Below are 57,671 nucleotides of genomic sequence, written 5' to 3' on the forward strand. Positions count from 1 at the left end.
CTGGGACCCTTGATCCGAGTGAAACAGCAGACCCTGAGGTCTTCCTCGTTGCTCGTAGGCCATATCCAGCGCCTTGATAACCAGATCGGCGTCCGGCTTTTCCGACAACGCCCAGCCCACTACCCGGCGCGTACAAAGATCCAGCACGACAGCCAGATAATGCCATTTTCCCTGGGCTCAGATGTAGGTGATGTCGCCGCACCACACTTGGTTGGGTGCTCGAACATCGAACTCCCGATTCAATATGTTCGGGATATCCAACCGTTCAACCGTCGCTCGTTTATAGGCATGTGATCCGGGTTGTTTACTGACTAAATCAAGCTCGCGCATCAGGCTGCGCACTTTGAACCGACCGAGCTGTTCACCGTCTTCAAGCATCAGCGACAAGATGCTACGGCTGCCCGCAGCACTGCGACTTTGCGAAAACAGCTCGCTCACCCGGCTGCGTAACCGAAGCCGTTCGACATCAGGCGTTCGACGCCTAAGACGCTGGGCGTAGTAGCACGATCGGGTGACTTCAAACACCTTGCACAGCCAATCAATCGGCTCATGGACGCTCAGCTGATTGATCAGCGCGTACGCTCGTGATCTTCCGACATCAAGAGCGCGGTAGCCTTTTTTAATATCGATTTTTCCCGTTCAAGGCGGGCAATCCGGGCTTCCAGTTCCTGGATTTTCTGCTGTTCCGGGGTCAGCGCTTTGCTCTGCGGAGTGACGCCTTGGCGCTCCTGCTGAACCTGATCAACCCAACGGCGCAGGGCCGACTCGCCGACGCCAAGTGAACGGCTCGCTTCGATGTAGCTGTAGTTTTGCTTAAGTACGAGGTCGGCAGCCTCGCGTTTGAATTCAACTGAAAAGGAGCGGCGTTGTTTGGTCATCTTACACCTCGATCTGGCGAGCATTCTCGCCTAAATGGGTGTCCGGTTTCATTAGACCACTACAATTTTGCCCTGCGGGGAGCTTCTGCAGGAGCTGGCGGAGTACCTCGAACTCTTCCGAAGAAGTCTTGTAGGCGAAAAGGGGGCGTCCATCTGGCTCTTGCAGCCCACGCTTGGATAGAAAGTCTGAAATCCATTGGTCAAGTGGCACGTAGAATTCCCTTTTTCGTGAGCAATGCACCTCGGGTGCTTGCGCTGACAGGATTTTGATCAAGATTGATGATTGTGACTGTCCCATGAATCAGCGCCCACGCGCGTTCCTTAGATAGCACTTCACTATCCTCTTCCATGTCTGCAACTGACCCTTAGGTCATGAACCATTCTGATGGCTAAGGGCTGCCATCAAGCATAATCTGGGACCCAATCTGAAGGGAAGGTCGAGAACCAGAAACGGTCGTGGACGCTGCACGAACTGGCTGTTCGCTGGCACGCTACGCAGGGTGAACGGGCAACAGCAAACATGAGTCTGATCTAGCGTGCGTAGAAAAGGGCCATGATCCATATGACTGCCTGAAGGATATGCTGCAGTGGCTGCCGACGTAGCCGGTGAGTGAGATCGGCCAACTGCTGCTGCGGCATCAGGGGACTTGGCACCAGCAGCGCCCCAGGTGCTCCAGGCTACTATGGGGCTGATCGCCGACCGAGTGTGCGGTGACCATGCAGAAGGGACACTGGACTTATTGAATATTAGAGACCTGCTTTATGGTGCTTCGCGCGATGAGCTGATCCGCTATTATGATGTTATCGGTGACGGATACCTGCAGCTGAACCTCTATCCATCTAGATTATTTGTGCCTACTCTCGTGCAGACTGCTCAAATCGAGGTGCGCCAAGAAGGCGGTATGCTTGAGGTCATAGAGGGTGAGCAAGTGGTGGCGGATTATTCCCATTGGAACTCTGGCTGGGGGCCGGTGCGGCCGACGCAGCTGAGTGGGGCCTGTGGTGCAGCCTTAGTGACGCGCGGAACTGTCTACCGAGAAGTGCCTACCTCTGAAGGCCAAGTGGTTCGGTCATTCTATCTCTGGCAAGTTCGGATACTTCAGCGAAACAGCACGCAGGAAGCGTTCGATGAAGTCTTGAAGGGCGGGGGTCTTCTTTGTCTAATCAGCTGTCGCTTCCACGCTGACGGGGTAGGGGGGCGCTGGTACCGGAACGTGACGCCCTTGAGCTGGGTGACCACTCAGCGCAAGGTTGACTCAATCAGTCCAAGCGAACGAGCGGCATCGATACTGTTGTAGCTTTGTTCTAGGCACTGTACGAAGAGAGATGTCGTAAACATCGCCGGCAGCAGGCCAATATGACCATGGCGAGATTACTTGTTGCGAGATTGCAGTAACGCGTGGCCAGCCGACGGTGCTCTTTCAGCCAGCCAAATAGACGCTCGATGACATCCCGCTCCCGGTACTTGGGTTTGTCGAATAGCTGCGGGAGGCTGGGCTTCGGCTTGCGTTTCATGGTTCGGTAACCTCTGGCCGTTGGTCAGCGCCGATAATCCTCCGCGCCACGTCTGTTGGAGCAGCTTGGTTTTCGAAGGTGGTGAGCCTAAGCGGCGGTCTTACTCTCGGGAGCACTCTGGAAAGCGAAAAAATCACCGCGAAGACAGTTTTGGCACCCAAGAGGAATAGCGTGGTCGGCAGATTACCTAAAGCGCTCAGCATCTTCGGTTGGGGGCATCCTTTTCAAATCATCCAAAGTATGCCCTCAAATATGCCCCAAATGTAGCAATTAGCTGGAAGTTAATGGCTCTTTGAGGCTAGAAAACGGCAGAAATGATCAGCTAAAAAGCATGCGCAAAGCCCCTAAAGACTCTCAGGGTCGCCAAAAAACATTTTGACTGGGCTCTAGCGCAGTATTTTCAGGTCGGAAAAACTAAAATATGCCCCCAGTTTTGCCCCCAGTAGCGCGGGATATGCGGGCGATCGAGATTGGCGATCTCTGAGGCGGAGTGGGGTGGTCATCGATGGCTTTCAGTGTAACTCCTCATCGGATCTGGCGGGGGGCAGGGCTCATCAAGGACCAGCTAATCCGCTCTCGGTCGAGAACAGCTACTCCGATCGACTGTGTTCAACCTAATATTTGCATCCGCCTAATTGGTTTGCTGGGCTTGGAGGTATCTACGAAACCAAGAGCGATTCATTTTGAGCGCAGTGGTCTTCGTCTTTTGTCCAAGGCTGACGCGAACTTTGAGGGAGCGGATTTACCCGCGAACGCCAACAAAGCAGGTGCCATTAACCTCGGCTGCTTTGGGCTCGCGTTCTAGCAATAATCGACAGCTAATTCCGTCGTCAGCCGACTGTGGTTCTCCATACAAGCGCATCTGCGCACTCACTCCAGCGTGTTTCGCGTCAGGACGTGTGTCGCGCAATGACCCATTGCTTGAGCATTCCGAAGGAGTGCTACGAACCTACGCATTGATAACGGTAAGGTTTGTATCGTCATTTCGTAACGAGACCGTCGGCAAAATAGGTTGCCAGTCAATCTCAGTTCAAAAATCTGAGTTTGATTGACAGGCTAGGGCTGAAAGCTCTCTCGATCTTTTTGATATCAAGGATGGATATGGTGAGGCGGTGGTTATCCCTGCTGGCAGTTTTTATGCTGCCACTGCTGTCGATGGTGTGCAGCGGTCAGGTCCGAGAAGTGCAGAGAGACCTCGATGCATTGAATGCTGAGCGTCCGATGCATGTGGCTATTTGGTATCCGGAAGGCGTCTGCACTGCAGGTGCGCAAGAGCTGTGCCTTGATAAGTCAGCGATTACTCATAAAGTCATCGTTGTTTCACATGGCAGCATGGGGGCGTCAGACGATTACGCCTGGGTTGGTAATGGCTTGGCATCCAAGGGGTACATTGTCGTTGGTCTGAATCATTTCGGTGAATCCCGGGTATACGGGAAGCACACACAGAACTTGCGTGCCACGGGTATGGTGTGGGAGCGGGCGCTGGATGTGTCGCGGGTGCTGGATGCCCTGGCCAAACTGAATCTCTTTCAAAAAAGCGTCGCCTGGGACGACGCCATCGTCATTGGTCACTCCGCCGGCGGCCAGACTGCCGCGCTTCTGGCGGGAGCACGCTTTGATCTTCATGCGTTCGCCAAGTACTGCGAGTCCCTGCCAGACGGTGTTGATCGTTCGTGTTTTTACGCGCTGGATATCAAGCGAGCACCAAGCGCCTATATCGCGTTGTTCAACGGCAGCTACCGCGACCCGCGGGTCAGAAAAATAGTATTGCTTGACCCCGCCCTGGGCCCTGCATTGGTTGAGCAGTCCATGGCGGGTTCGCATATTCCAGCACTGGTGGTGGGGGCGCTGCACGATGACTTCCTGCCGTGGAGCCATCACGGTGCTCGCTATGCGGCGGCCATACCGGATGCAAAAACCCTGTTGCTGGAAGGCAACGAGGGGCACTTTGTGTTTCTTTCCGTTTGCCATTATGACGACAAGGTCAACGGTATCCCGCTCTGTACCGACAAGGCGGGAGTGGACCGCAAAGTCGTGCATGAGCGTTTGTTGTCTGGGCTGCTTGCTTTTGTTGCACCCGATGACGAGATCCCTCTGTCTGGAAAACGCGTAGTGCCCGCAGTTGCCGATGTCCCGGCTGCACAACTGACCGTGCTGGAAATCCTCCACTACACCCCGCGTTGGGTATTCGGTTTATTTTTCGCGCTTTGCGTATTGGGATTGATGCAGACACGTACGCGACAGGTGCGGTTCAGCCTCGCTTTGCTGCTCCCCATCGGGATGCTGATGTTGTCGGTGGCGGGCGTGTTTCAATACACCGATTATTGGGGCGCCGGCTTTGGGTTCTGGCTTGCTGGCCTTGTTGCTATCGGTACGATCGCCTCGCGTTTTATGGATGCCAACGTCGTGACAAGGAATAAGGCTTCGGGTCGACTGATAATGCGCGGTAGTTGGGTTCCATTACTGGTCATCCTTGGGATTTTCATCACACGCTATCTGCTAGGGGTGGCCCAGGCTCTGCAGTTTCCAGCACTCGATCATTGGCCAGTGCAGATGGCGGTCGCAACTGGGTTGGGGGCGTGGAGCAGCTATTTCGCTTGTCGGGGGTGGAGCTGCTGGAGAGCAGCTCGCCCGTAGCCTTGCAGTTGAATGGCGTGTTGATCGTCACGGGTGTGCAAGTTTTTATGTTTCGCTAAATCTACACAAATGTATCCACGAACGGTCACATCTAATTGCCATTATCTTCGCATCAGACTTCTGGTGTGCAAGAGCGGGATGACATTCGTTCGTGGCGCCTGGATCTGCGTTCAATACTGGATGAGCGTAATCAACAAGGAGGTTGTGGGGATGCAAGATTTACGAGGCATGGCGGCGATTATTCTGGCAGCTGGGATTGGCCGGCGTCTCCATGGATGGGAAGGGCCCAAAGGGCTTATTCAATTTGGCGGCAAGACCTTGCTGGCGCGCCATCTGCAAACGCTGCGTGAATTGGGTATTACCGACATATTTGTTACCGCCGGCCACCAGGCCGAAGCCATTCGTGCCGAACTTCAAACACTCGATGATCAGGCCACCGTAGTGGTCAACGAGCGCTTTTCATTGGGCAGTGCTATCTCTGTCCTTGTGCATGAGTCCTTGTTGCGCTCGGGCAGGCCTATCGTCCTGATGGATGCCGACGTGTTGTACGCCGAAGACATCCTGACTCGGCTCATTCAGTCTGCGCACGAAAGTGCACTGCTTGTCGACATGCATGAAGTCGATGATGAGGCCGTTAAGGTGTGCTTCAAAGCCGGGCAAATTGTGGACTTCGAAAAACGACCAGAGCACCCCTACGAAACCTGTGGTGAGTCGGTGGGGTTCTTCAAGTTTTCCCCTGCCGCCGCCGCCGCTCTAGCTGATCTGTGCGAGCGTCATATCGCTGAGCATGGGCCGAAAATCGAGTATGAGGCGCCCCTGCGAGAGTTGATTTTGGAAAACCCCGCACAGTTCGGCGTCGAGGTTGTAACGGGCCTGCCATGGGTAGAAATAGATTTTGATCATGACGTAATACGTGCTCGCGAGCAGGTACTTCCGCATCTTTAGTCGCTCTCGGTTCGTCTGTTTTACCGGTTGCGTCGTCAAGTGAATGAAACGCCGTTTTTCAAGGATTGAAGGAACTCGCAATGTTGCTTGATCAGGCAGGAATCGATCATTTTCAACGGTACGGTTGGTTGTATGTCCCGGGTTTCTTTTCTGGGAAGTCGATGGATGAACTTCGTCAATGGGTCGACCAACTGGCTTCATGGCCAGAGCAACCCGGCCGACACATGGTGTATTCCGAGCCGGACCTGCGTGTGCCTTCTTCGCGAATGGTGCAGCGCATCGAGTATTTTTGCGAAGAGCATTCAGGCTTCGATGCCCTGTTGAACCGCGACAAGCTGGCAATCTCGGTGGCCCAGTTAATGGGCGAACCCGTGGCGTTGTTCAAAGAGAAGATCAATTTCAAACACCCTGGCGGCGCAGGGTTCGAGGCGCACCAGGACCAGCAGGCCGGGTGGTCGAAATACGCCCCATTATTTGTCTCTGTCATGGTCAGCATTGACCATGCGACACCTCTCAACGGGTGCCTGGAAATTGAGCAGGGCAACGAAGGGCGTTTACGCACACTTATCGGCGAAGAGTGGCAGCCGTTGGATGACACGCATCCGACCTGCCGATATGTTGCGGTGCCCACTGCGCCGGGCTGTGCAATATTTTTCGACAGCTATGTCGCCCACCGCTCTGTGGCGAACTTGAGTGCTGAAAGCCGACGCATGTTGTACGCAACGTATAACCGCAGAAGTGACGGCGATCATCGAGCGTTGTACTTCCAAGAGAAGCGCCAGAACTTTCCCCCCGATTGCGAACGTGAGCCGGGAAAGACTTATAAATTCAGGGTTTGACTGAATCTTCGTTACCTCGCAACCCGTTTGTATTTGCCCTTCAGGCATTCGCTGAATAACAGCGCAGTTGTCCTGGGTTAAGCAACAGAACTGTGCGCGTCTAGCAAATGGAGATTGTGGATGAAAATGTTGTTGCAAGAAGGTATCGAGAGGGCAAGCGTCGAGTTGCCACCCAGACGGGATCGCGACCGTGGCTGTCAGCTTCGCGAAGAGATCGCCACAGGCGGATTGGGATTCTTGATGGAGGCTCATAATGGGCTGTCCGCCAAGCTCGCCGAAGAAGCAGGGTTTCGCGCATTGTGGGCGTCGGGGCTGACGATCTCGGCCAGCATGGGATTGCGCGATACCAATGAAGCTTCATGGACTCAGGTACTGGAGGTCATCGAGCACATGGCTGATGCTGTATCGGTGCCTGTCTTGGTTGATGCCGATACCGGCTACGGCAACTTCAATAACGTCCGCCGACTTGTACGCAAGCTATGTGAGCGCGGTGTTGCAGGTGCGTGTATTGAGGACAAGCTTTTTCCGAAGACCAACTCATTTATCGGCGAATACCAGCCCCTGGCGTCTATCGATGAATTCTGTGGTCGTATCATGGCGGCCAAGGACAGCCAAACCAACGATTCCTTCGTGGTGGTCGCACGTGTGGAAGCGCTCATTTCCGGGCGTTCCATGGAGGAAGCCTTTGAGCGCGCCGAGGCTTATTACAAGGCGGGCGCGGATGCGATCCTGATCCATTCCAAGAAGGCTGATGGTGCGCAAATCATCGAATTCGCCCGCCGATGGGCCTCTCGCAGTCCTCTGATTGCGGTTCCGACCACTTACTATCGAGTCCCCGTACAGTCACTCCAGGATGTTGGAGTATCAGGTGTGATATGGGCAAATCACAGCCTGCGCGCTTCCATTACGGCAATGCGCAGCACGGTCCAGAAGATCTATCAGGAACGCTCCTTGGTTGGCGTCGAAGGGGGCATCGCCACCGTCAAGGATATTTTCCGTCTGGTGGGTTGTGATGAATTGGAGGACGCCGAGTCCCGCTATTTGCCAAAAAACGCTGCGCCGAAGGCCATCGTGCTGGCGGCCTCGCAGGGCGACTTGGGTGAGCTGACCGAGAGTCGGCCCAAGTGCATGATCAAGTTGTACGGCGTACCTTTGCTTGAGCGTCAGGTGGGTATCTTGCGGCGTGCCGGGATCGCAGCTATCACCGTCGTCCGTGGCTATCTCAAAGAAAAAGTGACGGCCACCGGAATCCAGGTCGTGGACAACGATCGATATGCGAACACCGGCGAAGCCTACTCGCTCTATTGTGCACGTGACCGATTGGTTGCCGAGACAATTATCGCCTATGGCGACGTCCTGTTTCGCGAGTTCATCTTGGATGGGCTGCTGGATGACGACGCACAGATCCTGATTGCCGTTGATGCGTCGAAGACACGTCGCGAGGATGGGCGGATTCAGGATCTGGTCAGCGCCGATCATAGCCCGGTTGCCGACTTTCTCGACGAGACGGGGTTGTTGAAAGCGATGTCCGCTGACCTCCCGGCTGACGTGGTATCCGGTGAGTGGATTGGCCTTCTGAAACTGGGTGTACAAGGGGCTGCCTGGGTTCGGGAGGAGCTGGAGTTGCTCGTTGCTGAAAACTTGCTGGAAACAGCTGATATGCCACTTCTCATTAGCCGGCTAGCGAAGCGGCACCCGGTCAAAATCCGTTATTTCGTCGGCCACTGGATGGACGTGGACGCCCTTGCGGATCTGGATGCAGCCCAGAGGTTCATGCGAGATGCTTGATCCTCGAGAATTCCTGAAGGTTGCGCAGCAACAGGGCTTCGACTTCATGGTCGGGGTTCCGTGTAGCTTCATGACATCACTGATCAACGCAGCGATGGCCTCCACTACGATGCCTTATGTTGCTGCAACCAGTGAAGGTGAGGCCATGGCTATTGCAGCAGGGGCGTGGTTGGCTGGGCGCAAGACGATTGTGGTGATGCAGAACTCTGGACTCGGCAATGCGGTGAACCCGCTGACGTCATTGAATGCGCCGTTCCAGATTCCTGCACTGTTAATGATGAGTTGGCGGGGCTGTCCCGGCATCGGCGACGAACCTCAGCATCGGCAGATGGGCGATATTTTGCATCGACTGCTCGACCTGATGGAGATTGCCCATGCGCCGCTGGGTACTTCCAGCGAGCACATGGCCGTTGCGCTCAGTACGGCTGCCGCGTCCATGGACACGCAATCTCGAGCCTATGCGCTGATTGTCAAGCAAGACGATTTTATCGAGTCCCCCATGACGGCCAAGCTGCCTGCGGAACGCAGCAGGGGGCATGTTCGCTCGTTGACCAGCAATGGTGCTTTACCCAGCCGCTATCGCGTGTTGGACACACTGTTGAAGTTGCAAAACGACGCGGCAGTCATTGTCTCTACGGGCAAGGGTGGGCGTGAACTCTTTACCCTCGATGACCGCCCCCAGCACTTTTACCAGGTGGGCTCCATGGGGTGCGCTTCTGCGATGGCGCTAGGGCTGTCGCTCAATACCAAACGTCGGGTATTGGTGATAGATGGCGATGGCGCGGCCCTGATGAAGCTCGGTAACTGGGCGACTATTGGCGCCTACGGGGGCGGCAACTTTATCCATCTGTTACTGGATAACGGCATGCATGACTCGACCGGCGGGCAGCCTACCGTTTCGCCCGGAGTCCGGTTCGCAGATGCAGCCATCGCCTGTGGCTACACCTTGGCGTTGCTGTGCGACGACCTTGAGGGCGTGGCCCAAGCCTACCAAATGGCGACTGACGCGTCGGGTCCGGTGCTTATTCACGTACGCATTGCACCGGGTTCCCACAGCCCGCTGGGCCGGCCGACTATCAGCCCTGCTGCGGTGGCTAGACGGATGAGAGCGTTTGTAAACCAGGAAGGCGCGCAATGAATAACCCAACACCTTTGCTGTTGACCCCCGGACCGCTGAGCACCGCGCCCGCGACGCGCGCGGCCATGCTCCGTGACTGGGGCTCGCGTGAACCAGACTTCATCGCATTGACCCGTGAGTTGTGCAAGAAGGTCCATGACATTGCACAAAAGCCAGCGTCTCACGTTGTTGTGCCAATCCAGGGCAGCGGGACTTATGGGATTGAGGCTGTACTGTCCACCCTCATCAAGCCTTCGCAGCGTTTGCTGGTGTTGAGCAACGGCGCTTATGGGCAACGAATCGCAGCGATCGCCCGGCGCTTGGGGCAAGACGTTCAGCTGCTTGAGCATGACGAGCGCAGTGCGCTTGATCTGGTGCAGCTTGAGCGGGTGCTGCGGGACGACCCGAGCATCAGCCATGTTGCGATGGTGCATGGTGAGACGTCGGCTGGCCGGATTAACCCGGTGGAGCACGTTGAACGGGTGGTCGCCGCTTTCGGTCGACGGTTACTGGTCGATGCAATGAGTACCTTTGGTGCTTACCCGATTGCGCTGGAGGGCACCTGTATCGCGGCGTTGATCGCTTCCTGCAACAAATGCCTCGAAGGCGTCCCTGGTATTGCATTCGCCTTGGTCGACAGTACGGCGTTGGCTGAGTGCGACGGCGTCAGCCGTACCACTAGCCTGGACCTGTATGCACAGTGGCAAGGTTTCGTGGCCAACGGCCAATGGCGGTTCACGCCTCCCGTGCAGGTGGTTGCCGCCGCCGTGCAAGCGCTTGAACTGCACACCGAGGAGGGCGGCGTGGCGGCTCGCTATCATCGTTACGCCACGCGCTCTGCCAGCCTGTTGGGCTGCTTGCGTACGCTGGGTATCGAGCCATTTCTTCCTGCAGACGTTAGCAGTGTGTGTATCACGGCGTTCGTCCTTCCCCAGTCGCTCAAGGACCGGTTCGATGCTTTTGTACTCGAACTACGCCAGCGTGGCATCGCGATCTATCCGGGTAAGTTGACCACCGTTACGACGTTTCGAATCGGTTGCATGGGGGCGTTTGATGCGGACGAATGGAGCTGGTTCCTTACTGTGTTCACGCAATTAATGGCTCAGGTAAATTCAAATGGGGAGGTAGCATGAGGGTGGCCATGGCCGTGTCTTATCGCCCTGCGCTGCAACCGGTCATGGCTGCCCGTGCGCAGCGCATATCCCATGATTACTGGTACCTGCTGGGCGCCGGCGTACGTGACTTGATTCCGCTGCCTGGGGCGCACTGCGATGAACTGGAGAAACTCCTGCCACCGCCCGGCAGCGAAGTACCCATGGATCAGATCACCGCCACGGTCGGTGATCTTGCAGCCAAGGCTGTGGAGGCGCTCAAGCAACGGCTTGAACCGGCTGATCTTGCGAAGATTGACGCTGTATTTTTTTGTACCAGCGGTATCGACTCGCCCTTAGGCGTTTCCGTGGCAGGGCGCCTGCAACACATTCTTGGGGCTACGACGGCGTTCCCCTGTGTCATCGGGCAGAACGATGGCTGCGCCGCGTTCGAAGCGATGCGCATTGCGCGTGCTTTTATTCAGGGGCCTGCGCGTGCGCGTAGTGTCGTGCTCGTGGCTTGCGAGTGTTGGCTGCAGCCCTATTTGCGCAGTTTTGGGCACTACGTGCAATACGGTGATGGTGCGGCGGCAATCCTTCTTGTTGACGATGATCAGAGCGGTCAGTTGAAGGGCGCGTTACAACCTCCGTCGCTCACGATTCTCCACGAAGCTACCAGCCGTTATGAGCACCAGCAGGGACCTTTCGAGCGGGGCCCGACGCCCTGGTACACCTCGGATCGCTGGGCGGCTGCTGTCGGGCGTTTTCTCCAAGCGTTTTTGGCTGAACATCATATTTCACCGGAACAACTTGGCGGCATTCATTCGCCAGCAATGGCCCCCGCGTTTCTGCGTGCGGTGGGCAATCACGCGCAGCTTGAGTTGGAGCAGGGCGTTGGCGGTGTGGTGTCTTGTGTTGAGCCACTGTTCGCACTTCAAGCCCTGATGGATGAACCCCGAAGCATCAGCGGGCCATTGCTGAGCTGGAGTGTCGGGCTCAATGGCGAAATGGGAGCCTGTTTGTATGAGCGCGATGTACCCCTCGTAAATGGGGACTCTTGAAATGAATTGGATCGGTATAGAAGCGGCCGCGTACTACTTGCCGGGTGAAAGCGCCTGCGTCAGTCACTGGATGACAACCATGGCGATTCCCGTGCTGACTCAGGAACGGATTCTTCGCGGGGGGCATCAGCGTTATTACCCAGGTGAGGGGCAGTCAGTCGCAGAACTGTGCCGCAATGCCTGCCAGCAACTCTTCCAGGCGAGCACATTGCAAGCGTGTGAGGTGGATCTGATTATCCATGCCCATACGATGGTGACCAGTGTTGCTGCGCCCCCACAGAGCATGGTGGCCGGTCTGGCTCGCGACCTCGGGGCGCATCGGGCGGCAGCGTTCTCGGTGTCCAACCTGCACTGCGGCTCGATGATTGGTGCGTTGCGAATTATCGAAAACCTCATGGCGACTGATAGCCGCATCCGTAACGCGGTGGTGGTGACGGCGGACACCGTCCGTGGCCCGGACTTTGTTCATCCGAATCAGAGCTACGTGCACAGCGATGGCGCAGCTGCCATCTGGGTGCGACGCAACAGCGGGCGCAATCGCGTGTGCGCTATCAGCGTCAACAATCTTTCGGATTTTCATATGGGGTACTTGATCACGGAGGAACAGCGGCGCCGTTACGACATGACCTCACAGTTGATCACGCTGCGGACAATCAAGCAGGCCATCAGGCGCTCGGGAGTCGAAAGCGCGCAAGTCCGTCATTTGGTGCCGCAGAACGTAAGCCGCCAGAGCTGGATCGAAGTTGCCAGACATATCAACCCTGCTGCGGATTTTTTATTCGACCGCAACATCGCCGAGAAAGGCCACGCCTGTTGTTCTGACATTGTCATCAACCTTCTGGATGGCGGCTTCCTCGATCCTCAAGGGAGCGATGCAATCGTTGCGGTTGTACGAGGTACTACCGGAACCTGCGCAGCGTTTGTCCTCCATGGAGTCCCTCTGACGGCTGACATGCAGACGACTGGCAACTAACGATTTTCAGTGGGAGAAAGCATCAATGGATTTGAATCAAGACGTACACATGACCTTGATCGACTTACTGCACCAATCCCAGCAGACGGTGGTGACGCCAGCCTATATCTATTCGGTTGAGCAGGTCGTAGAGAACTACAACGACTTGAAGGCCGCGCTGGGTACTCCTCTGATCGTTTCGATCAAGGCAAACCATTGCGCCGAACTTTTGGCGCGAACGGCGTTCAGCTTCGACGACGGCTGCGAGTTTGCATCGCTTGGAGAGCTGCGCCTACGGGCGGGAACCCGCAACAAGGTGTATGTGAACACCCCTGTGTATTCAAAAAAATTGATCGAGGTCGCCTCCAGATATGACGCGGTGTTCATCATTGACCACATCGCACAGTTGGACGTACTGGGAGAGTTTGCAGCCAAGGGCGCGTTCAAGTGTCCGGTTCTGCTGCGCATAAACCTGGACGCAGCCAAGGGGGGAGTGGCGTCATCGAGGGATCACTTCGGCATGGATACTCTGGGCGTCTTCGCGGCGGCGCACAAGGCGCTGGAGTTGGGTATTGAGGTGGCCGGGCTGCACGTGTTCTGCGGCTCCAATGGGTTTGTCGAGCGCTCGTCAAACTGCATAGAGGTTGTGGAAGCCCTGTTCGACGAAGTAAGCCAAGTCCTCGGTTACCCGCTGACATTGATCAATCTGGGTGGCGGTATTACGACCGATTGGCGTGAGCGCAATATTGACTTCGCGGCGTATCGACAGCGCATCGCGTCATTGTGCGCCAGAGCAACGGTTGTTCATGAATCTGGCCGGGCGATCTTTGGAAGTGCCGGGTATTTCCTGGCCGAAGTGGTCAGCGTCAAGCACGTCGGCGACAAGCACTACCTGGTCTGCGATGGCGGTATCGCGCAGAACTTTCTGCTGGCGCACACCGAGCACGTTATCCGCCGGCACGCCGCCCCAACGGTACTGACCAAACGGTTCACAAACCAGCCGAAGGATTACTTGCTGGTAGGGAGTTCGTGCAATCGCGATGACGTTATAGGCGAGTTGAAAAACTGCCTGCATGACATACAGGCCGGCGACCGAGTCATGTTCCGCAACTGCGGTGCGTACAACGCGCTGTACACGATGAACAAGTTTCTCGCCTTGCCGCAATCCTGTGAATACATCGTTTAATTCGTCCCGCGTCGACCGGTATCCAAGGAAGTGGAGTAACACATGAGGTTGGAGCAAAGCATTATTGAAGGGCTTGCCTCTCTTGGCACCCTGCCAGAGAGCCTGTGCTGCAGTATCGCAACGGGTGTCGTCTCGACTGTCGATACGCAAATGATCATCGATGATGCGCATTTTCATGCCCTTGAACAGGGCAAGGTGTTGCCCACGCATGCACAACAGCCTCTCTGCGAGGCCGAAGTCGAGATTGAGCGACTGTTACAGCGCATTCATGCCGAAGGATTCATGGGGGGGAACTTCCATCGGTTGGTCAGGCAGTTTGGCAGCATTCTGTTTGCGATGATTGCCAGCGATGCCCAGCAGCAAACGGCGGCTTCTTGGCATGCGCAGGGCATTGCTCATTTCGGCGGTTTCCTGATGGCCGACGCAGGGGGGAGTTCGATTCAACAATGGAACACGATGCTCACGTGCGAGGACGAGAGCCTGAAACTGGTCGTCGACAAGGTGTGGATTATCGAGGGTCATAAGCTCGATTACGCCTCCATTGTCGCCGCCACGAGCCAGAAACTTTATCCCAGCATCGTGTTGGTACCGCCCGATGCGTTTTCAACGCTGTCACGGTCTCCCGTCGGGCGGCCTTTCCTGGACGGTACACTGCAGCTGGGCAATGTGCAGGGCACAGTTTTCCTTGAAAAAGATGCGGTGCTTGGAAAGGGTAGCCTGGCGTCCACGGCGCTTTTTCTGTCAAAGATCCGACCCCGGTTTGTGCGTGCGTTGATGGGCCATGTGCAATGGCTTGCGAGCGTCGGCAAGGTGACACCCTCTGCGATGGAGTGGGATGCTATCCAGGCTCTGGATGTAATCGCCACGAACTATTGCCATTCTTTGGTAGAGCGGGCGCCGAGCTTACCGATTGCACTCGCGCTGAAGTTTAGTGCCAACCAGGTACTGTTGGGACTGGTGGCTTCAGGGCGTGTCCAGGACGCGGATACGCGGCGCGATTTGATGGCTTTCTCGCGCATGGAAGGCAGCTCTTATCGGTGCCTGTTCGAACTGGCTGCAAAGCTGAGAGCACGCTGATATGAATTCGGTTGCGATCCAATCGATTCATATCCACGACAGCGAATTCCTGCGCGGCATGCACGCCGACCATTTTGTCGACGCTGTCGCGGGCCGACTGGCGAACTTCGTCACGCGTGTGGCAGACGTCAGCGGTTCAGACGTCGCGCATTACATTTGCAGTTCATCGCTGGACTTTACGTGTTCAGGCGGTTGGTTCGATCCGGCACGGTTGTGTGCCACCACGCTCAAGTACTGCGGTGTTCCATGTTCCTTTTCCAACGCGCTGCAATGCGCCACATGGGGGTTCATGCTTCGCCAACACATGCGCTGCAAACCGGAGATTCGCCATGTCGTGCTTTCCATCGTCGATGCGAACCCGTTAGACCTGCAGTTTTGGGATGAGAACTCATCTTGGGGGCGCACCGGGCATCGTTTGACGCAATTGCACCTCGAACTTTGTGAGGCAACCGATACGGTGTGGGTAAGTGGGTGCAATCCCCAAGTGATGCTTTATGACTATGCACGGCAGATCAACCGATTGATGGGCCTTCATGCAGGGCACACGCTTGCGTTGCCGTTCTTCGAGGCCAAGATGCGCAAAGGTCTGCGCCGCTCAGTCTCTGACTTTCCCTGCCTGGCAGACCATTACGAAGAGTTTGGTCATTTGTGCGGTTCTGATCCCTGGATGGCAATTGCACGACAGCAGCTTGTTGAACCTGATGGGGAGCGTCGCTGCATCGTGTCATCGATTGCTTCGCAGGGGTATGCCTGTTTCTTATCTGCCCAGTCAGGTCCATGGACCTCCACGTTCATTGAGGGGCACGCATGAGCAGTGTGATCGAAGGTTTCCGCGGGCGCTTGGATATCACCCTCCGGCGTCGTGAACTGATCCCGACCTCGCTGGGTGGAGCCCCGTTCAGTGATGACGAGTTGGCCGTTCCGCTTCAGTTGAATTTCGATGAGAAGCTGCCCATCGTCATGTCCTTTCATGAGTACTACCGCTTCCTGGAACGGCTGGTCACGGTAGTGCTGGGAGACGCTAGCGTCCCTCTGGTGCTGGCGCGAGTCAGGATGCCTTCGACCATCGCGTTGCCGACAATTCTTCTGGACTCTCGGGTGGCGTTGTTCCACGACCTCGATGTCGAAAGCCTCGAATTACAGCGACGTGGGCTACCTCACCTGTGTATCGACGCCAACTTCAGACTCTACTCATGGTCATCGGCAGATAACACTTTCAGCGTCCACTGGGTCGGCGCTGATACTCGTCAACTCGAGCCCGAAAGCCTCAAGCGGATCGAGGCGGTCATCCAGACTCTTCCCGCTGAGTTTCATCAATTCATCGACACCAGACCAGGGCAGTGAAGCCAGATGTTTTCCCTAAGAAAAGTTTGTAAACAGTATGGTCGCGCGCCCGTCACGGGCTTTGCGGTGCGTGATATTGACTTAAACATTGCACGAGGAGAGCTGGTCTGCCTGGCGGGCAAGAGTGGCAGCGGTAAGAGCACGTTGCTCGGAATCCTCGGCCTGATCAACGTGCCTTCGTCGGGCGAGGTGCTGTTCGAGGGTAAGAGCATCGCTGGGACGACAGATGCGCAATTGGCCCGTATTCGTCGACAGCACATCGGCATCATTTTTCAGCAGTTCAATTTGCACCCGGCGCTCACCGCGTTGGAGAACGTGATGTATCCGCTGTTTATGCTCAAAGATCACCAGGCACATGACAAGGCTATAGCGGCGTTGGCCGAAGTGGGAATGGACAGTTTTGCACAGCGCCGCCCCCGAGAACTTTCCGGCGGACAGATGCAACGCGTGTCTATCGCACGTGCGTTTGCCAAACGCCCTGACCTGATCATTGCGGATGAGCCGACCGCCAATCTGGATGCCGAGAACAGTGACATTGTCTATGGGCTTCTGCGTCGCCTCAACCAGGAAAAAGGGGTCACCGTCGTGGTGGCTACCCACGACCGGGATTTCTCCGATCACTGTCCGCGGAAAATTGATATGCAGGATGGACAAATCATTAGTTCAAGGGAATGAAATCATGAACAAGATCTTTTTTACCTGCCTCTTTCTGACGCTTGCGGCCTGTGGGGATGCTCATCAAGTACCCTCGAGCAAAAATGCAGAGACCGCGGCCGTTTCTGCGTCAACGGTGCCGAACGATCCGGTAGCCGTATTAGCCAACGCACGTCAGGCCACGTCATCTGCGGGCGCGAACGAAGATCAACTGGATGTGGCGATCAAACAAATCCAGGCACTGATCGCCGACGGTGGAGCAGAGCGGGTAGAGGCAGTCGGTCATCATGAGGCCGAGCTTATCTCGACGCTCGGCGCGCTGTACGTGCGAAAGGCTGTGTTTCACGTCGATAACGCGCGCCAGGCAGGGGCATTGGTGGCTACTGGGTTTCGTTACTTGGATCGCGCCGTGGCGCAGTTTCCGGACAATCTTACCGCTCGTATCAATCGAGGCCTGACCTGCGCAAACGTCCCCGAGTTTATGGGCAAGGCCGAACTGGCACGTGAAGACCTCAGAATCGCTGCCGCCAGCCCTGGTTTTGTTCGACTGCCGGCAGGGCTGCAAGACAAGGTTCGTAGCACCCAGGCCATGCTTGATCAGCAATCGGCAGCGGCTCACACCCAGAACTGACGCTAATCCGACATCAGCAAGGACTGCTTTTTATGCGAATTTTATTCGTCACTCGACTCATTCTGTTGAATGTCTTGCGTGACTGGCGAAAAAACATGATCGCGTGCGTGGCGATCATCGTAGGCACGATCAGCCTTGTGCTGTTCGGTGGTTACGTGGCCCAGATCTACGAAGGTATTCGACTGGGCAGTATCTACTCGCAGCTTGGCCACTATCAGGTTTTCTCCTCTCGACAAGGGGAGGAGGCCTATGCCAGCAGTTTGATCGACAGCGATCAGGCGGTGAGCGCGATCCGGGCACTGGAAGCGCAGGATGAGGTGCGCCTGGTCAGCCGCCGTATCGAAGCTCAAGGTTTATTGTCTTTTGGCAATAAGTCTGTGGGCATTCTGGCCTACGGCGTTGAGCCCGATGCGGATGCGGAGATCAGCAGGGCGGTGCGTGTGGTACGTGGAACGGGTCTGTTCGCCAGCAAACCAGAAGGAGCGCTGGTAGGGCGCGAATTATTGGCCGAGTTGGGGGCTGATATTGGCGACATTGTCACCTTCCTGACGACTACCTCCGAAGGGGCCATCAATGCGGTGGATGTCCAGGTGGTGGGTGCTATGGACACGGGGGCCAAGGAGCTGAACAAGCGTTTCATGAAAATCAATCTGCCTCTGATGCAAGAGGCGTTGTATTCAAAGTCCATCACCAATCTCGTCGTACTGTTGGACGAGACGCGCCTGACTGCTGCTACGGATCAGCGTATACGCGATGCAGTTGCCAACGCGGGCGACAAGTTGACGGTGAAATCCTGGTCCGAAATGTCGGAGCACTACCATCAGATCAAGGCCATGTTCGACAACATCTTTGGGTTCGTGACGGTGTTGGTGATCATCATCATTTTTGCGGCCATTTTAAACACCATGACCATGGCGGTGATGGAGCGAGTGTCCGAGCTATCCACCATTCGAGCGTTGGGCATTTCTCGCTCGCAACTGCTGATCATGGTGCTGTCCGAAGGCGGCATGGTAGGGCTGATCGCAGTGGTGATGGGGGTGCTGGGTGGTGTCCTGCTGAGTGAACTGATCAACCATGCCCGTATCTCGATGCCGACCCCACCGGGTTCAACCTTTTCCTACCCGTTACGCATCCTGCTGGATCAGAAGACCCTGTTGTTGCCCGCCGTTTTGTCGCTGGTTGCCACGTTCGTTGGCGGCCTGATACCCGCGTATCGAGCCGGCAAGTTGCCTATCAACGAAGCGATGCAACGCTAAAGGAGTAGACCGTGAATAGCATTTTACATTGGGCCCGCCTGGCGGTTCTGGTGATGGTGATCTTCGGCCCGAAAATCGCATCGGCAGACTCGTCGTCATCAGAAGTGATGCGGGTTTTGGGCAATATGGAGTACCTGCGTGGCTTTAGAGGAACAGGGTTCAATTTTTCCGCCGAAGTCATAACGGTGGAAAATGGCAAAGCCTCCGAGCAGCACCAGTTGGATGTGAAGATCAGTGAAAAGGGTTACGCCCTCGTTGAAGTGTTGGCTCCCCGAAACCAGTTGGGGCGCAAGACTCTGCTTCGCGATCGCGACCTGTGGCTTTACCTTCCCAACAGTTCGAATGTGATTCGTATAGCGCCACTGCAGCGCGTATTCGGAGCGGCGTCCATCGCAGATGTGCTGAATATTTCCTACCTGAAGGGGTACACCGTTTTATCCAGCAGCCGGGCGGGTGCAGGTAATCGACTGCAGTTGAACCTGAAGGCCAATGACAGTGCACAGACCTACGCACGCATTGAGCTGGACTACGACCTGGACACTGACCGGCCCGTGGAAACCCGTCATTTCACGGCGTCTGGACGCCTGTTGAAAACCATCCAGTACAAGGAGTTCCAGCAGTACGACGGCAGCGAAAAAGTCGAAAAGATCGTGATTCTGGACAGCCTGCGGACTTCCAGTTCGGTATGGATGCGTATGGGTAAGTACTCCCGCGCGACCTATTCGGATGCGCTCTTCACCAAAGCCGCACTGGTGGGTAAATGATGGATGACTGCGAGATGCACATGGATGAGTTGGAGTCAGCAGCGCGTATCAGCGCCTTGGCGCAGGGGATACCTTTTCGGTTCATCGACAGGGTCCGCTTCCTTGATCGTGAGCGTGTAATCACGGAGTTGCATCGGCAACCGATGCTAGGACGGTTCGTGGACAACGATCCGATTGAGATGATCGCCTTGTTGGAGTTCGCGGCGCAGTCCTCCGGGCTGATTCTGCGCGAGCGCAGGGAGCGGCCTGGAGGACCGGGCATGATCACCTCGTTCAGCCAGGTACAGCGCAAGTTGCTTTCACCGCTGCAGTTTCCTTTGTATCTGGAGTCACGCCTGACGGATGAGCGTCACGTACTTTTTGATTTCGCCTTTGAGATTCGCTCAGCTCATCAGCCTGCCGTGTCCGGCAACGTCTGTATCTACCTGAGGGGATGAAATGGAACACATCGACGTAGAAACCTTTCTGGTTCAGACCGCGCCTTTCCGCTTTGTGGACGACGTCATCTTCTATCCGCTTGAGGGCGTTATTCGCTCCACGGCACGCTATGTCGGCGACGAGGTTTTCTTCGCCGGGCACTTTCCCGGGAACCCGATTGTGCCGGGCGTGATTTTGGTGGAGAGCATGGCTCAGTCTTGTCGGGCCTGGTTCAACCAGCGGCTGGGACGCAAGTCGGAAGGCTTCATCGTGTCTATTGATCGTGCATCGTTTTCGGCACCCGTGAAGCCCGACGCCACTGTTGAGATGGAGGCACGCCCGTTGAATCCGGTCTCGGATCAGCACACAGCATCTTCACGTTTCTGCCGTTTTGCTTGTATCGCACGTTGCGACGGCAAAACGGTCGCCAAGCTCGACGTCACCCTGTACCAGAAAGTCTGATGCCGGCCAGGCAGGTTGGTCATTTCTCCACAACAAAGAGAGTTCACCATGAGTAATCAACGCCAGAAAATCTTCCACTACATCGTCCACACCATCCTCCTTGAGCGTCTTGAGCTCGCCGATGATGGTTACACCGCGACGGACTTCTCCGAGCAGACCCTGTTGCTGAGCGAGGGGGGGCTGGGGTTGGACTCCGTGGACGCGCTAGACCTGTTGGTCGGCCTTGAACGTGCGTATGGGCTGGAGCCGATAGAGATCGAAGGGGACTTTATCGAACAGCACTTCGCATCCATTGCGGCCGTGATCGATATGGTCCAGGCCCGACTGCCAGTTGCTGTTTGAGTGAGACCTCCTATGCGGCATCTACTGATTAATGGCCATGGCGCTGTCGCCATGGAGCTGGGTAGCAGGCTACGAGCCGATGGCGGGCAAGTTGATGAGCTTGAACTCGTATCAGTGCTCGACGGGGACGGACTTAAAACGCTATTACGCCAGGCTGCCGTTGGCGGGAGTTATCGCAATGTGTTCCTGGATCTGACCGATGGATTTGATGAGCTGGCGGAATTTGCAGCGGACCCGCGCCTAGCCATTGAGGCCATGCATAGGCGCACAAAGACCTTGCTGCACACCCTCAAGCACTGTGCCCAACATATGGCCAGGGGGGGCGGAGGGCGGATCTGGGTGTTGTGCTGCGACCATAGCCTCAACTCGAGTCTTGATGTGCCGTGCAACCCGGTGATGAACCTGGCGGCGACCGCTGCCGTGTGCTGTCTGGCCAAGGAGGTTGCTCACCTGGACGTTTATCTCAATTTATTCATGATGCATCCCCCTGAGGGCACCGTCGCCAGGGAGTCTGTGCGCCTGGCACGGGACAATTTGCATGTGTACGGGCTTCGTTACCGACCCCAGCCCGCCGCCAGCCTGGCGGAAACGTTGCACATGTATGCATCCCTGAATGCCCTTGCTACCACCGGTGGAGTGATCCCTCTGGGCGGCGGTATTTCGACCTGCAACATCTGAGAGACCGATATGAAAGCAGTGATCATTACCGGGGGAACCCGTGGTATCGGCAGAGCCATTGTGGATGAAGTCGCCCGTCAGATGCTTGCCGGAGATCCCTATATTGCTGGGGCACGCCTGGTCGTTACCTATCGCAGTGATACTCGCAGTGCAGAGGCATTGTTACAGACGCTGCGCTGCGCAGGGTTAGACGCCGACGTCATCGAGATGGACCTGGAGGTCCCCGAATCGATCAACACCTTCTCGTCTTGGGTGGCTGATACGTTCGAGTCGGTCGGCGTACTTGTAAACAATGCTGGAACCACCCACGACGGCTCTTTTCTGTCCCTGAACGACGCGTCAGTGGACCGGGTACTGAACGCAAATCTGGTCGGCACAATTGACTTGACCGAACAACTGCTCCCGCTCTTGCGTGCAGCGTTGCCGGCGTCGGTGGTGTTTATCGCCTCCGCGGCCGGTGTCTACGGCAAGGCTGGACAGGTGCCATATGCCACCACCAAAGGTGGCCTTATCGGGTACACCCAACTGTTGGCCCGACGGTTCGGACGCACCGGTCTGCAAGTCAATGCCGTGGCGCCGGGCTTCATCGCCACTGAAATGGTGGCGGGTCTCTCACCGGTGATGTTCGAACCCATCTTGAACAGTGCATCGCTGGGCGCGATGGGCACATCAGGGGATGTTGCACGCGTGGTGTGCGGGTTGCTGCAACCGGGCTACATACAGGCTACGACCATCAAGGTTGATGGCGGTCATTTACGCTGAGGGAATCTGTTGATGAGCACTTTATCTGTCAGCGCGCCGCCTGTCGTTATTACCGGAATGGGCATTTTCACACCGCTCGGTCGATCCGTGGCCAGTGTGTGTGAGGCGATCCTTGAGGGGCGTCACTCCATTGTCCCGTCCACGAACATCGACGCTCAACAATTGGCGTGCTTGGCGTCGGAGTTTATTTCAGGCGATACGTTTGGCCTCGACCCGGTATTGACCGCGAGCACCGATCGGGGTCTGTGGTTCGCCCTTAAGGCCATGGAAGAAGCACTCGCCAATGCCGGGCTGGACGCTACCCGACTGGACAGCGAGCGCACTGCGGTAGTGGTCGGTACTTCGCACAGTGGTATCCAGCATAGCGAGAAGGTAATCAAACGTACCCTGGCGGGAGCCGTTGAAACCCTGACGCCGAACGATATCTATGCCGGGTTGGTCGATCATGTCGCGACCATTGTCTGCCGGCGCTTGGGGCTCAAGGGCCTTAAAGCGACGGTTTCGTCCGCCTGCTCGTCCAGCAACACTGCCGTTGGGTACGGGCGCGACTTGTTGGCGACCGGGCAGGCTGATCGGGTCATAGTGATCGGCACCGATACGTTGTCCGATACTATTGCAGCTGGGTTCAACAGCCTTAAAGTGCTCGGCAAGGCACCCGCAGCACCGTTCTCCTCGCCGTCCGGGATTAGCCTGGGAGAGGGGGCAGGGGTGCTCATTCTTGAGCGCCTTGAAGATTTAGGCGAAGGCGAATTCAAGGGTCGCTATCACGCCGAGGTACTCGGTTACGCGCTTTCGTCGGATGCCTACCATCCAACCGCAGTCGATGAAAATGGGCTGGGCATTGCCACCGCTATCACCCATGCCCTCGCGAACGCGGGCTTAGCCGCTGAACACATTGATTACATCAGCGCCCACGGGACCGGCACCGACAGTAACGACGTGCCCGAGTCGCTGGCAGTCGCCCGGCTGTTCGGCAGCGACACTGCTATTGCCAGTGTCAAATCGAGCATCGGCCATACCCTGGGCGCGAGCGGTGTCATTGAGCTCATCATCAGCGTCGCCTGTGCCGAGCGAGGTTACCGCGCGCCCAACAACCATTTCACCACCGTGCGTGACGGCTGTGCATCTCTGAATTATGTGCACGGCGATCAGGCACCGGGAACCGTGAATACCATCCTGTGCAACAACTATGGCTTTGGTGGCAACAACTCTTCACTTGTCATCGCACGTGAAGCCGGGCGCTTCGCTCGTGTGCAGCGCCAGGCTAGCGCGGTGTTCGTGACTGCCTACGGTGCGCACACCGCCTATGCACAAACTGCTTCTGACTGGATGGACCTGTTGAGTACGGGACTTGCGCCGCGGCAGAACAACGATGCGTACAGCACCTATTTGGGTAGGGCCCCTACACCAAACGGGGAAAAAAGCAGCAGTCGCCGTAGTTCCCCAAGCATACAGTTCGCGCTTCAGGCCATGGACGAAGCGATTGTCGGCTACCAACTCGAAGCGCTCGTTGGCGAGCAACGCTACGGCACCGGGTTGGTGGTCGGCTTACTACACGGTGCGCAACGCGCAGTCGAGAAGTACATGTTTTCCGTTTATGAGGAAGGCCTGCGCTACGCGCGCAGCATTCAGTTTCCACTGACAACCCTCAACGCAACGGCGGGGGAGGTGGCAATCAAGTTTGGCATTAAAGGTTTCAACACCACTCTGTGTGGGCCACTTGGCAGTATGAAGCTGGCCTGGGACATGGTGAGGCTTGGTCGCCAGGAACGGATCTTTGCTCTTTCCAGCGACGAACATACCCCCATGGCCCTCCAACTATGTGATCAGTTTGGAGCCTTGGGACGCTTCAACGGTGAGGAGATGGGCCAGGGTTTTTACCTGACAGAAGGAGCCAGCGTGACCTTGCTGGAGTCAGCTGATGCGGTTGAAGCCCGTAACGGGACAAAACTTGCCCAAGTGTTGGCTTTTGAAGTGGGGCAGGAAGGTGTTGGCCATGCCTTGTCCGGAAACGGGCAGCGCCTCGCTGAACTGGGTCGAAAGGCGTTGGCGCAATCTGGTGTAGCGCCCGAAGAAATCGACCTGATAATTGGTGTCGGCCAGGGCACTGAAGCTTTCCTGGCCAATGAGCGCAATGCACTGGAGGCGCTGTTCGGGAACGCAGAGCCTCCTGTGACATCTGTCGCGATGCACCTGGGCTATTCGCCCACTGCCATCGTTGCGCAGATGGTGAACCTTGGTGCCGCTGTATTGAACGGAAAATCCTGCTCCATCGCTGATCGGACCAAGACGGTATGGCGACCAGGGGAGCAACGGTGCCCCAATAACGTGACCCGGGTCTTGATTCTCTTTACCTCAATGACGTTCGAAAGTGCGGCCATTGTATTGAGCAAGGTGGAGTGAGCATGGTCCCGTATGTCGTAGCCTTTGCAGATACCGACGCCGGTGGCGTCATGCATCACGCACGCTATATCGAGCTTGCCGAGTACGGCTATCACGCCTGGTTTCGTGAGCGGAGCATGGCGTTGAGCCGTATCGGCTCTGAGCACGGGTTCTCTATGGTGGTCAGGCGTTTGACCGCCAAGTACTTGGCCCCGATCTTCCTCGAGGATGAAGTCTGCATTCACACGCGCTTGAGCAGCATTGATCGTACCGGGCTGAACTGGGAGACGGACATCACCAAGGCCGGGAAGCGGTGCTTGCAACTGAGTACGCGCATGGTCTGCCTGGAACGTGGCTCGCGGACCATTCTTCCTGTGCCCGCCAGCATAATTGCGCTGCTTGCACCGCAAGGGCAGGGCAGACGGCATGAGCAGGAGCGCGAACATGTATAGGGTCAGCCTGACCGATATGGTCTATTCGCCAGTCGAATCGAATGCAGCTACCGCGGACATCGCACGCAGCGCCCGTGAAATCACTGAGGTCTTACAGCGACATGTTGCGACGATCGGCCAGGAGCGTTATTCATCGGTGGCTCACCATTACCTGTGCAGCACGATGATGGATTCGATCTTTAGCGCAGCCGCGGTTGAAGCGTCATCTCTGCTTGGACCCGAACATCAAGTTCCGACAAGTTTTACCCACGCCTACGAGTGTGCCTGCTGGGGCTATTGCCTGCGCCACCACTTGAAAAACAAGGGCGGTCCCAATTCATTTGCTATCTCTATTCTGGACGTGAATTCGATGGAAATGACCACGTGGAAAAGTAATCCGGCGTGGGGGAAGTCCGGGTTTGGCATCACGACCCTGTTCTTTTCTCTCATGGAAGATGAGCAGTCGGCATCGCCTGTCATGACCGGTGCCGCAGCCGGCGGCAACAATATTATCGCCTTCGCCAGTGTGGCTAAACAGGCGGCCCGGCAATTCCAGTCCGAGCTCCTGTCGCTGCCGTTCTTCCCAGACAATATGTCAGTCCCGCTGCGGCGTTCGCTGAAAGAGTTCAGCTTGCTGGGCGACTGCCACGCAACTTACGGGCACGCCTTCGGCAGTGATCCCTGGATTGCGGTGTTGCATGAGCATGCCCGGCTGACGCTTGCCGGGCGCAGGGTTGTGCTGGGGTCTCTGGCATTACGTGGTTACTACTGCTTCGCCAATATCCATATTGCGCCGTCTTTCAACGTCCGCCATTTCTAAGCCTCAGCGAGACTCTAACATCCATGAATGACATGTCGTGTCTTTCCGCGCACCGGTCCTCGTTCAAGCTTGACGAGCGTGATATCCATTTTCAATTGTTTGAGGTGCTGCGTATTCAAGAGAACGTGCTGCAATCGAAGGCGTTTGCGCACGTCGACCGGGTTGTGTGCGAGCAAGTGATCGATGCAGCGACGAAGTTCGCACGTGACTATTTGGGACGCAGCTATCAATTGGCCGACAAAGAAGGCTGCACGCGAGTCTCCGCTGTGCAGGTGTCTGCGCCACCGGTGTACAAAAAGGTCTGGGAGGCCTACACGCACGCTGGCCTGTGTGCTCTCTCCGCGCCGCCCGAATTGGGCGGCACCGGCACCCCTTACGTTCTCAATCAGGCGGTATACGGCATTCTGTATGGGGCTGACCCCGCATTCTGCGTCTATCCGGGATTCAACGTCGGCGCCATCTATCTTCTGCTCAAGCACGGTACGGACTTGCAGCAGCACCAATTTTGCCAGGCGTTGGCGACGCCGACCATGACCGCCTCAATGGTGATGACCGAGCCCGATGCAGGTTCCGATGTGGGCGCGATCCGCACCCGAGCAATCCCTATGGAAAACGGCTTGTACCGTATAGAGGGAGGCAAAGTCTTTATATCTTCGGGCATGCATGACCTGACCGACAATATTGTCTACTTCGTACTCGCCCGTGTAGAGGGCGCGGTTGCCGGCACTCGGGGTTTGAGCTGCTTCGTTGTGACCCGTTATCGGCTCAATGAGGACGGTACGCCAGGTGAGTACAACCATGTTGCCTGCGATGCGGTTGAAGGCAAGATGGGCCTGAAGGGGAACGCGACGGTCCAGCTTTCCTTCGGTGCCGAGGGGCATTGCTACGGCACTTTGCTGGGGCAGAGTGAAGGTATGGGCCTGTCACAGTTGATGTTGCTGATGAACCTGGCTCGGGTGGCCACCGGCACTTATGCAATGGGTATTGCGTCTTCAGCGTATTACAACGCCGTCGAGTACGCCCGTGAGCGTATACAAGGTAGCAGCGTACGTGCCGTGATGGCCGTCCCTTCCAACCGTTTGCCGATCATTGAGCACATGGATGTGCGGCGAATGCTGATGGATATGAAGGCCAGGGTGGAGGGGATGCGCGCTTTGGTCTTGAAAGCAGCTCACTATTCCTCGCTGGCGGCAGCCATGCGTGACGCTGAAGGCGAGAGCAAGGTGTTGCGAAAACGCTATGAAGCCTTGGCGGACCTGCTGACTCCGGTGGTTAAGGCATGGTGCTCGGACCAAGCCTGGCGCGTGTGTGAAACCGCTATCCAGGTCCACGGCGGCTACGGTTATACCAGTGCCTTTCCCGTCGAGCAGTACTGCCGAGACGTCAAGATCATGAGCATCTGGGAGGGCACCAATTACGTTCAATCGGCCGATTTAATTCGCTCCAAGCTCGCTATGGGCAAGGCCTCCAAGGCCTTCAACGGGTTGCGGGACGAGATCCGAATGGTTCTAGACCGCCGTGACAGTTACCCGCACTTCAATGACCAATTCGATGCGCTTGAGCGAGCACTGACGGTGGTCGCTAATACACTGGCAACATTCGGAGCCTGGCTTTCGGCGGGGCACATTGAGCAGATCTACCTGATGGCGACTCGGTTCATGGGCGCTTTTGGTGACATGCTGGTCGGTTGGCTATTGCTCGAAAATGCGCTCGCGGCACAGGCCGGGCTGGATGATTCGCCGAGTGCAACCGACGCGGATTTCTACCAGGGCAAACTGTACGCCATGCGGTTCTTTTTCCGTTATGAAATCGCAATCCTGGACGCGAAGTTGAACGCCATCTCTTTGGTGGACGACGACTTTACGCAGATCCAGTCGGCTCACTTCCCCGTGGGCCGATAGGTGAGCGAGATGTCAAAGCATGGGTTGGTTGCACTGTGTTATCTGATGACTGTCGCGGGCAATGCAGGCGCCGCTGTCTCAGGTAAGGAAAGGGGAGAAGTCGAAGCCCCATTGGTGCAGAGCGCGGCTTCAGGTCTAGCGTTGGTTGATCCGTTTGCGGCGAATGAGACTTCCGGTTTGCCGGCGGTTGAAAGCACGTCCTTCTCTGCATGGTCGGGCACCTTGGACGCGCTCTACCAAGGGACATACCTGCCAGGAGTCGGCGGTGACGCGGGGGGGCATCGTTCCAGGCAGGATGCGTTTCTGGATGGGGCCGCCACTTGGAAACCGAACAGCACCGCGTTGGTGGCCGGGCGATTGGTTGGCAACTATGAGGAACGTGAGTCGGCCCAAAATGACGAGTACCAGAACCGATTAACCGCGCTGGAATACTACTACCAGCAGCGAACCGACAATGGGGATCAGGCGCTCACCGTGGGACGCCGTGTGCTTGGCTGGAGTTCAGGTTTTCAGTGGCGCCCGGCGGACTTGATTGATAACGGGTTCTCGACAAAGAACATTGATCAAAAAAACCCCTATCGTTATCGCGGCGTTGATCAGTTGCGATACGACTTGATCGGCAGTTCTGCAGATCTGTCGATGCTGGTGTCGTCCCAAGACAACCACTTTTACGATGGCAATCAATTCGCTTTGCGCGCCAGTGTCCGCGGTTGGATAGGCGCATCCTTGCTTTATAGCCACAACGGTGATTATTCCAGCAAAAAGGGCCTGGTAATGGACGGGAATTTACCAGGCGCTATAACTTTTTCACTGGAAGCTGTTCATGTTGATGTGGATCGTCGGCGCATGCTGGCTCCTTGGCGGCGTGGAATCCGGTTGGAAAGTCTCAGCGGTGTCGATAATTACGAAGACGTTTACCTCAGCTTGACCCATTTCATTGATGAGAAAAGAAGAGTTAGCCTGGAGTACTTTCATAATGGCCGAGGCTTTCAACAAACGGCTCCGCAAAAAGGTGGCGCATCAATCGTAGGGAATAATAGTTTATTTGAACAGGAGTACTTGAGAAGGAATTATGTCTACCCATCTTATACCGGGTACATCGATGAGTGGGCGCTGCAATGGAAGCCCAGCGTTATGTTTAACCTTGATGACAACAGTTACATGACTTCGTTTTCTCTGATGCGAGAAATAGGCGGCGCGTCGGAAGTTTCATTAAATTTTAATACATTCCATGGCACAACAGGTACTGAGTTCGGCTCGGTATCCAAGGGTGTTGGGGTGGGCCTTTCTTACACCAACCATGTTTTCTAAGGACGCATCATGACAAACGGAAATGAAACAATGATTGAATTCCCAGAGCTGCTGGAGCAACTGCAACACATTACCGCCGAGGCGGTAAAGACTGAAACGGTGGACGCGACCGTTCCGCTGTCAGAGATAGGCATTGATTCTCTCAATATCGTCGAGGTCATTATCGGCTGCGAGGAAATCTACAGCGATTTTCAGATCGACCCTTCTCGTCTGGAGTTTGACGAGATGACCTCACTCTTGGACATTCATAACCAAATGATTGCCTTCGAGATGGTTGTTTGAGTCCCCACTGAAGGAGCGCATTCGGTGAATGTCATTCGCGTAAATGGATTGGTAAAGAGATATCGTGATGTGCACGCACTCAAAGGTATTTCTCTCACGGTTGAACGAGGCGAGGTTTTCGCGCTGCTGGGCCCCAACGGTTCAGGCAAGACGACCGCTCTCGAAATCTTGATGGGCCTGCGCTCTATAGATGAGGGGACCGTTGAGTATGTCGACAAGGGCGGGGAGGTGTCCGAAATGCCGCGAATCGGACCGGTATTTCAGAGCCAGATGTACTACGACCGGCTGACGGTCAGAGAACTGATAAAGTATTACAGCAACTTTTACCGTTCGCCCTCAACTGCCATTCCGCGCTATTTAGAGATGATGAATCTCAAGGACAAGCTCGGCAGCACCTTCAGGCATCTTTCGGGGGGGCAGAAACAACAGCTGGCAATTGTTTTGGCACTGGTTAATGATCCTGAAATTTTATTCTTCGATGAGCCGACCACGGCGCTTGACCCACAAGTAAGGCTCAAAATTTGGGAGCTTATTCGTGTTCTAAAAGAAGAGGGGAAGACTATTATTTTCACGTCGCATTACATCGAGGAAGCGGAAGCGCTGGCGGACCGGGTATCCATATTGAGTAAAGGCGAATTGGTGGTGACTGATACACCTCAAAATATAATTCGCCGGTATAATAATCGGTGCAATGTCGAGTTGTGCTTCAAGGGTGATGTGGCGATACCTGCGATAGAAGCCTATGGTTTTGCGAACGTACAGTTAATTAACGGCGTCTGTTCATTCAATGTGCAAGCTATCGATGCTGACGTGATGCGCAAGCTCAGCGATCTTTGCGATCTTTACCCTTTGTCGAGGATCGAAATCGGAAAAGAGTCTCTGCAAAGTGTATTTGTAAAAATAACCGAGGAGGCGGTGTCGTGAGATTATTCATAAGCTTTTTCGTTGCTCAGTGCGTACTGGCCTCACGCAGCAGGATCGCTTTATTCTGGTCGTTCGTCTACCCGGTGGCAATGCTGTTATTGATGCTTTCAGTATTCGGTGGTAGCGGGAAGTCGGACGCCACAGGTAGCGATCCCAGGCTGATAACGGTCACGGGCGTCTATGTGCTGACGATGATGTCCGGTGGTATTTTCGCGTTGGCTACTGTGCTGTCGGCAGACCTGCATTCGGGCATATACAAGCGACTCAAACTGACTGACCTGCAACCAGCGCAGGTGTTGGCTGCACTGATCCTGCGTCAGTTGGTGACTGTCATCCTGGGCATGGCGTTGGTGTATGCAGGCTCAACGTTATTGTTCTCGGTTACGCCCCATGGCAACTTCTTCGCTATCGCTTTCCTCACAGTGGTCGCCACTGTGTTGTTCTGCTCCATTGGTTTGATTATCGCCAACCTGTGCGCTCACCCACCCACGGCTACAGCGACCGCCAACGCGATCTTTCTGGTCATGCTTTTTCTCAGTGGTTCCACATTTCCAAAAGCCTTTTTCCCTGGTTGGCTCATCAATGCCGCGCAAGTCTTGCCCGCGAGCCACCTTTTTGATCTGTTGGAAGCTCAGCTCTATTACAACGAGGGGCTGACCAGCAATATGCCCAGCCTTGTTGTCCTGTTGGCGATGTGCTTGGTGCTTTTCGTCATTGCCGTCAAAACGTTTAAATGGAAGTGACCGTTAATGGATAGCATTTTTACGTTGAAAGACTTGGTGGCTGGCCTTATCCAGGGGACTTGGAGCGGGCAGATCAGTACTGATCAAGAAAACGGTGATTGCCTACATCCCTGCTTGGAGGCAATGGTGCAGAACTGTGCTGCGATCCGTCACCAAAGTAGGGTTGTGGTTCGAGTCTCGAACAGCCTGGAGACGGTCGCTGCGTTGCTGGCTGTCTGGTACCACGGTGGGGTCGTAGTTCCAGTGAAGAGTGATGTAGCCCCTTCAGCGTTGCAGGGGATTGCTGATGACTGTGTAGCTGACTATGTGCTTAACCCGGCCACAGGAGAGCTGAGATTGCAACGACCGGACAGTGCACAGTTGATGCCGTCTCCCTTTCGCTACCTGACTGCTCCTGGCCTCACCGGAGTAGACTTGGCGCTGATCATTTACACCTCGGGCAGTACCGGTAAGCCAAAGGGAATTATGCTTACCCACGCAAACGTGATTTCTTCGATACGCTCGATCCTGGCCTATTTAAAGATAGGTAGGAGCGACACGGTTTTGTTGATTTCGCCGCTTTCCTTCGACTATGGCCTTTACCAACTGCTTTTCTGCCTGGCCACTGAGTGTCGATTGGTAATGTGCTCACGCGGTATTAACCCTCTTTCATTGTTGAAGCTGGTTGAGGAACGGCAGGTCACAGTGCTTCCACTCATTCCTGCACTCGCTACCGCGCTTCACAAGTACCTGGACAAATTTGGTATCGAAGTCCGAGGCGTGCGTTTGATCACCAGTACTGGAGGGGTGTTGCCTGTACCCACGGCACTTGGCCTCGATCGGCGCTTTCCGGATGCACAGGTTGTCAAGATGTATGGCCTGACTGAATCCAAGCGTGTGTCGTACCTGCCCGCTGAGCAGCTTGCGCAATCTCCCGATTCGGTAGGCATACCGATGCCGGGGCTGGATGCCAAAGTTTTTCACGAGGTAAGGGAACATGATGATACTACGTACCTGCAAGAGGTGCCTCGAGGTGTAGTTGGCACCTTGTTTGTCCGCGGGGTCTCTGTATTCCAACGATATTTCAATCAAGACAACGATGGAGGTGCACGCCTGCACAATGGCCTGTACCGCGATGATAATTGGCTGGCGACGGGAGATCTGTTCATTCAGGACGAAGAGGGGTTACTGCATTTTAAAGGGCGAAGCAAAGACCTTATCAAACAGCGCGGTTTTTGCCTCTACCCACGTGACTTGGAAGCTATTGTCTACCGCCATCCATTAGTGGAGCTTTGTACCGTAGTCGGTATTACAGACGATGAAGGAAACGAGGTCGCGAAGCTGTTTGTGTCTTTAACGGAAAAAGGCAGAGATACCGAATGCGTTTTGAAGGCGTGGCTGAAGCAAGAGGTCGACCCTGACTACATGTTCGGCCAAATCCAGTTCCTCGACAGCCTTCCATTGTCGGCAAATGGAAAAGTCGATTTGGCGCAGTTGGTTCGGTCAGTTCGACGGACTGACGACGAAGTAAAGACATAAGATGATTGTCAGGTAACGCTTAGCAATAATAGGTGAGCCGCCCTATATCAATGCAAACCACGCGCGAGCCTGATGGCTTGAATCATCAGGCCGTGCGGCGGCTGAGCCAATCGAATAATTTACGATAAAGTCCACGAGCTAAGCCAGGTGCGTGGATATAGCCGAAGGCGATACTAAGCTGCTGGTTAGCGATCTATTCATCGTTGCGATCCACTGATTCACCTGATTTGTTTACGAAAAACCACCCAAGTCCTTAACGGCTTCCTCGGCCAAGAGTCCGACAACAACAGTAATGCCCGCATCTCGCAGCATTTTCTTGTTCGATAAAAATATCATAAGTTTCGAACAAAGGTTTGGGGGTGCGAGCCATGTGATGCCAGCCATTCTAATGATAAGTTAAAGACTTGTAGCTATGACAGTAGTCGGAAGTTGGCAGCTTATCCGCGAGGATAGCTTCAAGCGACCATTTTAGCGACAAGGCCTCCAGCGCTAGTCGGCCATCAAACGAGGTAGCTGTATAGCGCTCTACGGCGGCTGGGAGCAACCGCGAGTGATATTTCGCGAAGGGGTGTGTTGGACCTTGAACTGGGGGCATCTGTTTCAACGTTCCCAATACATGCCCTCAGATATGCCCCCAAGTATTTCATCCTCTGGAAGTGTGTAGACCTCCATGGCCTATGAAAAACCAGAAATGATCAAATTAACACCCTGCCCGACAACGCCTAAAGACTCTCAGGGTCGCCAAAAAACATCTGAATCCTCGACCGCAACCAGCGTTCACCCGGGTCGTTGTCCTGCGCTCCGCGCCAGGCCATGTGCAGTTCATAGCTTTGCAACTCAAGCGGCGGGTCTTCGGCGCGCACGCCGCCCGCTGCTGTGAGAGCTTCGGCGGTGTAGTCAGGGACCATGGCGACGATATCGGTACCGGCCAGTAGTGTGCTCAGCCCATTGAACTGCGGCACCGCGAGTACGACGTGGCGCTTGCGTCCGGTTTTTTCCAGCTCGGTATCGATGTAGCCGCTCAAGTCTCCGGCAAAGGACACAAGGGCATGCGGTCTTGCGCAGAAATCGTCCAGGCTCAGTGCGCCCGGCATGGTGTCAGCGCGCAGCAATTTGTATTGCGTGCGGCGTAGCACTTTGCGCTTGGCGTTGGCTGGCAGGTCAGTGGTGTAGCTGACGCCCACTGATATTTCTCCAGAGGCGAGCAGGGGCGGCATCAGCAGGTAGTTGACCCGACGCACTACCAGCACAATCCCTGGTGCTTCAGCCCGCAGGCGTTTGAGCAGCAGCGGCAGCAGGGCAAACTCAACGTCGTCTGACAAGCCAATGCGAAATACCGAGGTACTGGTGGCCGGGTCGAATTCGGAGGCGCGACTGACGGCCGTAGAGATGGAGTCGAGCGCCGGGGAGAGCAGGGCGAAGATCTCGATCGCCCGCGCAGTCGGTTCCATACTCCGCCCCGTGCGTACGAACAAAGGGTCGTCGAACAGATTACGCAGGCGTGAAAGGGCCGCACTGATTGCCGGCTGCCCCAGAAAAAGCTTCTCGGCGGCACGGGTCACACTGCGTTCATGCATCAAGGTTTCGAAGACGATCAGCAAGTTCAGATCGACGCGACGCAAGTCGTTACGGTTCATCTGGCAGGATTCACTGAAAGGTCAACGGGTAGTCAGGAACGGATCTTACTGGCAAAGTTGATAAATCGTCACTCAGTAGATTGCCATTCTGGGATAGAAGCCACCATTTTCGGGGCTTTCAGCCCTAAATTTCTTGCCGTCTAGGGGAACGTATCCGGCCTTTTCATGACTAAAAAAACGCGCCGGATCAATGTCAGGCATGTCGACTATTAATGCTGTCTGTTAGTCTTGCGCACAAAGCCCGGATAAAGTCCCGTGGTATTGCGATTAATAAGGCGAGGTTTGTGATGTCGCGCACGATCCGTTTTCACAAGTTTGGGGCAGCCGAGGTGCTCAAGTGCGAAGAGCACGAGGTCGCTGCGCCTGCTCCTGGCGAAGTGCAGGTGCGTGTCGAAGCGATTGCCATCAGTTGGTATGACGTGCTCTGGCGCCAGAATCTGGCCCCAACCCAGGCACGTTTGCCTGCGGGTATCGGCCATGAAATGGCAGGTATCGTAACTGCCGTAGGCGCTGGTGTTGATGACTTGTCGGTCGGCGACAAGGTGGCGAGTTTCCCGGCTCAGAGTGCCAACGATTACCCCACCTACGGTGAGCTGATCCTGATGCCGCGCTCAGCGCTCACCCGTTACCCGGACATTCTGACCCCGGTTCAGGCCTGCACCCATTACACCCCCTTGCTGATCGCCTACTTTGCCTACGTCGATCTGGCCAGGGTCAAGCCGGGACAGTCGGTGTTGATCACTGATGCCAGCCACTGTGCGGGGCCCTCTTTTGTGCAGTTGGGCAAGGCGCTGGGCGCCAAGGTCATTGCAGCAACCAAGGAGAGTGAAGAACGCAACTACCTGCTGGGTCTGGGCGCCGATCACGTGATCGTGACCGAGGAGCAGGACCTGCTGATGCAGATCAACAAGATCACCGACAATCGAGGCGTGGATGCTGTTTTCGATGGACTGGGTGGTCCGCAAATGTCGGTGTTGGGTGACGTGCTTGCACCACGCGGCAGCCTGGTGCTCTACGGCCTGCAAGGGGGGAATCAGACGCGATTGCCGGCCTGCGCGTGCTTCCAGAAGAACATTCAGTTCTTTGTGCATTGCATCGGTAACTTCACTGGCAAACCGGAGCTGGGCATTGACCAGGACGTTGAGGCCATTCAGCGCGCCCTGCGCGAAATCAACCAGTTGACTGCCGACAAGGTATTGCTGCCGCTGGAAGTGAAAGTTTTCCCGTTTGAAGATTGCGTCGAGGCGCATCGCTACATGGATGACTGCCCATGTCGTGGACGCGTGGCGCTGGAGCTGGCTTAGGGTCTGTTCTCGTATTGTCGGGCTGGCTAGAAAAACATTTCATACAGACCCAAATTTCCCCCTTGAAACGATGCCCTTGACCCATCCGGTCAAGGGCATCTTTGTTTATGCGTCATTAAACGCTTGGTCTGAGTAGGCTTATTGGCTGTCACTTGAAGTGTTTGCGGGAGTGATGATCGATTCATTCAAGTATTTCTATTTTATAAAAACATTCTTTTGTATGTGTTTTATATGTAGGTAAATTCCTATGCGTATGTGGGGCTCATCTGTTCTGTGGTGAGCCTATAAGGTAACGGTGTGCTTGTCGCAGAGGGCTGTCGATAATATGGCGGTCGAACTGGAGGAATAGCCCATGAGCAACTTTCATGAACAAGCCATGCGTTTTGTTTATCAACAAGTTCTACACCGGCTGTTGGGATTCTTTAATCGTCCCGAGCGCATCGCATTGCAGTTATTGGTCCAACGTATATTAGTCGCTGCAGGAGGGCTTGAGCGTATTGGACGTTATAGGGTGTTGGTGGTACATGAAGGCGGCAAAGAATGCGCTTACACCTTGGCATTTCTGCGTGCTGCACAATTGAGTATTGCCGGGCGAACGCCGGAGACATTTGTGTTGCGTATTGCTGTATTACGTCAACCGCGGGTCACGGCCAAGGTCATGGAGCGAATACAGACACAATGCAATGAACTGTTTGTGTATGACGATCCTCGGGTGGAGCTGCTATTGGTGGACGAAACACAAGTCAGGCGTCTGGACAAACATATACCGGTGGCTTTCGAGCCACTGCCATCAGTCATGGACCGCACTCAAATCCTGATGTCGGGGCATGTTTGTGGAGGGGTGCCACGGGCGACGTTCTTCTATGGCGACCTGCTGTCACGGGCCAAGCTCTATTGGCGGGCTTGTGAGTGGGGCGAACCGGTTGATGCCTTGATTGATCGACGTCCGAGCGAACATCTGGGGCGTTACAGCCAATGGATACATCAAGTGGCACTGCAGCAGGGGCATGGGTTCACGAAGCTGTATTCACAAGGTTTTGATAGTGCCGTCAAGTTATGTTCGAAGCTCGATGATGACTTCAAACAGTGGTTGAACTTACCCGTACCGTTGAAGCCCACGTGTTCCCGTAATGCCTGCAATGAGGTCAACGTGATCAATGTGTTTGATTGCCTTTCTTATGAAACGGATATCTTGAGCTCACAGGTGCTGATGTTTGTAGAGGGGAACTGGAACATAAAAGTATTGGATGTCGAAGAGCCGCAGGCTGCCGTCGTTTTATTGTCCGCTCATCTGCAAGGACTTCGCGGTGTCTGTGACATGGGCGTTGAATACCATATAGGGGTGCATGATTTTCTGCGTAAGGCCGCAACCGACAATCAGGCCAATGAGCGATATAAAGGGCAGTTGATCAAACAGTTGGTCAGCAATTTTAATACCCCAAAACGCATCGACAATTTGCGTCAGACAATCACTCTCTATCTGGCTGAGTTGCATGGAGTGACAGATGAACACCTGATGTGCTTTTTGTATTCACCTTTTACTGACCAGGCCAGCGGCCTTGAACGTTTTTTACAGCAGTGCTATCCCGAAAAACAGCCTGCCAAGCATGCGTTGCGACAGGCCCTGATGGGCACTGGCGCGGTTTCAGAGGGCGACGTCGAGTGGCTTGAGTCGGTGAGCGGGCTTCCATTGTCGTCACTACAAGTGCTGTTCAATATGCCTAAAGCAGACTTCAAGTCCGGTAAATCCTTGCTGGCCAAACTCTGGGTACATGACCCGATCAACCCTCCCTGAAACCGGTGCTAGCCTGAGCACGCTTGCTGGCGATCTTTGTATCGCTTGCGAGCTTGCTCTTGCAGGGACGCTGACAAACCACTCATCCAATAGGGTTTGCCAGGACAATAGGCAAACTGCTATCTGTATGCATAACCAGTAACCAACGCCAGTGGTTTGTTGTGCCCGTGATTTCAGATCCCCTGCAAGATCCGTTTTATTACCTCAAAAACTTCCAGCACGTACTCGATTGGGTTGCGGCCCGCTATGACGACGTTTTGAGCGTCGATGAGCAGCAGTTCATTGCCGATTTCCGTCTATTGCCTGCTGCCTCGCAAGCGCTGTGGGTTCGCATGGTCATGCGCAAGGGGGCACATTTTCGAGCCAGCAAGCTGAGTTATCCGGAGATCGGCGACATTCGGGCCGCTGCAGCAGCTCTGGTGACCAGTGGATGGGTGAATGATCAAGCGCCGCTGGCACTGGCCGAAGTGTTTGATGTGCTGACCAAGCCCGAAATACTGGAGCGCTTCAGAGCGCATATTGACCAGCCAAAAGGTAAAAAGACTGACTGGCTGGAACAATTGTCGGCCGAATTCGCGGATCAACAAAGCCTGGGCGCGTGGCATCCCGAGCTGGATGAGCACCTCTATACCCTTAATTACCGGGACGTCAGCGATCGTTTGCGGCTGATGTTCTTTGGCAATCTGAGCCAAGGCTGGCCAGATCTGGTGTTGGCTGATCTGGGGCTGTTGACCTACGAAACAGTGGCTTTCAGCCCAGAATCACGGGCCTTGCGCTGCCGGGAAGATATTGAAGGTTACTTGCACCTTTACGCTTGCCGCGAAGCCTTTGAAGCGGGAGGGGAGGTGCAGGCCATACAGGCCAGGGTGCTCGCCTACCATACGGATAACCGTTGGTTGCAACGCCGCCGTGCCCGTCTGCTGTTTCACATGGGGCAATACTACGAGCGGGCTGGTGAACTGGCCCAGGCTCTGGAGGTGTATCGCCATAGCCAGCACCCCGAGGCGCGTCTGCGCATGATCCGGGTGCATGAATTACTGGGCGAGTTTGCCCAGGCTATGGCGTTGGCCGAGCCTTCGCCTGAAGCCCCATTCACTGATGCCGAGCAACAGCAATTGCTGCGCATGCTCCCGCGGCTGCGCCGCAAGCTGGGGCTGGCGGCCCTTGAACGTCCCAAGGCGTTGCCAACCGAGCGGCTGGACCTGAGCCTTGAGCGCGATGAAGCGCTGTCGGTAGAGTTCAAGGTAGCGAGCCATCTGCAAGCGCCTGAAGCGCCGGTGTATTACGTTGAAAACACCCTGATCAATGGTCTGTTTGGCCTGCTCTGCTGGCCAGCCATTTTTGCACCGCTACCGGGGGCGTTTTTCCACCCTTACCAGAGCGGCCCGGCCGATCTGCTGGAGCAGGACTTCTTCGCCCGGCGTGCCGACGTGTTCGAGGCCTGTTTCGCCCAACTCGACAGCGGCGATTACCAGAACACGATTCGCGCGACCTACACGGCCAAATTCGGCGTGCAGTCACCTTTTGTGGCCTGGGATTATGTGAGCCAAACCCTGCTGGAGGATGCCTTGCTGTGCTTGCCGCCTGAGCACTTGAAAGTGTGGTTCCGGCGCTTGTTGCAAGACATCAAGACCAACCGGGCCGGCATGCCCGACCTGATTCAGTTTTGGCCGGCGCAAAGGGCTTACCGCATGATCGAAGTCAAAGGCCCAGGCGACCGTCTGCAAGACAACCAACTGCGCTGGCTCGCACTGTGTGAGCAACATCAAATGCCGGTCACCGTGTGTTACGTGCAATGGCAGGAACACGTCGCTTGAGTTATCGCGTAGCCGTGCGCGCCTTGTGTGAGTTCACCGCCAAGGTCGGTGATCTGGACTTGCGCTTTACCCCGTCGCCCACGGCCCAGCAGGGTATTGCCGGGCATCGGACGGTGGCCTCCCGGCGCAGTGCCGGGTATCAGGCTGAAGTGAGTCTTGAAGGCCAGTACCAGGGCTTGACGGTACGCGGGCGTGCAGATGGTTATGACCCGCAGGAAAACGTGCTCGAGGAAGTGAAAACCTTTCGTGGCGACTTTGCCTCGATCCCGGCCAATCATCGCCAATTGCACTGGGCTCAGGCCCGGGTCTATGGCTGGTTGCTGTGCCAGAGCCTGCAACTGCCCAAGGTCAATCTGGCGCTGGTGTATTTCGACATCGTGAGTGAGAAGGAGACCCGTATCGAAGAAACCTGGAGCGCCGCCGACCTGGAGTCTTTCTTCGTTCAGCAATGCTCGTTGTTTTTAAAATGGGCCGAGCAAGAGGTTGACCATCGCCAGTCTCGTGATGCGGCGGCGCAGCAGTTGGTGTTCCCGCATGCACAGTTTCGCACCGGGCAACGCAGCTTGGCCGAGGCGGTGTACAAGACCGCCAGCGGAGGCCGCTGTCTGATGGCCCAGGCGCCGACCGGCATCGGCAAAACCATTGGCACCTTGTTTCCCTTGATCAAGGCCATGCCCAGGCAGCAACTGGATACCTTGCTGTTTCTGACCGCCAAGACCCCGGGCCGCAAATTGGCGCTGGATGCCGCGCAGGTGTTGTTTGCAGGAGGTGCTGAAACACCCTTGCGGGTGCTGGAGTTGGTCGCGCGGGACAAGGCCTGCGAATACCCGGAAAACGCCTGCAATGGTGACGCCTGCCCACTTGCCAAGGGTTTCTATGATCGTTTGCCTACCGCGCGTCAGGCAGCGGTGGCCCACGCGCGACTGGACCAGCAGGCACTGCGCAGTATTGCCTTGCAACATCAAGTCTGCCCGTACTACCTGAGCCAGGAAATGGCCCGCTGGTCAGATCTGGTGATTGCCGACTACAACTATTACTTCGACTTCACGGCGCTGTTGTATGGTCTGGCTCAGGCCAACCAGTGGCGGGTTGCGACGCTGGTGGATGAGGCGCACAACCTGGTGGAACGGGCCAGGCAGATGTACAGCGCCAGCCTTGATCAGCACACACTCAATACCGTGCGCCAGAACGCTCCAGCGCCGCTGGACAAACCCTTCAAGCGCCTGAACCGCGAGTGGAACGCGCTGCACAAGGATCAGTCCGGGCCTTATCAGGTTCACCCGCAACTGCCCGCCAAGTGGCTCAACGCCTTGTCTGGGTGCGTGACTGCAATCGGTGACTACCTCAACGATCATCCTCAAGGGCTGAGCGGTCCTCTGCAGGCCTTTTATTTTGAGGCGCTACAGTTCAACCGGGTCGCAGAGCTGTTTGATGCGCACTTTTTGTTCGATGTCAGCGTGCGCGACGTTGGCAAGCGGCGTTTGTCGCAGCTCAACATTCGCAATATCGTACCGGCTGGGTTTATTGGCCCGCGGCTGGCCAGTGCGCACAGTAATGTCCTGTTCTCGGCTACGCTGAGCCCGCGTGGCTACTACGCCAACCTGCTGGGCTTGCCTGAGGATACGGTGTGGATCGACGTTGAATCGCCATTTAGCGCCGAGCAACTCTCAGTACAGGTGGTTAGCCAGATTTCCACCCGCTATGTACACCGCGAGGCCTCCCTGGCGCCGATTGTTAAGTTGATCGCTGACCAGTTCCAGCGGCGTCCCGGTAACTACCTGGCGTTTTTCAGCAGTTTTGACTACCTGCAACAAGTGGCGCAACGGCTGGCAGAGCGGCATCCGCAGGTACCACAGTGGCTGCAATCCCGGCGGATGGATGAAGCCGCGCGCCAGGCTTTTCTTGATCAGTTCACCTTGTCCAGTCAGGGGGTTGGCTTTGCCGTCCTGGGCGGAGCATTTGGCGAAGGTATCGACTTGCCGGGCACACGCTTGATCGGGGCATTTGTAGCCACGCTGGGCTTGGCGCAATTGAACCCGGTCAACGAGCAGATCAAACAGCGCATGGCCCGTTTGTTTGGGGCAGGGTATGACTACACCTACCTATATCCGGGGGTGCAAAAAGTGGTGCAAGCAGCAGGACGGGTGATCCGCACCCAAAGTGATCAGGGCACCTTGTTCTTGATCGACGATCGTTTTGCCGACCCCAAGGTGCAACAGTTATTGCCAACGTGGTGGCAATTGGGCTGATGGCCAGGCATGTGCCACACTGCCGGGAACAGCCCCTAATCAACCTACCGAGACCTGCTTATGAGCATCAAACGTTACGGTACTGGCGCAGTGGGCGCCGGTGGTCAACCCTTGCCCTTCGCCCGTGCTGTCGAGGCCGACGGCTGGCTGCACGTCTCAGGTCAGGTGGCCATGGAGAACGGCGAAATCATCCATGGCGGGATTGTCGAGCAAACCCATAAAACCATGCAGAACCTGATCGCGATTCTTGAAGAGGCCGGTTATGGCCTCGAAGATGTCGTGCGGGCCGGTGTGTGGCTGCAAGACCCGCGCGACTTCTGGAGTTTCAACAAGGTCTTTGCCTCGTACTTCAAAAGTGAGCATGCCCCGGCCCGTGCTTGTGTGCAGGCCATGATGATGGTCGATTGCAAAGTCGAGATCGACTGCATTGCCTACAAAGCCAAGGTCTGACAGACGAGGTCTTCCGATGCCATTGAACACTGCCCTAGTGCCCAAAGGGGCTGCCAGCGTCACCGATAATCTGCTGCGTGACGTCAGCTTGCCCGCCCTGGTGATCCACCGCTCAGCGCTGGACCATAACCTTCGCTGGATGCAGGATTTCGTGAGCCGCAGCGGCGCAGTCCTGGCCCCGCACGGCAAGACCAGCATGGCGGGGGCCCTGTTCCGTCGCCAGTTGGCGCAGGGCGCCTGGGGCATGACCTTGGGGACTGCCGTGCAGACCCGTGCTGCGTATGCAGCAGGCGTACGCCGGGTGCTGCTGGCCAACCAGTTGGTGGGCCGACCTAACATGGCGCTGATTGCCGAGCTGCAAAACGACCCGGCGTTCGAGTTCTATTGCATGGTGGATCACCCCGACAACGTCGCGGCGCTTGGCGCCTATTTTGCCGAGCGGGGTCAACGCCTCAACGTCATGATCGAATACGGCATCGTGGGCGGGCGTTGTGGTTGCCGTACCGAAGAAGAAGTGCTGGCACTGGCGGCGGCGATCAATGCCCAGCCAGCCCTCGCACTGACGGGGATCGAAGGCTACGAGGGAGTGATTCGTGGTGACCAGGCGATCAGCGAGATTCGTGCGTTCGCCGCGTCATTGGTAAGGCTGGCCTTGCAACTGCAAGCAGATGGCGCGTTTGCACTGGACACGCCGATCATCACCGCATCGGGCTCGGCCTGGTATGACTTGATCGCCGAAGCATTCGCCGCCGAGTCTGCCAGCGGACGCTTCCTCAGCGTTCTTCGCCCCGGCAGTTATGTGGTGCATGACCACGGCATCTACAAAGACGCGCAGTGCTGTGTGCTGGAGCGACGCGGCGATCTGCACGAAGGCTTGCGCCCGGCATTGGAGGTCTGGGCTCACGTGCAATCGCTGCCAGAGCCGGGCTTTGCCGTAGTGGCCTTGGGTAAACGCGACGTGGCCTACGATGCGGGCTTGCCGATGCCGTTGAAACGTTACCGCGAAGGCGTCGTACCTGCCGTGAGCGACGACATCAGCGACTGCCGAGTGACTGCCGTCATGGACCAGCACGCCTTCATGACTGTCGCGCCGGGCATTGAACTGAACATTGGCGACATTATCAGCTTTGGCACCTCACACCCGTGCCTGACCTTCGATAAATGGCGCCGTGGTTGCCTGGTGGACGAACAATTCAATGTGGTTGAAACCATCGACATCGAGTTCTGATCGCCCCTGTCAAACGCCGCATGATCAGCTTTCGCAGGCTGCGATCTATTGATCCTTCAAAGATCGCAGCCAAAGTGACTTAGCAGCATCTGGCCGCTTCGTGGGCAAGGGATCAGTCGCGGAAAAACACCTGCACCAGGTGGTACCCAAACTTGCTCTTCACCGGGCCATGCACCACCCGCAGTGGCTTTTTGAAAATGATCTGATCAATCACGCCCACCATTTGCCCCGGACGCACCTCTCCCAAATCCCCCCCGCGTTTGCCGGACGGGCACGTAGAGAACTTTTTGGCCAACACATCGAAGGCTTCGCCTTTGGCGATGCGCTGCTTGAGCGACTCGGCTTCTTCGGCGGTTTTCACCAGAATATGGCGAGCTTGAGCTTTCATAAGACCTATACCTTGCAACTGTGGAGCATTTTTCGAGGGCGCGGATTATGCCTGAGTTTTGTCCTGGTAGCGCGGCAAGTGCAAACGCACCCGGGTGCCGCTCCCACTTTCACTGATAATGCTCACATGCCCGCCGGACTGTTGCGCAAACCCGTAAATCATCGACAGCCCCAGCCCTGTACCTTGGCCCACCGGCTTGGTGGTGAAGAAGGGATCAAAGGCCTTGGACAGTATTTGCGGCGTCATGCCCGAGCCATTGTCGCTGACCTCAAACATCACATATTCGCCAGCCTTGATGGGTTCCAGGGTGCTGGTATGGCTATCGGTGAGGTAGGCATTGGCGGTTTTGACCACCAGTTCACCCCCGTCGGGCATGGCATCGCGGGCATTGATGATCAGGTTGAGCAGGGCGCTTTCCAGTTGCCCGCTGTCGGTATTGACCGCCCAGATGTCGTCGCCCAACTCGACACGCAAGTCGATGAGGGCGCCTTTGGTACTGCTGAACAGTGCTTGGAGCGAACTCACCAGTTGGTTGGGGTCCAGCGGCCTGCGGTCCAGTGACTGGCGGCGAGAAAAAGCCAGCAGACGATGGGTCAGCGCCGCCGCGCGTTGCGCCGAAGACACGGCGGCATCGGTGAACCGGCCCACTTCCGTGATGCGCCCCGCGGCTATGTAGCGCTTCATCAAGTCCAGGCTGCCGAGAATTCCGGTGAGCATATTGTTGAAGTCGTGGGCGATCCCGCCGGTCAACTGGCCGACGGCCTCCATTTTTTGTGCGTGGCGCAAGGCCTCTTCGGCGCGTTCCCGTTCTTGCATTTCGCGCTGCAGTTGCACGTTGGCCTCGGCCAAGGCCTGGGTGCGTTGAGCCACGCGTTCTTCAAGGGTTTCATTGAGATTGAGCAAAGCCTGTTCGGTTTTTTTGCGCTCGGTAATGTCCAGCGCCGCGCCCATAAAGCGCTGAACGCTGCCCGGACCACCCGAAAAACACCGACCCCGGGCGAAAATCCAGCGTACCTTGCCGTCCAGGTTCTGCAGACGGTATTCCTGGGCGTACTCGCCGTTGCTCAATACACAGTCTTTGATCGAGCGGGTCAGCAGCCCACGGTCTTCAGGGTGTACACCCTGCAAATAGGCAGTAATCGGCAGTTGCCCGGACAGTTGTGGTTCGATGCCGTGCATTTGTGCGAAACGGCTATCGGTCACGAACAGATCCTGATCGATATTCCAGTCCCAGGTGCCGACGCCATTGGTGGCGGTCAGTGCCAGTTGCAAACGTTCCTCGGTGTCATGCTGCGCCTTGCGACTGGCCAGCGAGCGTTGCCGCAGCTTGATTGCGGTGCGCCTGCGACGTGAAGTCTTTACCGCCGTCATCAGGATGCCCGCCACATTGGCCTGTTCGTCATGTATGGGGCTGAAAGTCAGATCCAACCACAGTTCGGTGGCGTGTTTGTGGTCCGGGTAGAGAAAGTACTGATCCAGATACGAACGACTTTGACCCGCCTGTACCGCGGCAATCACGGGGCGACTGAACTCCGCGTATTCAGGCCAGCTGAAATGCACTGGCTGGGCAAAACCGGCCGGGTGTTTGTTCCCCGCCAAGGCCGCAAAACTGTCGTTGTACAGTTGTGTCAACTCATCTCCCCACAGCAGCAACATCGGCATGGGGGAGTGCATGACCATTTGCGCACTGGTGCGCAGGCTGTGTGGCCAGTCAGTGACAGGGCCCAAAGGGCTGCGTGCCAACGCCGCGAGTTGGCGGTCTGAAAAAACGGCGCTCATGGAAAAGTCCCGAGTGTGAAACTGAAAGAGGTGTATTTAATGCTGGATAGCGGCTAAAGGCTATTAATGATCTTGAGAAGCCCGATCTTGAGCGTGCGACTAAGGTCGAATGAGTGTCCAGCATAGCCTTTCGTACAATTGCGCCCCTTTTTTAAACGCAATGGACTCGCTTCGGTATTCCACCGCAGGTGCGCCTTCCCTTGTTTTTGTTGTGCGAAAGATTCGCTGCTGGAGCTTGTACATGGTTCATCCTTTTTCATCGTTGAAACAAAACCGCATGGCGCGCATGAGTGCGCTGGCCGTTTGTGCCGGTTTTGCGGCTCAGGCCCAGGCCGGAGGTTTTTTTGAAGACAGCAGCGGCTCACTGGAGTCGCGCACGATGTACTTCAACCGTGACTTTCGCGATGGCAGCAGCTCAAGTCCGCAAGGCGCTTCCAAGCGTGACGAGACCGCGCAAGGCTTTATCCTCAACCTGCAATCGGGCTACACCGAAGGCACTGTTGGCTTTGGCCTCGATGCGCTGGGCATGCTCGGCATCAAACTGGACTCCAGCCCGGCCAACAGCAACAGCGGCCTGCTGCCTTCGACCGGCAGTGACCCGCGTCGTTCCAAAGATGAGTACGCCAAAGGTGGCCTGACCGCAAAAATGCGCATATCCCAGACCGTGCTCAAGTACGGCACCTTGCTGCCGGACCTGCCGTTGCTCAAGTACAACGATGGGCGTCTGCTGCCAAACATCTTCAACGGAGCGATGCTTGAATCCCGGGAAATCAAAGACCTCACGTTCATGGCTTCGCGTCTGGACCGGTATACCGCGCGGGATTCTACCGACTCCCAGCGTCTGCGCCTGAACTGCAAGAACAAGCGCTTTGCCTGCAACACCACCGCTGACCATTTCACGATGTATGGCCTGGATTACAAGGTTAACGAGCACCTGACAGCGCAGTATCACTACGCTGAGCTGGAAGACATTTACCGTCAGCACTTCATTGGGCTGTTGGCCAAGCAGCCAGTAGGGCCGGGCGTGTTGGGCGCGGATGTGCGTTTGCTGAAAAGCACTGACGCCGGCTCATCCAAAGCCGGGAACATCGACAACAGCGCCGTGGGTGCGATGTTGTCCTACGCGTTGGGCGGGCACAAATTGGCCGCTGGCTGGCAGACCTTGAACGGCAAAACATCCATGCCCTACCTGGATGGCACCAACCCGTATCTGGTCAACTACGTGCAGGTCAACGATTTTGCCAACGCCCAAGAGCGCTCGTGGCAACTGCGTTACGACTACGACTTCAAAGCCATGGGCATCGACGGCTTGTCGTTCATGACCCGCTACGTCAATGGCGACAACATCAAGGTGGTGGGCCGCAATGCAGAAGGCAAAGAGTGGGAGCGCGACAGCGAGCTGAAATACGTGGTGCAAAGCGGCACGTTCAAAAACGTCAGCGTGCGCCTGCGTAACGCGACCTATCGCACCAACTACTCCAAATTCGCCCGTGACGTTGATGAAACGCGGGTGATCGTCGGTTATCCCCTGTCAATCTGGTAACCACCAAGCTTGTTCGCGATCTCTCAAAGATCGCGAGCAAGCTCGCTCCCACAGGGAGGGGGCGGGTTAATTCAGTTGCTGCCTATACGGCAAATCCGGTCCGGTCTTGCTACAGGTTAGCGCTGCTGCGCGACAGGCAAAATCGAGCAGGGCGCCGATGTCCGCTTTGCTCAACTGCTGCAGACCCTCAATTGAATCCAGTTGCTGCTCGGTCAGCCAAGCGATGACCGCAGCCTGGAAGGTGTCACCGGCCCCCACGGTGTCGGCCACTTGCACCGGCTGCGCAGGCACTGAGTATTGCCCGTGTTCGCGACTGAATACACTCGCGCCCTGGGCACCCCGGGTCAAAAAGACCAACTGACAGCGCTGGCTCAACCAGGATTGCGCAATCTGTTGCGGGTCTTGTCCGGGATACAGCAGCTCAAGGTCTTCATCACTGACTTTGATCAGGTCTGCATAGGGAATCAGTTGATTGATTCGCTGACGCCACACCTCGATATTCGGTTCAGGATTGAGCCGCACATTCGGGTCGAGTGTGATCAGGCGTTTGCCGCTTTCACGTTGCACCAGGGTTAGCAACGTATCGGCAATTGGCTGTACCACCAACGAAAATGACCCCACGTGCAAACCGCGCACTTCAGGCCCCAGTGTCGGCAGGTGCTGCGCCCGTAACTGTCGGTCGGCACAACCTTCACCCCTGAAGCTGTAGTTGGGCACCCCGTTGGCATCCAGGGCGACCATGGCCAGCGTGGTGGGGGCATCGATCTCATGCCAATACTGCTCAGCCACGCCTTCGGCCTGCAGCACCTGTTTCAGGCGCTTGCCCAGATAGTCCGTCGAGAGCCCGGCAAACAGCCCGGCTTCGATGCCCAGTCGACGCAAGCCCACGGCCACGTTGAAAGGCGAGCCTGCGGCAATGGCACTAAAGCCGAGGGTGTTGGCGTGCTCGCTGTCGTCCGTCTGGGCGAAAAAATCAAATAACGCTTCACCGCATACCAGATACATAAATCTCACTCGGTTAAGGCGTCTACCTGTTCTCGGTAGCGCTGGTAGGCCTGTTCATAGGCGGCAACATGCGCTGCGTCGGGCTGTGCCTGGCTGCTCAAGTCGAGCCGTACACAGCGTTCACACAACGCCTCAAGGGTCTCGGTCGCGGGGTTTGCGCACCACGCAGCCTGAATCGCCGCCCCTAATGCGGCGGCTTCGCTTTGCTCGGTGCAGACCACCGGGGTGTTCATGATGTCGGCAACGATCTGGCGCCAGAGCGCGCTTTTCGAGCCGCCGCCCACCAGGCGAATGGCCTGGCTTTGCAAGCCGTTGCGGCGCAACAGATCAAGGCCATAACGCAGACCGAAGGTGGTGCCTTCGAGCGCAGCCCGGCACACGTTGGCCTGGGTCATGTTGGTCAGGGTCAGCCCTTGAAAACTGCCCGTGGCGTCGGGCAGGGCTGGTACGCGTTCACCGTTCAAAAACGGCAGCATGCTGACACCGTCGGCGCCGATGGGCGCCGTGCCGGCCAAGTGATTGAACGCCTCGAGGGACAGGCCCAGCAACTCGCGCACGGCACCGGTGGCGTTGGTCAGGTTGAGGGTGCAAATCAAGGGCAACCAACCGCCGCTTGAAGAGCAGAAACTGGCCACCGAGGCATCCGGGCTGACCTGCGGCTGCGCATTGAACGCATACACAGTGCCCGACGAACCAAGGCTCATGGTGATGATCCCCGGGGTGATGTTGCCTGTGCCGATGGCGCCCAGCATGTTGTCGCCGCCTCCGCAGGACACTACGGCATCGGGATTGATCCCCAGCAGTTGTGCCACATGCGGGCGCAATGTACCGACCGGCTGTTGGGGCTCGATCAGCTCGGGCAATGCGTGCTCCAGGCGCCCACTGGGATCGATATGGCTCAGGATGTCGAGGTCCCACTGGCGGGTGCGCACGTTGAAATACCCGGTGCCGGAGGCATCACCAAACTCACTGCAATAGCGGCCCGTCAGCCAGAAATTCAGATAGTCATGGGGCAACAGAATGTGCGCGGCCTGTTCCAGCACCTGTGGATGGTGGGTGCGGGTCCACAGCAGTTTGGACACGGTATAGCCCGGCGCAATCACTAACCCCAAGCGCTCCAACGAGCCTGAGTGGCCGCCCATCCAGTCGAGCAGTTGCTGGTTTTCGCCACTGGATTCGGTGTCGCACCACAGCTTGGCCGGGCGCAGGACGTTACCGTCAGCGTCCAGCAATACCAGCCCGTGCTGTTGCCCGCTGACACCGATGCCCTGAATCTGCTGGCCGCTGATGCCAGCGTTGTCCAAGGCCTGGCGGGTGGCGACGTGCAAGGCGTGCAGCCATTGTTCGGTGTCTTGCTCGCGGCGGCCGTGTTCGCCCTGAATCAAGGTATGGGGGGCGGCACCCAGCCCGAGCACCTGGCCGGTGAGGCTGTCGAGAATCAGGGCTTTGGTGCCTTGAGTGCCGCAATCAATGCCTAGGTATATATGGTCCATTTATAAGCAGCCTTAAATCAAAAGCCCCTCATCACGCCTCTCCCGGAGGGAGAGGGGACTAAAGGTCAAAGCAGATAGATGCAGCACCAGCGATCAGCTCCCTCTCCCGTTGGCAGTGGGCTGAGGTGAGGGCGCTCTTACAACTGCGTCAACCTCTCCAGTGTTCCGCTAACCCCCACGTCACGCAGACTGTTCAGGCACCACTCAAACGCCGCCACGAATTGCGCGGATTGCGGGATCGCCGTGCCAAAAATCTCCTCTACCCCCAGCAAACGCTGCACGATGAGCTCATCATCAGCCACCAGCGCCTGACAGAACTGCGCCCGTGGATCCGGAATCGCGTACGTCTGGCCGGTTTCATCAACGCCATTGAGGTACAACGCCCAAGCCGCGACTACCAAGGCGGCACGCTTCAACTCCCCACCGTCGGCAATCAAGCGATTGATGGTCGGTACGGTGAACTTGGGGAATTTCGACGAGCCGTCAGAGCACACACGCTCCAATTGGTCGGCAATCGCCTGATTGGAGAACCGCTCCACCAGCGTGTTTTTGTAGACCGTGAGGTCAATGCCCGGCACGGGGGCCAGTTGCGGGGTGACGTCTTTGTCCATGTAGGCGCGCATGTACGCCACAAACAATGGGTCGTTCATGGTGTCGTGGACAAAGCGATAACCCTTCAAAAAGCCCAGATAGGTCAGCGCCAGGTGGCTGCCGTTGAGCAGTTTGATTTTCATCTCTTCATAGGGCGTGACGTCGCTGGTGAGCTGCACGCCCACCGTTTCCCAGGCCGGGCGACCGTTGCCGAACTTGTCTTCCAGCACCCATTGGATGAACGGCTCGCACACCACCGGCCAGGCATCGTCGATGCCCAGTTGGTCATGCAGTTGCAAGCGGTGAGCGTTGCTGGTCATGGGGGTGATGCGGTCGACCATCGCATTGGGGAAGCTGACGTTAGCGGCGATCCAGTCGTGCAATTGCGGGTTGCTTAGGGCGGCAAACGCCAGCAGGGCTTTGCGGGCGACGTTGCCGTTATGCGGCAGGTTATCGCAGGACATCACGGTGAACGGCGGGGTGTTGTTGGCACGGCGCAGGGCGAGGGCCGCACACAATACGCCAAACACCGTGCGTGGTGCTTCTGGGTTGGCCAGATCCTGCTGGATTTGCGGCAACGAGGCCATGAACTCGCCGTTGCTGTCGTCGATGCAGTAGCCGCCCTCGGTGATGGTCAGCGAAACAATACGAATTTGCGGGCTGGCCAGTTTGTCGAGCACTGCTTGAATGCTGTCTTCGGCCAACAACATATCGCTGATCGACCCGATGATGCGGCTTTGCGTGTCGTCACTGTCGCCCAGTTCAAACAAGGTATAGAGGTAGTCCTGGCCCGCCAGGTCATCACGTACTTTGCGGTCTTCCGGGCGCAGCCCGATGCCACAGATACTCCAGTCCAGATCGCGTCCCTGATCCATCAGCGCGTCGGTGTAAAACGCCTGGTGCGCGCGATGGAAGCCGCCGACCCCTATGTGTGCGATGCCGTGCTGCGTATCGCTGGCCAGGTAGGTAGGTTTGGCTACTTTTGGGGTTAGATTGTCGAGGTTGCGACGGTTCAATTTCATGGGTGCGATCTCAAAAAAAGCGCGTCAATGTCAGGCAGCAGCGCGCAAGGAACGGCTAATGGCCAGTCCTTGGGCATCAAATAAATGGCAGTGTTCACTGTTCAGATGCAGGTGCAGTTGTTCGCCGTACTGGCTCGCCATATCGCCGCGAATCCGCATGGTCAGGGGCTCACCGCAGGCGGTCACTACGTGGCAATAGGTGTCACTGCCCAGCCGTTCACCGACATCGGCCGTGACGGTCAGAGTGCACTCGCCGGGCTTCGCCAGGTTCAGGTGTTCGGGGCGAATGCCCAGCGTCACCTCACTGCCCAGGCTCAGCGAAGGGCCGCTTAATGGCAGTTGAACGCGCGTGCCCGCATCCAGCGAGACTTCGCAGCTTTGGCTGTCGAGACGGCTGATCTTGCCTTTCAAAAAGCCCATTTTCGGCGTGCCGAGGAAACCTGCGACAAACAGGTTGACCGGGTGGTGGTACAACTCCAGCGGCGAGCCGACCTGTTCGATTTTGCCTGCGTTGAGCACTACTACTTTGTCGGCCAGGGTCATGGCCTCAACTTGATCGTGCGTGACGTAAATCATGGTTGCCTTGAGCTCCTGATGCAGACGCGCCAGTTCCAGGCGCATTTGCACCCGCAGCGCTGCATCGAGGTTCGACAAGGGTTCGTCAAACAGGAAGATCTTGGGGTTGCGCACAATCGCCCGGCCAATCGCTACGCGTTGACGCTGGCCGCCGGACAACTGTTTGGGTTTGCGTTCGAGCAGGGGCCCCAGTTCGAGGATGCGCGCCGCTTCGTTGACCTTTTTCTCGACCTCAGCCTTGGGTACGCCCGCCAGATCCAGTGCAAATGACATGTTCTTGCGCACGGTCATGTGCGGGTACAGCGCGTAGGTCTGGAACACCATTGCCAGGTCGCGCTTGGCCGGGCTGACCTCGGTAATATCTCGCCCGTCCAGGGCAATGGTCCCGCCGGTGACTTCTTCCAGCCCGGCAATCAGCCTTAGCAGGGTGGACTTACCGCAGCCTGACGGCCCGACAAACACCACGAATTCACGGTCATTCACCTCAAGGTCAATGCCCTTGATGATTGAGAGTCCTTCGAAGCCTTTTTGCAAATTCTTGATTTTCAGGTGGGCCATGATGGGCCTCCAGTCATTGTTGTTATTTAACGGCGCCGAAAGACAAACCGCGCACCAATTGCTTCTGGCTGATCCAGCCGAAAATCAGGATCGGCGCACAGGCCAATGTCGAGACCGCTGACAATTTGGCCCAGAACAACCCTTCAGGGCTTGAGTAAGAGGCGATCAACGCGGTCAGCGGGGCAGCGCTGGAGGACGTCAGGTTTAACGACCAGAAGGCCTCGTTCCAGCACAGGATCAGAGACAGCAACAGGGTGGATGCCAGACCCCCCTTGCTGATGGGCAGCAAGACACGAACCACCTCTTGCCACAGCGTGGCACCGTCGAGACGGGCGGCTTCGAGGATGTCCTTGGGGATGTCCTTGAAGTAGGTGTAGATCATCCAGACCACGATCGGCAGGTTGATCAGGGTGTAGATAATGATCAGCGCAACACGGGTGTCGAGCAGGCCGAAAGTCTTGGCCAGCAGGTAGATCGGCATCAGCACGCCCACCGGCGGCAGCATTTTGGTGGAGAGCATCCACAACAACGTGCCTTTGGTGCGCTGGGTTTCATAGAACGCCATCGAGTAGGCTGCCGGGACCGCAATCAACATGCACAGGGCGGTGGCGGTGAATGAGATCACCACCGAGTTCCAGGCAAAGTGAAAGTAACCACTGCGCTGTTCAATGTGCAGGTAGTTCTCCAGCGTGGGGGTGAAGATAAATTGCGGCGGCGTGGCAAACGCGTCGAGTTCGGTCTTGAAGCTGGTCAGCACCATCCAGAAAATCGGAAAGAAAATCAGGATCGCGATGGCCCAGGCCAGGGTGCCGAGCAGCACGCTTTGCAGGCGGCGGGTTTGTTGAAGTGTCATCAGCGGATCCTCACGACTTGTCTGTCAGGTTTTTGCCCAGCATGCGCACCAGAATGATGGCGGCGATGTTGGCAATGACCACGGCGATCAACCCGCCGGCCGAGGCCATGCCGACGTCAAACTGCACCAGCGCCTGGTTGTAGATCAGGTACGCGAGGTTGGTGGAGGCGTAGCCGGGGCCGCCGTTGGTGGTGGTAAAAATCTCGGCGAACACCGACAGCAGGAAGATGGTTTCAATCATCACCACCACAGCAATCGGGCGGGCCAGGTGCGGCAAGGTGAGGTGCCAGAAAATCGCAATTGGCCCGGCGCCATCCAGGCGGGCGGCTTCCTTTTGCTCCTGGTCCAGTGACTGCATGGCGGTCATGAGGATCAGGATCGCGAAGGGCAACCATTGCCACGACACAATGATGATGATCGACAGCAGCGGGTAGTGCGCCAGCCAATCCACGGGCTGGGCGCCGAAGAGTTTCCACACCGCTGCCAGAATTCCGGACACGGGATGGAAAATCAGGTTCTTCCAGATCAACGCGCCGACGGTGGGCATGATGAAAAATGGCGAAATCAGCAACACCCTGACAATGCCGCGGCCCAGGAAATCCGTGGCCTCCAGCAGGGCACTGATCAATACGCCAAACACCACGCTGATCAGCAACACGCTGCCCACCAGCAGCAAGGTATTGGTGGCGCCGGGCAAGAAGCCCGAATCGGTCAGGAAGTAGGTGAAGTTTTCCAGCCCCACAAACTGGTTTTCACCGGGGTACAGCAAGTTGTAGCGGATCAGTGAAAAGTACAGCGTCATGCCCAGCGGCACGATCATCCACAGTAGCAACAGTGCCACTGACGGTGAGACGAGAAACCAGCCGGGGTTCAGCAATCGGGATTTACGCGCCGGTGGCGAGGCGTCGATGGCTGTCGTAACAGTCGAAGTCGTCATGGAAAGCACCTGAAATTGAGCGGGTCGATCTACTGTAAGAGCGAGTTCGTCGCGCGATCTTTTGACCTTCTAAAAGATCGCGAGGCAAGCTCGCTCCTGCAGGGCACGTAGGCTTACTTTGGATAACCCGCGCGTTTCATTTCGCGCTCGGTGGTCTGTTGCGCTGCCGCCAGGGCTTGATCCACCGTGGTCTGGCCAATCAACGCCGCCGAGAACAACTTGCCCACCTGCGTGCCGATGGCCTGGAACTCAGGGATCGTCACCAACTGAATGCCCACATAAGGCACCGGCTTGAGGGTCGGGTCTTTAGGGTTGGCGGTTTTCAGCGACTCCAGTGTGATGCTGGCAAATGGAGCGGCCTTTAGATAAGCATCGGTGTAGGTCGAATTGCGTGTGCCTGGCGGCACATTGGCAATGCCGTCTTTATCAGCGACTAATGCGGCGTACTCTTTTGAGGTTGCCCATGTGCTGAAGGTTTTTGCGGCGTCTTTGGCTTTAGAGCTGGTTGGGATGGCCAGCGCCCAGGAATACAGCCATGCACTGCCTTTGTCGGTGACTTGGTGCGGGGCAAAGGTAAAGCCGACATGATCAGCGACTTTGCTCTGGGTCTTGTCGGTGACAAACGATCCAGCGACGCTGGCATCCACCCAAATCGCGCATTTACCACTGTTGAACAGCGCCAGGTTCTCGTTGAAACCGTTGCTGGTGGCGCCCGGCGGGCCTGACTCTTTCATCGTGTTGACGTAGAAGTTCAAGGCGTTCTTCCACTCGGGGCCGGTGAATTCCGGTTGCCATTTCTCATCGAACCAGCGCGCACCGTAGGCGTTGGCAAGCGTACCGATCAAGGCCATGTTCTCGCCCCAGCCGGCTTTGCCCCTCAGGCAAATGCCGTACTGTTCCTGGTCGGGCTTGTTGAGCTTTTTGGCAAACTCGGCGATCTGTTCCCAGGTCGGGTGCTCAGGCATGGTCAGCCCGGCGTCCTTGAACAGGTCGGTACGGTAGTAAGTCATGGAGCTTTCAGCGTAGAACGGCAGGGCGTAGAGCGTGCCATTCACTGACAGGCCGTCGCGTACCGACGGGAACACGTCTTCAATTGCATAAGCGGCAGGCAGATCGGTCATGGGTTCGAGCCAGCCCTTGGCGCCCCACAGTGCAGCTTCGTACATGCCGATGGTCAGCACGTCGAATTGCCCACCCTGGGTTGCGATGTCGGTCGTCAGGCGTTGGCGCAGGACGTTCTCTTCCAGGACCACCCAGTTGAGCTTGATGTCGGGGTGCTCGCTTTCGAAGGTTTTCGAGAGCTTTTGCATGCGGATCATGTCGCTGTTGTTGACCGTGGCGATGGTCAGGGTCTGCGCGCCCAGGGCAATGCCGCTGAGGGTCATGCAAGTCGCCACACAGAACGCTTTGACAGGAATATTCATTGAGCACTCCTCTTCATCGGCCTTGCGGCGTTTGAAGGACGGTTATTGTTTTTATAACTGCGGGTCTAGAGCCCCGCACGTGGGCTGATTACAGCCCTCAATCACCGTCGTGACAAAGCTTTGGCAACACTGCAACCGATACTATTTTGCACTGCGCAAACGTTCGCTCAGCACCGGCAGGTTTTGCTCGGTCAAACGTTGGACGGCAAGGCGCCTGTAGTGTGATGGAGTCATCCCTTTGAGCTGCTGAAAGCGCCGATTGAAGTTGGAAATATTGTTGAATCCAGACTCAAAACAGACATCGGTGACGGCTTTTTCACCATCGGCCAGCAACTCGCACGACTTACTGATGCGCAGGCGGTTCACAAATTCAATAAAGCACCGCCCAGTGGCCTGCTTGAACACCCGGGAGAAATAGGTGGGTTTCATGCCCATGTAAGCGGCTACTTCTTCGAGCGTCAGCTCGCGGCCGTAGTGAGTAAAAATATAATCCACGGCACGGTTGGTGCGGTCGATGGTGTGTTCGTCGGCCAGGTGCCCAGCTGTCACCCCGGACAACAACTGGTAATCATCGCAGTCAGCCAGCAATTGCAGCAGGATCAAAAAATGCCCCAGGCGGGTGGTGCCCGTGGAATCGGCAATGGCCTGCATCAGGTCGACCGCCCGGCGCAGGGTGTTCTTGCAGCGAAACTCGATGCCGTACTGTGCACGCTCAAGCATTGGCGTCAGGGTTTTAAGCTCGGCAAATACTGAACTGGCGTTTTCCAACATCTCATCGGTGAAATTCACCAGCATGTCGCGCAAAGGCACCACTTCATCCTCGGCGACCTGGCTGATCCAGTTGTGCGGAAGATTGGGTCCGGTCAGAAACAGCGTTTGCGGGTAAAAATTGCCGATATAGTCGCCGACAAACACCTTGCCACTGCTGGCCATAATCAGGTGCAGTTCGTATTCCTTGTGGAAATGCCAGCGAACCAGGGGGCAGGGGAAACCATGCTGTCGATAAATAATCGACAGCCCGTTATGGTCGTCCATCAATTCGTAAGAAGGGTCGGTAGCTCTGGCGAGTCGTGTCATGATTTCGCGCTTGTTAGAGGTGTTGTCGGCTGATCATGCCGCCTTATCAACTTTCCTACCAGCAACGGTGATATTTCTGCGGGATAACACACCATGAAAACACTGCTTTTGATCGGCATCGGGGCCGGTGATCCGGAGCACTTGACCGTGCAGGCGATTAACGCACTGAATCGCGCTTCCGTGTTTTTTGTGCTGGACAAGGGCCAGACCACAGACGATCTGGTGCGTCTGCGTCTGGAAATCTGTGAGCGTTACATCCGCGAGCCTGGGTACCGGGTGGTTCAGGTCAGCGATCCGCAGCGTGATAGCACAACGCTTTCGTACATTCAGGGCGTCGAAGACTGGCATGAACAACGCGCCGACCTATTTACCCGCCTGATTGAACATGAAATGGCTGACGGTGAGTGCGCAGCCTTTCTGCTGTGGGGGGAGCCAGGGTTGTATGACAGTACCTTGCGTATTTTGGAGCGGGTCCGGGCCAATGGCTGCAGCCCCTTCGACTACGAAGTGATCCCCGGTATCAGCAGTGTGCAAGCCCTGGCCGCCCGGCATCGGGTGCCGTTGAACGGTATTGGACAGCCCATTCGTATCACCACCGGGCGCCGTCTGGTGGCCGATGACCTGGACAACGTGGTGGTGATGCTGGATGCCCACTGTGCGTTTCAGGCGTTTGTGCAGGAAAACCTCGATATCTATTGGGGCGCTTACATCGGCACTGCGGACGAACTGTTGATCGCAGGCAAGCTGGAGGATGTCTGCGAACAGATCAAGCAGGTCCGTGAGGCCGCCCGACAGCGAAAAGGCTGGATCATGGATACGTACTTGTTACGTAGGCGCGAGGAGAAATCGCATTGAGGGACGTTCATTAGATCTGCGTCCTACGCATAAAAGGGATTGTGATTACGGCGCTCATCCGGGTTGGAAGGTTAGTTTCGCTGCGTGCTACTGACCTCCGACAAGGAAACCAACCATGCGTGAGCCTCTGCGTGCTTACATCCCCGCAATAGACGGTCTACGCGCAATTGCGGTGCTGGCGGTCATTATTTTTCATGCCGATTACCTGGACTTTCTTCCCGGAGGATTTACCGGAGTCGATCTGTTTTTCGTGATTTCCGGGTATGTGATCAGTCAGTCCCTGAGCCAGCGTAGCCACGCCGACTTCCCCGGCTTTTTAATGGACTTTTACCGCCGCCGGTTTTTACGGATCTTGCCGGCGCTGCTGGTGGTGCTGTTAGTC

The 57,671-nt window shown here is 56.5% G+C and carries 50 protein-coding genes and 2 pseudogenes (1 of these 52 running past the window's edge); 39 read left to right on the forward strand and 13 right to left on the reverse strand.

Going from position 1 to position 57,671, the window contains the following annotated elements; genetic code table 11:
- Both NTD86_RS09865 and NTD86_RS09870 read right to left on the reverse strand, forming a co-directional pair.
- Positions 1-878, reverse strand: a pseudogene (locus NTD86_RS09865) (IS3 family transposase); the annotation flags it as partial.
- A 1,305-nt stretch (positions 879-2,183) separates the two neighbouring features.
- A pseudogene (locus tag NTD86_RS09870) lies at positions 2,184-2,399 on the reverse strand (transposase); the annotation flags it as partial.
- 1,131 nt (positions 2,400-3,530) lie between these two features.
- Here NTD86_RS09870 and NTD86_RS09875 point away from each other — a divergent pair.
- From NTD86_RS09875 to NTD86_RS10020, 30 genes are all read left to right on the forward strand, one after another.
- Positions 3,531-5,030 (forward strand): DUF6622 family protein, encoded by a 1,500-nt coding sequence (locus NTD86_RS09875; protein ID WP_262202027.1) that lies wholly within the window; start codon positions 3,531-3,533, stop codon positions 5,028-5,030.
- Positions 5,031-5,240: 210 nt separating this feature from the next.
- Entirely contained in the window at positions 5,241-5,975 is a 735-nt protein-coding gene (locus NTD86_RS09880) for a phosphocholine cytidylyltransferase family protein (RefSeq protein ID WP_262202028.1), read from the forward strand.
- A gap of 80 nt (positions 5,976-6,055) precedes the next feature.
- On the forward strand, positions 6,056-6,814 hold the full coding sequence (locus NTD86_RS09885) for a phytanoyl-CoA dioxygenase family protein (protein ID WP_262202029.1): 759 nt from the start codon (positions 6,056-6,058) through the stop codon (positions 6,812-6,814).
- A gap of 120 nt (positions 6,815-6,934) precedes the next feature.
- Positions 6,935-8,602 carry a phosphoenolpyruvate mutase gene (gene aepX, locus NTD86_RS09890; protein WP_262202030.1) on the forward strand — a complete coding sequence of 556 codons (1,668 nt, stop codon included), beginning with the start codon at positions 6,935-6,937 and terminating at the stop codon, positions 8,600-8,602.
- Positions 8,595-9,740 carry a phosphonopyruvate decarboxylase gene (aepY, locus tag NTD86_RS09895; protein ID WP_262202031.1) on the forward strand — a complete coding sequence of 382 codons (1,146 nt, stop codon included), beginning with the start codon at positions 8,595-8,597 and terminating at the stop codon, positions 9,738-9,740. The genes aepX and aepY overlap by 8 nt, the downstream gene beginning before the upstream one ends.
- Positions 9,737-10,852 carry a 2-aminoethylphosphonate--pyruvate transaminase gene (locus NTD86_RS09900; protein ID WP_262202032.1) on the forward strand — a complete coding sequence of 372 codons (1,116 nt, stop codon included), beginning with the start codon at positions 9,737-9,739 and terminating at the stop codon, positions 10,850-10,852. Before aepY ends, NTD86_RS09900 begins: the two co-directional genes overlap by 4 nt.
- A gap of 8 nt (positions 10,853-10,860) precedes the next feature.
- A complete protein-coding gene (locus tag NTD86_RS09905; RefSeq protein ID WP_071483343.1) occupies positions 10,861-11,871 on the forward strand; it encodes a hypothetical protein in 1,011 nt (336 codons plus the stop codon).
- A gap of 1 nt (position 11,872) precedes the next feature.
- The gene (locus tag NTD86_RS09910; protein ID WP_074851413.1) at positions 11,873-12,844 is read left to right on the forward strand and encodes a hypothetical protein; all 972 of its coding nucleotides are present in this window, start codon (positions 11,873-11,875) and stop codon (positions 12,842-12,844) included.
- Between the two features lie 49 nt (positions 12,845-12,893).
- Complete coding sequence (locus NTD86_RS09915; protein WP_262202034.1) at positions 12,894-14,009, forward strand: alanine racemase; 1,116 nt, start codon at positions 12,894-12,896, stop codon at positions 14,007-14,009.
- 42 nt (positions 14,010-14,051) lie between these two features.
- Positions 14,052-15,086 (forward strand): hypothetical protein, encoded by a 1,035-nt coding sequence (locus NTD86_RS09920; protein ID WP_262202035.1) that lies wholly within the window; start codon positions 14,052-14,054, stop codon positions 15,084-15,086.
- Position 15,087: 1 nt separating this feature from the next.
- Entirely contained in the window at positions 15,088-15,897 is an 810-nt protein-coding gene (locus NTD86_RS09925; protein ID WP_262202036.1) for a hypothetical protein, read from the forward strand.
- Positions 15,894-16,430 carry a hypothetical protein gene (locus NTD86_RS09930; RefSeq protein WP_262202037.1) on the forward strand — a complete coding sequence of 179 codons (537 nt, stop codon included), beginning with the start codon at positions 15,894-15,896 and terminating at the stop codon, positions 16,428-16,430. The genes NTD86_RS09925 and NTD86_RS09930 overlap by 4 nt, the downstream gene beginning before the upstream one ends.
- 6 nt (positions 16,431-16,436) lie before the next feature.
- A complete protein-coding gene (locus tag NTD86_RS09935; protein WP_262202038.1) occupies positions 16,437-17,105 on the forward strand; it encodes an ABC transporter ATP-binding protein in 669 nt (222 codons plus the stop codon).
- 4 nt (positions 17,106-17,109) lie between these two features.
- Positions 17,110-17,715 (forward strand): hypothetical protein, encoded by a 606-nt coding sequence (locus NTD86_RS09940; RefSeq protein ID WP_176999637.1) that lies wholly within the window; start codon positions 17,110-17,112, stop codon positions 17,713-17,715.
- Between the two features lie 32 nt (positions 17,716-17,747).
- Positions 17,748-18,971 carry an ABC transporter permease gene (locus NTD86_RS09945; RefSeq protein ID WP_071483336.1) on the forward strand — a complete coding sequence of 408 codons (1,224 nt, stop codon included), beginning with the start codon at positions 17,748-17,750 and terminating at the stop codon, positions 18,969-18,971.
- Between the two features lie 11 nt (positions 18,972-18,982).
- Positions 18,983-19,735: an outer membrane lipoprotein-sorting protein gene (locus NTD86_RS09950; RefSeq protein ID WP_071483335.1), complete on the forward strand. Its 753-nt coding sequence runs from the start codon at positions 18,983-18,985 to the stop codon at positions 19,733-19,735.
- Positions 19,732-20,172, forward strand: a complete 441-nt coding sequence (locus NTD86_RS09955) for a hypothetical protein (protein ID WP_262202040.1) — start codon at positions 19,732-19,734, stop codon at positions 20,170-20,172. Before NTD86_RS09950 ends, NTD86_RS09955 begins: the two co-directional genes overlap by 4 nt.
- 1 nt (position 20,173) lies before the next feature.
- Positions 20,174-20,614 carry a 3-hydroxyacyl-ACP dehydratase FabZ family protein gene (locus NTD86_RS09960; protein ID WP_071483333.1) on the forward strand — a complete coding sequence of 147 codons (441 nt, stop codon included), beginning with the start codon at positions 20,174-20,176 and terminating at the stop codon, positions 20,612-20,614.
- A gap of 48 nt (positions 20,615-20,662) precedes the next feature.
- Entirely contained in the window at positions 20,663-20,956 is a 294-nt protein-coding gene (locus NTD86_RS09965) for a phosphopantetheine-binding protein (RefSeq protein ID WP_071483332.1), read from the forward strand.
- Positions 20,957-20,968: 12 nt separating this feature from the next.
- Positions 20,969-21,634 (forward strand): hypothetical protein, encoded by a 666-nt coding sequence (locus NTD86_RS09970; RefSeq protein WP_262202041.1) that lies wholly within the window; start codon positions 20,969-20,971, stop codon positions 21,632-21,634.
- 9 nt (positions 21,635-21,643) lie between these two features.
- Complete coding sequence (locus NTD86_RS09975) at positions 21,644-22,396, forward strand: SDR family NAD(P)-dependent oxidoreductase (RefSeq protein WP_071483330.1); 753 nt, start codon at positions 21,644-21,646, stop codon at positions 22,394-22,396.
- A 12-nt stretch (positions 22,397-22,408) separates the two neighbouring features.
- Positions 22,409-24,799, forward strand: coding sequence for a beta-ketoacyl-[acyl-carrier-protein] synthase family protein (locus NTD86_RS09980; RefSeq protein WP_262202042.1), 2,391 nt, complete (start codon positions 22,409-22,411; stop codon positions 24,797-24,799).
- A gap of 2 nt (positions 24,800-24,801) precedes the next feature.
- Positions 24,802-25,230: an acyl-CoA thioesterase gene (locus tag NTD86_RS09985; protein ID WP_071483328.1), complete on the forward strand. Its 429-nt coding sequence runs from the start codon at positions 24,802-24,804 to the stop codon at positions 25,228-25,230.
- Positions 25,223-26,029 (forward strand): hypothetical protein, encoded by an 807-nt coding sequence (locus tag NTD86_RS09990; protein ID WP_071483327.1) that lies wholly within the window; start codon positions 25,223-25,225, stop codon positions 26,027-26,029. The genes NTD86_RS09985 and NTD86_RS09990 overlap by 8 nt, the downstream gene beginning before the upstream one ends.
- 32 nt (positions 26,030-26,061) lie before the next feature.
- Positions 26,062-27,930, forward strand: coding sequence for an acyl-CoA dehydrogenase (locus tag NTD86_RS09995; protein ID WP_071483326.1), 1,869 nt, complete (start codon positions 26,062-26,064; stop codon positions 27,928-27,930).
- 9 nt (positions 27,931-27,939) lie between these two features.
- Complete coding sequence (locus NTD86_RS10000; RefSeq protein ID WP_262202043.1) at positions 27,940-29,241, forward strand: hypothetical protein; 1,302 nt, start codon at positions 27,940-27,942, stop codon at positions 29,239-29,241.
- A 9-nt stretch (positions 29,242-29,250) separates the two neighbouring features.
- On the forward strand, positions 29,251-29,523 hold the full coding sequence (locus NTD86_RS10005) for a phosphopantetheine-binding protein (protein WP_083374522.1): 273 nt from the start codon (positions 29,251-29,253) through the stop codon (positions 29,521-29,523).
- A 24-nt stretch (positions 29,524-29,547) separates the two neighbouring features.
- Positions 29,548-30,447 (forward strand): ABC transporter ATP-binding protein, encoded by a 900-nt coding sequence (locus NTD86_RS10010; protein WP_071483323.1) that lies wholly within the window; start codon positions 29,548-29,550, stop codon positions 30,445-30,447.
- Positions 30,444-31,190: an ABC transporter permease gene (locus NTD86_RS10015; RefSeq protein ID WP_262202044.1), complete on the forward strand. Its 747-nt coding sequence runs from the start codon at positions 30,444-30,446 to the stop codon at positions 31,188-31,190. The genes NTD86_RS10010 and NTD86_RS10015 overlap by 4 nt, the downstream gene beginning before the upstream one ends.
- Positions 31,191-31,196: 6 nt before the next feature.
- Positions 31,197-32,708, forward strand: coding sequence for a class I adenylate-forming enzyme family protein (locus NTD86_RS10020; protein ID WP_071483321.1), 1,512 nt, complete (start codon positions 31,197-31,199; stop codon positions 32,706-32,708).
- Positions 32,709-33,430: 722 nt separating this feature from the next.
- Here NTD86_RS10020 and NTD86_RS10025 read toward each other — a convergent pair.
- Positions 33,431-34,345 carry a LysR family transcriptional regulator gene (locus NTD86_RS10025; protein ID WP_262202045.1) on the reverse strand — a complete coding sequence of 305 codons (915 nt, stop codon included), beginning with the start codon at positions 34,343-34,345 and terminating at the stop codon, positions 33,431-33,433.
- Positions 34,346-34,632: 287 nt separating this feature from the next.
- Between NTD86_RS10025 and NTD86_RS10030 the strand changes: the two genes are divergently transcribed.
- The 6 genes from NTD86_RS10030 (at position 34,633) to NTD86_RS10055 (ending at position 43,188) form a co-directional block, all read left to right on the forward strand.
- The gene (locus tag NTD86_RS10030) at positions 34,633-35,649 is read left to right on the forward strand and encodes a zinc-dependent alcohol dehydrogenase family protein (RefSeq protein ID WP_262202047.1); all 1,017 of its coding nucleotides are present in this window, start codon (positions 34,633-34,635) and stop codon (positions 35,647-35,649) included.
- 352 nt (positions 35,650-36,001) lie between these two features.
- Positions 36,002-37,444, forward strand: coding sequence for a hypothetical protein (locus tag NTD86_RS10035; protein ID WP_262202048.1), 1,443 nt, complete (start codon positions 36,002-36,004; stop codon positions 37,442-37,444).
- Positions 37,445-37,611: 167 nt separating this feature from the next.
- Positions 37,612-39,261, forward strand: coding sequence for a VRR-NUC domain-containing protein (locus NTD86_RS10040; RefSeq protein WP_262202050.1), 1,650 nt, complete (start codon positions 37,612-37,614; stop codon positions 39,259-39,261).
- Positions 39,258-41,510, forward strand: a complete 2,253-nt coding sequence (locus tag NTD86_RS10045; RefSeq protein WP_262202051.1) for an ATP-dependent DNA helicase — start codon at positions 39,258-39,260, stop codon at positions 41,508-41,510. Before NTD86_RS10040 ends, NTD86_RS10045 begins: the two co-directional genes overlap by 4 nt.
- 60 nt (positions 41,511-41,570) lie before the next feature.
- A complete protein-coding gene (locus NTD86_RS10050) occupies positions 41,571-41,960 on the forward strand; it encodes a RidA family protein (RefSeq protein WP_262202052.1) in 390 nt (129 codons plus the stop codon).
- A gap of 16 nt (positions 41,961-41,976) precedes the next feature.
- On the forward strand, positions 41,977-43,188 hold the full coding sequence (locus tag NTD86_RS10055; protein ID WP_262202053.1) for an amino acid deaminase: 1,212 nt from the start codon (positions 41,977-41,979) through the stop codon (positions 43,186-43,188).
- Positions 43,189-43,300: 112 nt separating this feature from the next.
- Here NTD86_RS10055 and NTD86_RS10060 read toward each other — a convergent pair whose 3' ends face one another.
- Complete coding sequence (locus NTD86_RS10060) at positions 43,301-43,576, reverse strand: peptidylprolyl isomerase (protein ID WP_047274612.1); 276 nt, start codon at positions 43,574-43,576, stop codon at positions 43,301-43,303.
- 45 nt (positions 43,577-43,621) lie between these two features.
- Entirely contained in the window at positions 43,622-45,355 is a 1,734-nt protein-coding gene (locus NTD86_RS10065; protein ID WP_410016970.1) for an ATP-binding protein, read from the reverse strand.
- Positions 45,356-45,596: 241 nt separating this feature from the next.
- Here NTD86_RS10065 and NTD86_RS10070 point away from each other — a divergent pair, with 241 nt between their 5' ends.
- Positions 45,597-46,898, forward strand: a complete 1,302-nt coding sequence (locus tag NTD86_RS10070) for an OprD family porin (RefSeq protein ID WP_262202054.1) — start codon at positions 45,597-45,599, stop codon at positions 46,896-46,898.
- Positions 46,899-46,964: 66 nt separating this feature from the next.
- Here the strand turns inward: NTD86_RS10070 and NTD86_RS10075 are convergent, their stop codons facing one another.
- From NTD86_RS10075 to NTD86_RS10110, 8 genes are all read right to left on the reverse strand, one after another.
- Positions 46,965-47,903 (reverse strand): carbohydrate kinase family protein, encoded by a 939-nt coding sequence (locus NTD86_RS10075; protein WP_262202055.1) that lies wholly within the window; start codon positions 47,901-47,903, stop codon positions 46,965-46,967.
- A 5-nt stretch (positions 47,904-47,908) separates the two neighbouring features.
- Positions 47,909-49,396 carry a xylulokinase gene (gene xylB / locus NTD86_RS10080; protein ID WP_262202056.1) on the reverse strand — a complete coding sequence of 496 codons (1,488 nt, stop codon included), beginning with the start codon at positions 49,394-49,396 and terminating at the stop codon, positions 47,909-47,911.
- Positions 49,397-49,533: 137 nt separating this feature from the next.
- Positions 49,534-51,009 (reverse strand): mannitol dehydrogenase family protein, encoded by a 1,476-nt coding sequence (locus NTD86_RS10085; RefSeq protein WP_262202057.1) that lies wholly within the window; start codon positions 51,007-51,009, stop codon positions 49,534-49,536.
- A gap of 30 nt (positions 51,010-51,039) precedes the next feature.
- A complete protein-coding gene (locus NTD86_RS10090; RefSeq protein ID WP_262202058.1) occupies positions 51,040-52,143 on the reverse strand; it encodes an ABC transporter ATP-binding protein in 1,104 nt (367 codons plus the stop codon).
- Between the two features lie 22 nt (positions 52,144-52,165).
- Positions 52,166-52,999 carry a carbohydrate ABC transporter permease gene (locus NTD86_RS10095; RefSeq protein WP_262202280.1) on the reverse strand — a complete coding sequence of 278 codons (834 nt, stop codon included), beginning with the start codon at positions 52,997-52,999 and terminating at the stop codon, positions 52,166-52,168.
- A 7-nt stretch (positions 53,000-53,006) separates the two neighbouring features.
- Complete coding sequence (locus tag NTD86_RS10100; protein WP_262202059.1) at positions 53,007-53,933, reverse strand: carbohydrate ABC transporter permease; 927 nt, start codon at positions 53,931-53,933, stop codon at positions 53,007-53,009.
- Between the two features lie 113 nt (positions 53,934-54,046).
- A complete protein-coding gene (locus NTD86_RS10105) occupies positions 54,047-55,357 on the reverse strand; it encodes an ABC transporter substrate-binding protein (protein WP_262202060.1) in 1,311 nt (436 codons plus the stop codon).
- Between the two features lie 141 nt (positions 55,358-55,498).
- Positions 55,499-56,434: an AraC family transcriptional regulator gene (locus NTD86_RS10110; RefSeq protein WP_262202061.1), complete on the reverse strand. Its 936-nt coding sequence runs from the start codon at positions 56,432-56,434 to the stop codon at positions 55,499-55,501.
- Between the two features lie 93 nt (positions 56,435-56,527).
- On the opposite strand from NTD86_RS10110, the gene cobF reads away from it, so the two are divergent.
- Both cobF and NTD86_RS10120 read left to right on the forward strand, forming a co-directional pair.
- Complete coding sequence (gene cobF / locus NTD86_RS10115; RefSeq protein WP_262202062.1) at positions 56,528-57,289, forward strand: precorrin-6A synthase (deacetylating); 762 nt, start codon at positions 56,528-56,530, stop codon at positions 57,287-57,289.
- Positions 57,290-57,404: 115 nt separating this feature from the next.
- Positions 57,405-57,671, forward strand: the start of a protein-coding gene (locus NTD86_RS10120; protein WP_262202063.1) for an acyltransferase family protein. It continues 1,722 nt past the right edge of the window; only the first 267 of its 1,989 coding nucleotides appear in the window; it begins with the start codon at positions 57,405-57,407; the stop codon falls past the right edge of the window.

Source organism: Pseudomonas sp. 7P_10.2_Bac1, from assembly GCF_025465935.1.
Classification (GTDB): domain Bacteria; phylum Pseudomonadota; class Gammaproteobacteria; order Pseudomonadales; family Pseudomonadaceae; genus Aquipseudomonas.

Coding starts and splice junctions, on each gene's coding strand:
- NTD86_RS09875 (WP_262202027.1), top strand. CDS start 3,531: ATGCTGCCACTGCTGTCGATGGTGTGCAGCGGTCAGGTCCGAGAAGTG.
- NTD86_RS09880 (WP_262202028.1), top strand. CDS start 5,241: ATGCAAGATTTACGAGGCATGGCGGCGATTATTCTGGCAGCTGGGATT.
- NTD86_RS09885 (WP_262202029.1), top strand. CDS start 6,056: ATGTTGCTTGATCAGGCAGGAATCGATCATTTTCAACGGTACGGTTGG.
- aepX (WP_262202030.1), top strand. CDS start 6,935: ATGAAAATGTTGTTGCAAGAAGGTATCGAGAGGGCAAGCGTCGAGTTG.
- aepY (WP_262202031.1), top strand. CDS start 8,595: ATGCTTGATCCTCGAGAATTCCTGAAGGTTGCGCAGCAACAGGGCTTC.
- NTD86_RS09900 (WP_262202032.1), top strand. CDS start 9,737: ATGAATAACCCAACACCTTTGCTGTTGACCCCCGGACCGCTGAGCACC.
- NTD86_RS09905 (WP_071483343.1), top strand. CDS start 10,861: ATGGCCGTGTCTTATCGCCCTGCGCTGCAACCGGTCATGGCTGCCCGT.
- NTD86_RS09910 (WP_074851413.1), top strand. CDS start 11,873: ATGAATTGGATCGGTATAGAAGCGGCCGCGTACTACTTGCCGGGTGAA.
- NTD86_RS09915 (WP_262202034.1), top strand. CDS start 12,894: ATGACCTTGATCGACTTACTGCACCAATCCCAGCAGACGGTGGTGACG.
- NTD86_RS09920 (WP_262202035.1), top strand. CDS start 14,052: ATGAGGTTGGAGCAAAGCATTATTGAAGGGCTTGCCTCTCTTGGCACC.
- NTD86_RS09925 (WP_262202036.1), top strand. CDS start 15,088: ATGAATTCGGTTGCGATCCAATCGATTCATATCCACGACAGCGAATTC.
- NTD86_RS09930 (WP_262202037.1), top strand. CDS start 15,894: ATGAGCAGTGTGATCGAAGGTTTCCGCGGGCGCTTGGATATCACCCTC.
- NTD86_RS09935 (WP_262202038.1), top strand. CDS start 16,437: ATGTTTTCCCTAAGAAAAGTTTGTAAACAGTATGGTCGCGCGCCCGTC.
- NTD86_RS09940 (WP_176999637.1), top strand. CDS start 17,110: ATGAACAAGATCTTTTTTACCTGCCTCTTTCTGACGCTTGCGGCCTGT.
- NTD86_RS09945 (WP_071483336.1), top strand. CDS start 17,748: ATGCGAATTTTATTCGTCACTCGACTCATTCTGTTGAATGTCTTGCGT.
- NTD86_RS09955 (WP_262202040.1), top strand. CDS start 19,732: ATGATGGATGACTGCGAGATGCACATGGATGAGTTGGAGTCAGCAGCG.
- NTD86_RS09960 (WP_071483333.1), top strand. CDS start 20,174: ATGGAACACATCGACGTAGAAACCTTTCTGGTTCAGACCGCGCCTTTC.
- NTD86_RS09965 (WP_071483332.1), top strand. CDS start 20,663: ATGAGTAATCAACGCCAGAAAATCTTCCACTACATCGTCCACACCATC.
- NTD86_RS09970 (WP_262202041.1), top strand. CDS start 20,969: ATGCGGCATCTACTGATTAATGGCCATGGCGCTGTCGCCATGGAGCTG.
- NTD86_RS09975 (WP_071483330.1), top strand. CDS start 21,644: ATGAAAGCAGTGATCATTACCGGGGGAACCCGTGGTATCGGCAGAGCC.
- NTD86_RS09980 (WP_262202042.1), top strand. CDS start 22,409: ATGAGCACTTTATCTGTCAGCGCGCCGCCTGTCGTTATTACCGGAATG.
- NTD86_RS09985 (WP_071483328.1), top strand. CDS start 24,802: ATGGTCCCGTATGTCGTAGCCTTTGCAGATACCGACGCCGGTGGCGTC.
- NTD86_RS09990 (WP_071483327.1), top strand. CDS start 25,223: ATGTATAGGGTCAGCCTGACCGATATGGTCTATTCGCCAGTCGAATCG.
- NTD86_RS09995 (WP_071483326.1), top strand. CDS start 26,062: ATGTCGTGTCTTTCCGCGCACCGGTCCTCGTTCAAGCTTGACGAGCGT.
- NTD86_RS10000 (WP_262202043.1), top strand. CDS start 27,940: ATGTCAAAGCATGGGTTGGTTGCACTGTGTTATCTGATGACTGTCGCG.
- NTD86_RS10005 (WP_083374522.1), top strand. CDS start 29,251: ATGACAAACGGAAATGAAACAATGATTGAATTCCCAGAGCTGCTGGAG.
- NTD86_RS10020 (WP_071483321.1), top strand. CDS start 31,197: ATGGATAGCATTTTTACGTTGAAAGACTTGGTGGCTGGCCTTATCCAG.
- NTD86_RS10025 (WP_262202045.1), bottom strand. CDS start 34,345: ATGAACCGTAACGACTTGCGTCGCGTCGATCTGAACTTGCTGATCGTC.
- NTD86_RS10030 (WP_262202047.1), top strand. CDS start 34,633: ATGTCGCGCACGATCCGTTTTCACAAGTTTGGGGCAGCCGAGGTGCTC.
- NTD86_RS10035 (WP_262202048.1), top strand. CDS start 36,002: ATGAGCAACTTTCATGAACAAGCCATGCGTTTTGTTTATCAACAAGTT.
- NTD86_RS10050 (WP_262202052.1), top strand. CDS start 41,571: ATGAGCATCAAACGTTACGGTACTGGCGCAGTGGGCGCCGGTGGTCAA.
- NTD86_RS10055 (WP_262202053.1), top strand. CDS start 41,977: ATGCCATTGAACACTGCCCTAGTGCCCAAAGGGGCTGCCAGCGTCACC.
- NTD86_RS10060 (WP_047274612.1), bottom strand. CDS start 43,576: ATGAAAGCTCAAGCTCGCCATATTCTGGTGAAAACCGCCGAAGAAGCC.
- NTD86_RS10065 (WP_410016970.1), bottom strand. CDS start 45,355: ATGAGCGCCGTTTTTTCAGACCGCCAACTCGCGGCGTTGGCACGCAGC.
- NTD86_RS10070 (WP_262202054.1), top strand. CDS start 45,597: ATGGTTCATCCTTTTTCATCGTTGAAACAAAACCGCATGGCGCGCATG.
- NTD86_RS10075 (WP_262202055.1), bottom strand. CDS start 47,903: ATGTATCTGGTATGCGGTGAAGCGTTATTTGATTTTTTCGCCCAGACG.
- xylB (WP_262202056.1), bottom strand. CDS start 49,396: ATGGACCATATATACCTAGGCATTGATTGCGGCACTCAAGGCACCAAA.
- NTD86_RS10085 (WP_262202057.1), bottom strand. CDS start 51,009: ATGAAATTGAACCGTCGCAACCTCGACAATCTAACCCCAAAAGTAGCC.
- NTD86_RS10090 (WP_262202058.1), bottom strand. CDS start 52,143: ATGGCCCACCTGAAAATCAAGAATTTGCAAAAAGGCTTCGAAGGACTC.
- NTD86_RS10100 (WP_262202059.1), bottom strand. CDS start 53,933: ATGACGACTTCGACTGTTACGACAGCCATCGACGCCTCGCCACCGGCG.
- NTD86_RS10105 (WP_262202060.1), bottom strand. CDS start 55,357: ATGAATATTCCTGTCAAAGCGTTCTGTGTGGCGACTTGCATGACCCTC.
- NTD86_RS10110 (WP_262202061.1), bottom strand. CDS start 56,434: ATGACACGACTCGCCAGAGCTACCGACCCTTCTTACGAATTGATGGAC.
- cobF (WP_262202062.1), top strand. CDS start 56,528: ATGAAAACACTGCTTTTGATCGGCATCGGGGCCGGTGATCCGGAGCAC.